At 72.1% G+C, this 54,534-nt stretch carries 55 protein-coding genes (1 of these 55 only partly in view); 28 read left to right on the plus strand and 27 right to left on the minus strand.

What is annotated here, in order from left to right; translation table 11 throughout:
- The 4 genes from BLT97_RS09120 to BLT97_RS09135 form a co-directional block, all read left to right on the plus strand.
- A protein-coding gene (locus BLT97_RS09120; protein WP_093608364.1) for an AurF N-oxygenase family protein crosses the window boundary here: on the plus strand, positions 1-496 show its 3' portion. The gene continues 434 nt to the left of window position 1, outside the view; 496 of the gene's 930 nt are visible here — the last part of the coding sequence; its start codon lies beyond the left edge, outside the window; the stop codon is at positions 494-496.
- A gap of 103 nt (positions 497-599) precedes the next feature.
- Complete coding sequence (locus tag BLT97_RS09125) at positions 600-1,346, plus strand: TetR/AcrR family transcriptional regulator (protein WP_093608365.1); 747 nt, start codon at positions 600-602, stop codon at positions 1,344-1,346.
- 112 nt (positions 1,347-1,458) lie between these two features.
- Positions 1,459-1,731, plus strand: a complete 273-nt coding sequence (locus tag BLT97_RS09130; RefSeq protein ID WP_093608366.1) for a hypothetical protein — start codon at positions 1,459-1,461, stop codon at positions 1,729-1,731.
- Positions 1,732-1,831: 100 nt separating this feature from the next.
- Positions 1,832-2,917 carry a C40 family peptidase gene (locus BLT97_RS09135; RefSeq protein WP_093608259.1) on the plus strand — a complete coding sequence of 362 codons (1,086 nt, stop codon included), beginning with the start codon at positions 1,832-1,834 and terminating at the stop codon, positions 2,915-2,917.
- 23 nt (positions 2,918-2,940) lie between these two features.
- Here the strand turns inward: BLT97_RS09135 and BLT97_RS09140 are convergent, their stop codons facing one another.
- From BLT97_RS09140 to BLT97_RS09160, 5 genes are all read right to left on the minus strand, one after another.
- Positions 2,941-4,176 carry a styrene monooxygenase/indole monooxygenase family protein gene (locus BLT97_RS09140; RefSeq protein ID WP_093608260.1) on the minus strand — a complete coding sequence of 412 codons (1,236 nt, stop codon included), beginning with the start codon at positions 4,174-4,176 and terminating at the stop codon, positions 2,941-2,943.
- 35 nt (positions 4,177-4,211) lie between these two features.
- Positions 4,212-4,820 carry a GTP-binding protein gene (locus BLT97_RS09145; RefSeq protein ID WP_093608367.1) on the minus strand — a complete coding sequence of 203 codons (609 nt, stop codon included), beginning with the start codon at positions 4,818-4,820 and terminating at the stop codon, positions 4,212-4,214.
- A 67-nt stretch (positions 4,821-4,887) separates the two neighbouring features.
- Positions 4,888-5,298 (minus strand): DUF742 domain-containing protein, encoded by a 411-nt coding sequence (locus BLT97_RS09150; protein ID WP_093608261.1) that lies wholly within the window; start codon positions 5,296-5,298, stop codon positions 4,888-4,890.
- Complete coding sequence (locus BLT97_RS09155) at positions 5,295-5,780, minus strand: roadblock/LC7 domain-containing protein (protein ID WP_093608262.1); 486 nt, start codon at positions 5,778-5,780, stop codon at positions 5,295-5,297. Before BLT97_RS09155 ends, BLT97_RS09150 begins: the two co-directional genes overlap by 4 nt.
- A gap of 2 nt (positions 5,781-5,782) precedes the next feature.
- Positions 5,783-9,013 (minus strand): sensor histidine kinase, encoded by a 3,231-nt coding sequence (locus BLT97_RS09160; RefSeq protein ID WP_245769219.1) that lies wholly within the window; start codon positions 9,011-9,013, stop codon positions 5,783-5,785.
- A 433-nt stretch (positions 9,014-9,446) separates the two neighbouring features.
- Between BLT97_RS09160 and BLT97_RS09165 the strand changes: the two genes are divergently transcribed.
- Complete coding sequence (locus tag BLT97_RS09165) at positions 9,447-10,292, plus strand: hypothetical protein (protein ID WP_093608264.1); 846 nt, start codon at positions 9,447-9,449, stop codon at positions 10,290-10,292.
- Positions 10,293-10,347: 55 nt separating this feature from the next.
- Here BLT97_RS09165 and BLT97_RS09170 read toward each other — a convergent pair whose 3' ends face one another.
- A complete protein-coding gene (locus BLT97_RS09170) occupies positions 10,348-10,842 on the minus strand; it encodes a MarR family winged helix-turn-helix transcriptional regulator (protein ID WP_093608265.1) in 495 nt (164 codons plus the stop codon).
- A 242-nt stretch (positions 10,843-11,084) separates the two neighbouring features.
- Between BLT97_RS09170 and BLT97_RS09175 the strand changes: the two genes are divergently transcribed.
- Positions 11,085-12,026, plus strand: a complete 942-nt coding sequence (locus tag BLT97_RS09175; RefSeq protein ID WP_093608266.1) for a lysozyme — start codon at positions 11,085-11,087, stop codon at positions 12,024-12,026.
- Between the two features lie 105 nt (positions 12,027-12,131).
- Here the strand turns inward: BLT97_RS09175 and BLT97_RS09180 are convergent, their stop codons facing one another.
- Positions 12,132-12,539: a RidA family protein gene (locus BLT97_RS09180; protein ID WP_093608267.1), complete on the minus strand. Its 408-nt coding sequence runs from the start codon at positions 12,537-12,539 to the stop codon at positions 12,132-12,134.
- Positions 12,540-12,631: 92 nt separating this feature from the next.
- Here BLT97_RS09180 and BLT97_RS09185 point away from each other — a divergent pair, with 92 nt between their 5' ends.
- Positions 12,632-13,294, plus strand: coding sequence for a TetR/AcrR family transcriptional regulator (locus BLT97_RS09185; protein ID WP_093608268.1), 663 nt, complete (start codon positions 12,632-12,634; stop codon positions 13,292-13,294).
- 46 nt (positions 13,295-13,340) lie between these two features.
- Here the strand turns inward: BLT97_RS09185 and BLT97_RS09190 are convergent, their stop codons facing one another.
- Both BLT97_RS09190 and lon read right to left on the minus strand, forming a co-directional pair.
- The gene (locus BLT97_RS09190) at positions 13,341-13,820 is read right to left on the minus strand and encodes a nucleoside deaminase (protein ID WP_093608269.1); all 480 of its coding nucleotides are present in this window, start codon (positions 13,818-13,820) and stop codon (positions 13,341-13,343) included.
- 109 nt (positions 13,821-13,929) lie between these two features.
- Positions 13,930-16,350 carry an endopeptidase La gene (gene lon, locus BLT97_RS09195; protein WP_093608270.1) on the minus strand — a complete coding sequence of 807 codons (2,421 nt, stop codon included), beginning with the start codon at positions 16,348-16,350 and terminating at the stop codon, positions 13,930-13,932.
- 186 nt (positions 16,351-16,536) lie between these two features.
- Here lon and BLT97_RS09200 point away from each other — a divergent pair, with 186 nt between their 5' ends.
- Complete coding sequence (locus BLT97_RS09200) at positions 16,537-17,211, plus strand: GNAT family N-acetyltransferase (RefSeq protein ID WP_093608271.1); 675 nt, start codon at positions 16,537-16,539, stop codon at positions 17,209-17,211.
- Positions 17,212-17,317: 106 nt separating this feature from the next.
- Here the strand turns inward: BLT97_RS09200 and BLT97_RS09205 are convergent, their stop codons facing one another.
- Positions 17,318-18,058: an SAM-dependent methyltransferase gene (locus BLT97_RS09205; RefSeq protein ID WP_093608272.1), complete on the minus strand. Its 741-nt coding sequence runs from the start codon at positions 18,056-18,058 to the stop codon at positions 17,318-17,320.
- 131 nt (positions 18,059-18,189) lie between these two features.
- The gene (locus BLT97_RS09210) at positions 18,190-19,086 is read right to left on the minus strand and encodes a LysR family transcriptional regulator (protein WP_093608273.1); all 897 of its coding nucleotides are present in this window, start codon (positions 19,084-19,086) and stop codon (positions 18,190-18,192) included.
- Between the two features lie 151 nt (positions 19,087-19,237).
- Here BLT97_RS09210 and BLT97_RS09215 point away from each other — a divergent pair, with 151 nt between their 5' ends.
- Positions 19,238-19,588, plus strand: a complete 351-nt coding sequence (locus tag BLT97_RS09215) for a DoxX family protein (protein WP_093608274.1) — start codon at positions 19,238-19,240, stop codon at positions 19,586-19,588.
- 15 nt (positions 19,589-19,603) lie between these two features.
- On the opposite strand, the gene BLT97_RS09220 is transcribed toward BLT97_RS09215, so the two are convergent.
- Positions 19,604-20,791 (minus strand): methyltransferase, encoded by a 1,188-nt coding sequence (locus tag BLT97_RS09220; protein WP_176953679.1) that lies wholly within the window; start codon positions 20,789-20,791, stop codon positions 19,604-19,606.
- A 139-nt stretch (positions 20,792-20,930) separates the two neighbouring features.
- Between BLT97_RS09220 and BLT97_RS09225 the strand changes: the two genes are divergently transcribed.
- The 5 genes from BLT97_RS09225 to BLT97_RS09245 all read left to right on the plus strand — a co-directional run bounded on the left by BLT97_RS09225 (position 20,931) and on the right by BLT97_RS09245 (position 28,592).
- Complete coding sequence (locus tag BLT97_RS09225; RefSeq protein WP_093608368.1) at positions 20,931-21,635, plus strand: spermine/spermidine synthase domain-containing protein; 705 nt, start codon at positions 20,931-20,933, stop codon at positions 21,633-21,635.
- Between the two features lie 148 nt (positions 21,636-21,783).
- Complete coding sequence (locus BLT97_RS09230; protein WP_093608276.1) at positions 21,784-22,521, plus strand: response regulator transcription factor; 738 nt, start codon at positions 21,784-21,786, stop codon at positions 22,519-22,521.
- A gap of 449 nt (positions 22,522-22,970) precedes the next feature.
- The gene (locus tag BLT97_RS09235; RefSeq protein ID WP_093608369.1) at positions 22,971-24,023 is read left to right on the plus strand and encodes a HAMP domain-containing sensor histidine kinase; all 1,053 of its coding nucleotides are present in this window, start codon (positions 22,971-22,973) and stop codon (positions 24,021-24,023) included.
- A 281-nt stretch (positions 24,024-24,304) separates the two neighbouring features.
- Positions 24,305-28,150, plus strand: coding sequence for a multifunctional oxoglutarate decarboxylase/oxoglutarate dehydrogenase thiamine pyrophosphate-binding subunit/dihydrolipoyllysine-residue succinyltransferase subunit (locus BLT97_RS09240; RefSeq protein ID WP_093608277.1), 3,846 nt, complete (start codon positions 24,305-24,307; stop codon positions 28,148-28,150).
- A gap of 262 nt (positions 28,151-28,412) precedes the next feature.
- Positions 28,413-28,592, plus strand: coding sequence for a DUF6104 family protein (locus BLT97_RS09245; RefSeq protein WP_018544467.1), 180 nt, complete (start codon positions 28,413-28,415; stop codon positions 28,590-28,592).
- Positions 28,593-28,625: 33 nt separating this feature from the next.
- Here the strand turns inward: BLT97_RS09245 and BLT97_RS09250 are convergent, their stop codons facing one another.
- Positions 28,626-29,828, minus strand: a complete 1,203-nt coding sequence (locus tag BLT97_RS09250; RefSeq protein WP_245769220.1) for a sensor histidine kinase — start codon at positions 29,826-29,828, stop codon at positions 28,626-28,628.
- Positions 29,829-29,854: 26 nt separating this feature from the next.
- Positions 29,855-30,511 (minus strand): response regulator transcription factor, encoded by a 657-nt coding sequence (locus tag BLT97_RS09255; protein ID WP_093608279.1) that lies wholly within the window; start codon positions 30,509-30,511, stop codon positions 29,855-29,857.
- Positions 30,512-30,770: 259 nt separating this feature from the next.
- Between BLT97_RS09255 and BLT97_RS09260 the strand changes: the two genes are divergently transcribed.
- The 4 genes from BLT97_RS09260 to BLT97_RS09275 are packed head-to-tail and all read left to right on the plus strand — an operon-like array spanning position 30,771 to position 34,481.
- On the plus strand, positions 30,771-31,304 hold the full coding sequence (locus BLT97_RS09260) for a hypothetical protein (RefSeq protein WP_093608280.1): 534 nt from the start codon (positions 30,771-30,773) through the stop codon (positions 31,302-31,304).
- Positions 31,304-32,542: a peptidoglycan-binding protein gene (locus BLT97_RS09265; RefSeq protein ID WP_093608281.1), complete on the plus strand. Its 1,239-nt coding sequence runs from the start codon at positions 31,304-31,306 to the stop codon at positions 32,540-32,542. The genes BLT97_RS09260 and BLT97_RS09265 overlap by 1 nt, the downstream gene beginning before the upstream one ends.
- The gene (locus BLT97_RS09270; protein WP_093608282.1) at positions 32,539-33,249 is read left to right on the plus strand and encodes an ABC transporter ATP-binding protein; all 711 of its coding nucleotides are present in this window, start codon (positions 32,539-32,541) and stop codon (positions 33,247-33,249) included. Before BLT97_RS09265 ends, BLT97_RS09270 begins: the two co-directional genes overlap by 4 nt.
- 2 nt (positions 33,250-33,251) lie before the next feature.
- Positions 33,252-34,481 (plus strand): ABC transporter permease, encoded by a 1,230-nt coding sequence (locus tag BLT97_RS09275; RefSeq protein ID WP_218137294.1) that lies wholly within the window; start codon positions 33,252-33,254, stop codon positions 34,479-34,481.
- Between the two features lie 51 nt (positions 34,482-34,532).
- On the opposite strand, the gene BLT97_RS09280 is transcribed toward BLT97_RS09275, so the two are convergent.
- Positions 34,533-35,345, minus strand: a complete 813-nt coding sequence (locus BLT97_RS09280) for a hypothetical protein (protein WP_093608283.1) — start codon at positions 35,343-35,345, stop codon at positions 34,533-34,535.
- 323 nt (positions 35,346-35,668) lie between these two features.
- Between BLT97_RS09280 and BLT97_RS09285 the strand changes: the two genes are divergently transcribed.
- Both BLT97_RS09285 and BLT97_RS09290 read left to right on the plus strand, forming a co-directional pair.
- On the plus strand, positions 35,669-36,631 hold the full coding sequence (locus tag BLT97_RS09285; RefSeq protein WP_093608284.1) for a DUF4097 family beta strand repeat-containing protein: 963 nt from the start codon (positions 35,669-35,671) through the stop codon (positions 36,629-36,631).
- 1 nt (position 36,632) lies between these two features.
- A complete protein-coding gene (locus BLT97_RS09290) occupies positions 36,633-37,682 on the plus strand; it encodes a PadR family transcriptional regulator (protein ID WP_093608285.1) in 1,050 nt (349 codons plus the stop codon).
- Positions 37,683-37,750: 68 nt separating this feature from the next.
- On the opposite strand, the gene BLT97_RS09295 is transcribed toward BLT97_RS09290, so the two are convergent.
- Complete coding sequence (locus BLT97_RS09295) at positions 37,751-38,461, minus strand: hypothetical protein (protein WP_093608286.1); 711 nt, start codon at positions 38,459-38,461, stop codon at positions 37,751-37,753.
- A gap of 201 nt (positions 38,462-38,662) precedes the next feature.
- Complete coding sequence (locus BLT97_RS09300) at positions 38,663-39,223, minus strand: hypothetical protein (RefSeq protein ID WP_093608287.1); 561 nt, start codon at positions 39,221-39,223, stop codon at positions 38,663-38,665.
- A 176-nt stretch (positions 39,224-39,399) separates the two neighbouring features.
- Here BLT97_RS09300 and BLT97_RS09305 point away from each other — a divergent pair, with 176 nt between their 5' ends.
- Positions 39,400-39,909: a DinB family protein gene (locus BLT97_RS09305; protein WP_093608288.1), complete on the plus strand. Its 510-nt coding sequence runs from the start codon at positions 39,400-39,402 to the stop codon at positions 39,907-39,909.
- 35 nt (positions 39,910-39,944) lie between these two features.
- Here the strand turns inward: BLT97_RS09305 and BLT97_RS09310 are convergent, their stop codons facing one another.
- From BLT97_RS09310 to BLT97_RS09320, 3 genes are read right to left on the minus strand one after another with little or no spacing between them, the layout of a single operon-like run.
- Positions 39,945-40,517, minus strand: coding sequence for a Clp protease N-terminal domain-containing protein (locus BLT97_RS09310; protein WP_093608289.1), 573 nt, complete (start codon positions 40,515-40,517; stop codon positions 39,945-39,947).
- Positions 40,517-40,726, minus strand: a complete 210-nt coding sequence (locus BLT97_RS09315; RefSeq protein WP_093608290.1) for a helix-turn-helix domain-containing protein — start codon at positions 40,724-40,726, stop codon at positions 40,517-40,519. The genes BLT97_RS09310 and BLT97_RS09315 overlap by 1 nt, the downstream gene beginning before the upstream one ends.
- A gap of 31 nt (positions 40,727-40,757) precedes the next feature.
- Positions 40,758-41,744, minus strand: coding sequence for an NAD(P)-dependent oxidoreductase (locus BLT97_RS09320; protein WP_107407001.1), 987 nt, complete (start codon positions 41,742-41,744; stop codon positions 40,758-40,760).
- A 60-nt stretch (positions 41,745-41,804) separates the two neighbouring features.
- Here BLT97_RS09320 and BLT97_RS09325 point away from each other — a divergent pair, with 60 nt between their 5' ends.
- Complete coding sequence (locus BLT97_RS09325) at positions 41,805-42,398, plus strand: TetR/AcrR family transcriptional regulator (protein ID WP_281251120.1); 594 nt, start codon at positions 41,805-41,807, stop codon at positions 42,396-42,398.
- 60 nt (positions 42,399-42,458) lie between these two features.
- On the opposite strand, the gene BLT97_RS09330 is transcribed toward BLT97_RS09325, so the two are convergent.
- Positions 42,459-43,421: a zinc-binding dehydrogenase gene (locus BLT97_RS09330; RefSeq protein ID WP_093608372.1), complete on the minus strand. Its 963-nt coding sequence runs from the start codon at positions 43,419-43,421 to the stop codon at positions 42,459-42,461.
- Positions 43,422-43,576: 155 nt separating this feature from the next.
- Positions 43,577-44,785: an NAD(P)-dependent malic enzyme gene (locus BLT97_RS09335; protein ID WP_093608292.1), complete on the minus strand. Its 1,209-nt coding sequence runs from the start codon at positions 44,783-44,785 to the stop codon at positions 43,577-43,579.
- A gap of 536 nt (positions 44,786-45,321) precedes the next feature.
- On the opposite strand from BLT97_RS09335, the gene BLT97_RS09340 reads away from it, so the two are divergent.
- The 3 genes from BLT97_RS09340 to BLT97_RS09350 are packed head-to-tail and all read left to right on the plus strand — an operon-like array spanning position 45,322 to position 48,033.
- Positions 45,322-46,296, plus strand: coding sequence for an ABC transporter substrate-binding protein (locus BLT97_RS09340; protein ID WP_093608293.1), 975 nt, complete (start codon positions 45,322-45,324; stop codon positions 46,294-46,296).
- A 37-nt stretch (positions 46,297-46,333) separates the two neighbouring features.
- Positions 46,334-47,275 carry an amino acid ABC transporter permease gene (locus BLT97_RS09345; RefSeq protein WP_093608294.1) on the plus strand — a complete coding sequence of 314 codons (942 nt, stop codon included), beginning with the start codon at positions 46,334-46,336 and terminating at the stop codon, positions 47,273-47,275.
- 5 nt (positions 47,276-47,280) lie between these two features.
- A complete protein-coding gene (locus BLT97_RS09350; RefSeq protein WP_093608373.1) occupies positions 47,281-48,033 on the plus strand; it encodes an amino acid ABC transporter ATP-binding protein in 753 nt (250 codons plus the stop codon).
- A gap of 323 nt (positions 48,034-48,356) precedes the next feature.
- Here BLT97_RS09350 and BLT97_RS09355 read toward each other — a convergent pair whose 3' ends face one another.
- A complete protein-coding gene (locus BLT97_RS09355; protein ID WP_093608295.1) occupies positions 48,357-49,145 on the minus strand; it encodes a class I SAM-dependent methyltransferase in 789 nt (262 codons plus the stop codon).
- Positions 49,146-49,246: 101 nt separating this feature from the next.
- Here BLT97_RS09355 and BLT97_RS09360 point away from each other — a divergent pair, with 101 nt between their 5' ends.
- Positions 49,247-49,876, plus strand: a complete 630-nt coding sequence (locus BLT97_RS09360) for a CGNR zinc finger domain-containing protein (protein WP_093608296.1) — start codon at positions 49,247-49,249, stop codon at positions 49,874-49,876.
- Here BLT97_RS09360 and sodX read toward each other — a convergent pair.
- Positions 49,780-50,205: a nickel-type superoxide dismutase maturation protease gene (sodX, locus tag BLT97_RS09365; RefSeq protein ID WP_093608297.1), complete on the minus strand. Its 426-nt coding sequence runs from the start codon at positions 50,203-50,205 to the stop codon at positions 49,780-49,782. The two genes, BLT97_RS09360 and sodX, sit on opposite strands and share 97 nt — an antisense overlap.
- 215 nt (positions 50,206-50,420) lie before the next feature.
- On the opposite strand from sodX, the gene sodN reads away from it, so the two are divergent.
- The gene (sodN, locus tag BLT97_RS09370) at positions 50,421-50,816 is read left to right on the plus strand and encodes a superoxide dismutase, Ni (RefSeq protein WP_003992892.1); all 396 of its coding nucleotides are present in this window, start codon (positions 50,421-50,423) and stop codon (positions 50,814-50,816) included.
- A 138-nt stretch (positions 50,817-50,954) separates the two neighbouring features.
- On the opposite strand, the gene BLT97_RS09375 is transcribed toward sodN, so the two are convergent.
- Positions 50,955-51,704, minus strand: coding sequence for a LolA-like protein (locus BLT97_RS09375; RefSeq protein WP_093608298.1), 750 nt, complete (start codon positions 51,702-51,704; stop codon positions 50,955-50,957).
- A 178-nt stretch (positions 51,705-51,882) separates the two neighbouring features.
- Here BLT97_RS09375 and BLT97_RS09380 point away from each other — a divergent pair, with 178 nt between their 5' ends.
- A complete protein-coding gene (locus BLT97_RS09380) occupies positions 51,883-52,374 on the plus strand; it encodes a GNAT family N-acetyltransferase (RefSeq protein ID WP_093608299.1) in 492 nt (163 codons plus the stop codon).
- 80 nt (positions 52,375-52,454) lie between these two features.
- On the opposite strand, the gene BLT97_RS09385 is transcribed toward BLT97_RS09380, so the two are convergent.
- Entirely contained in the window at positions 52,455-53,360 is a 906-nt protein-coding gene (locus tag BLT97_RS09385) for an ABC transporter permease (RefSeq protein ID WP_093608300.1), read from the minus strand.
- Entirely contained in the window at positions 53,357-54,409 is a 1,053-nt protein-coding gene (locus BLT97_RS09390; protein WP_093608301.1) for an ABC transporter ATP-binding protein, read from the minus strand. Before BLT97_RS09390 ends, BLT97_RS09385 begins: the two co-directional genes overlap by 4 nt.
- Between the last annotated feature and the right edge of the window lie 125 nt (positions 54,410-54,534).

Consider the following 54,534-nt stretch of genomic DNA (forward strand, 5'->3'; position numbering starts at 1 on the left):
CCCCGTCAGCAAGCTCAACCACAACCTGGCGCGGATCCTGAAGACCGTGTCCACGACGCCCGGTTCGTTCGCCTGCACGCTGCTCGGCGAGGAGATCCTCGACTGGATGCAGCGGCTCACCTTCCCGGACGAGCGCGTCCAGACCCTCGTCCGCGGCGTGACGCGGATCCACGTGGTCGAGGAGGCCCGCCATGTGCGCTACGCACGCGAGGAGTTGCGGCGCCAGATGGTCACGGCGCCGCGCTGGGAGCGGGAGTTGACGCGGATCAGCTCCGGGCAGGCCGCGAAGGTGTTCTCCGTGGCGTTCGTGAACCCGCAGGTCTACACGGACGTCGGCCTCGACCGGCGGGAGGCGCTCGCGCAGGTCAAGGCGAGCGGCCACCGCCGCGAGGTGATGCAGACCGGCGCCAAGCGCCTGACCGACTTCCTCGACGACATCGGGGTGTTGCGGGGGCCGGGGCGCCGGCTGTGGCAGAGCTCGGGGCTGCTTGCGTAGGCGCCGGCGGTTGCAGACGGACCTGGCCGACGAGCGTCGCGGCGGATGACGAGCGGTGATGACGGCCTACGTGCGGCGGGCGCCGGCGGACTACCCTTCGGGCATGTCCTCGGCGCCCGTTCCCACCACCGCCTCCGCCCGGACCCCCGCGTACCGGCGGCTGAGCGTCGCGGAGCGGCGCAGCCAGCTGCTCGCGTCGGCGCTCACTCTGTTCGCGCACCGGGCCCCCGAGGACGTCTCGCTCGACGACGTCGCCGAGGCCGCCGGTGTCTCGCGGCCGCTCGTGTACCGCTACTTCCCGGGCGGCAAGCAGCAGTTGTACGAGGCGGCGCTGCGCTCCGCGGCCGACGAGCTGGAGCGGTGCTTCGACGAGCCGCCCACCGGTCCGCTCACCGAACGGCTCGGCCGCGCGCTCGACCGCTATCTCGCGTTCGTGGACTCCCACGACACGGGGTTCGCCGCGCTCCTCCAGGGCGGCAGTGTCGTCTCCACCTCTCGTACCACCGCGATCGTGGACGAGGTCCGCAGGAGCGCGGCGGCCAGCATCCTCGGGCACATGCCCGTGAGCGCTCCGGGCCCGCGGCTGCATCTGCTGGTGCGGATGTGGATCGCGGCCGTCGAGGCGGCCTCGCTCATCTGGCTGGACGAGGGCAAGCAGCCGCCGGCCGCCGAGCTGCGGGACTGGCTCCTTGACCAGTTCGTCGCCCAGCTCACGGCTTCGGCTGCCTCCGACGCGCAGACGGCCGAGGTGCTGCGGTCGGCGCTCGCGCTGGAGCGGGCGGACGGGCCCGCGGGATCGCTCGCGCGCCGAGTGCTGCCTGTGCTGGGCGAGGCGGGGCGTCTGCGCTGAGGCGCGGTCCGGTGGGGCATCTGCGGTGAGGCGGAGTGCGGTGGAGCACCTGCGCCGAGGCGCCGCCCGCCGTGCGGCGGCGTCCGCTCCCGCCACCTGTGACACTGGCCTGGTGAACCGCGACCCGATCCCCTTCGTCGGCGGCCCGCTGGACGGCCGCACCCTCGACGTCCTCACCGGCCCCACCGGCCACCCGCCCAAGCTGTACAAGATCCCGGTGCCGGCCACCGAGGACTCCCCCGCCACGACCGTCGTCTACCGGCGCATGGAGGCGGGGCGGCGCGGGGTGCGGCAGTTGTGGCGGTACGAGTACGACGCCGACGGGAACGCGGAGACCGGGCGCCTGAAGTGGCCGTGGTCCAAGCCGGGTCCGCTGAAGGGGTGAGCACCATGCCCCGTACCGCCCAGTTATAGGCTTTTCATCCCATTCCCGTCGCATGCTCCTCCTGGGGCGGGCCGGCCGCCCCGCGACCGGAGGTGATGACATGTCGGGCAGAGTGCTGCGCCTTGTGTGTGCCGCCGCGGTGGTGGCGGCCGGGATCGTCGGACCGGCGGGCGGTGCGCGCTCGGCTCCGGAGCCGGAGGCTACGGAGCTTGCCGCTCCAGGCGCGAAGTCGGTCGGGGATCTGCTGGCCGAGCTCCAGAAGCTGTACCGGGCCGCCGAGCGGGCCACCGAGACGTACAACACGACGGCCGAGCAGCTGAAGGAGCAGACGGCCGAGACGCGCCGGAAGAACGGTGAACTCGCGCGCACACGGCTGCTGTTGACCGACAGCCGGCTCGCGGCGGGGCGGCTCGCCCGGCAGCAGTATCAGAGCGCGAGCGGCTTCGACGGCTACGTACGGCTGCTCCTCGCGGCCGATCCGCAGACGGCGCTCGACCAGAAGCATGTGGTCGGACGGCTCGCGCGGGAGCGCGTGGAGACGGTGGGCCGGCTGGCCGCGGACGAGCGGAAGGCCGATCAGCTGGCCACGGCCGCCCGCAAGGCCCTGGACAAGCAGCAGGTCCTCGCGGGGAAGCGGAAGAAGCAGCGGGACGCGGCGGTGACGAAGCTCAAGGCCGTGGAGAAGCTGCTCGCGTCGGTGAGCGCGGACGAACTCGCCGAGCTGCGCAAGCTGGAGGCCTCGGGCGCGGACGCGGCTCAGGAGGAACTGCTCGCCTCGGGCGCGCTGCCGGGCCCGGGCGGTACGGCCGCCGCGTCGCGCGGGGGCGCGGCGGCGGTGCGCTGGGCCCGCACCCAGCTCGGCAGGCCCTACGCCTCCGGGGCGAGCGGGCCGGAGGCGTACGACGCGCCCGGGTTCGTCGCGGCCGCGTGGCAGCGGGCGGGGGTGCCGGTGGCGCGGACCGGGCGCGGGCAGTGGGAGTCACTGCCGAAGGTGCCGCTGCGGCAGGCGCGGCCCGGTGACGTGGTGGTGTACGGGCCGGACGCGGCCCATGTGGCGCTGTACGCGGGCGAGGGCAAGGTGCTGGCGCCCCGCCCCGGAGGGCGCGTGGAGCTCGCTCCGGTGGCGGGGCGGGGTGCGGTGCTCGGGTTGGTGCGGCCGGACGCGGTGAGCCCGGACGCGGACTGAGCCCGGCCGCACCCCTCGGCCGGTCAGGCCCCGGAGACCTCGGCCAGGTAGGCGTTCGCCTTCTCCAGCTCGAAGAAGAAGTTCTCGAAGTCCGAAGGGTCATTGAAGCCGTTGGCGAAGCGGTCGGCGATCGGCTGGAGTTCGCCGGCCGCGCCGATGAGGTTCAGGACGTGCTCCGGCGGCGGGGCCAGCATCGCGTTGGTCCACTTGGTGACGTGCTGGGCCGTGGCCCAGTAGCGGTCGAACGCGGACTGCATCCAGGCCTCGTCGAAGGGCCGGTCGCCGTGCTCGACGATCGAGGCCAGGTACGAAGCGGCGCACTTCGCGGCCGAGTTGGAGCCCTGGCCGGTGATCGGGTCGTTGGCCACGACCACGTCCGCGACGCCGAGCACCAGGCCGCCGCCGGGCAGCCGGCCGATCGGGTTGCGGACCGTCGGCGCGTAGCGTCCCGCCAACGTGCCGTTGGCGTCGGTCAGTTCGACCTTCGTGGCGCGCGCGTACTCCCAGGGCGTGAACTTCTCCATCAGCTCCAGGGTGAGCGCCAAGTGCTCCGAGGGGTCCTTGACGCCCTTGAACACGTCCAGGGGGCCGCCCGGGACGCCCTCCCAGAAGAGGATGTCGGCGCGGCCGGAGGTGGTGAGGGTGGGCATGACGAAGAGCTCGCCGACGCCCGGGACCAGGTTGCAGCGGACCGCGTCGAAGTCGGGGTGCTCCGGGCGCGGGCCCAGGCCGTGCACGTACGAGACCGCGAGGGCGCGCTGCGGCTCGGCGTACGGGGAGCGGGCGGCGTCGCGGCCGAACATCGAGACCAGCTCGCCCTTGCCGGCGGCGACGAGGACGAGGTCGTACGTACGCGAGAAGTAGTCCAGGTCGGAGACGGCCGCACCGTGGATCACCAGCTGGCCGCCGCGCTGCGCGAAGGTCTCCATCCAGCCCGCGAACTTCACGCGCTGGTCCACGGACTGGGCGTAACCGTCGAGGCGGCCGACCCAGTCGATCACGCGCTGCGACTCGGGGCCCGCGACGGAGACGCCGAGGCCCTCGATGCGCGGGGCCTGGGACTCCCAGAAGTTCAGGGACAGGTCGCGCTCGTGCTGGAGCGCCGTGTGGAACATGCACTGCGTGGACATGACCCGGCCGGCCCGGATCTCGTCCGCCGTGCGGTTGGACATGAGGGTGACCTCGTACCCCTGCGCCTGGAGGCCGAGGGCGAGCTGGAGGCCGGACTGGCCGGCTCCGACGATGAGTATCTTGCGCATGCTTCTTCCCTGGTACGACGGGAGGGACAGGACGGTCAGGCGGGAGTCAGTTCGAGGGCGTGGCCCACCAGGGCGAGCAGCGTCTCGACCACCGGGATGCGGCGGCGCGCGTCCATGATCAGGACGGGGATGCCCTCGGGCACGGTGAGCGCCTCGCGCACGTCCTCGGCCGTGAACTCCTCGGTCCCCTCGAAGTGGTTGACGGCGACAACGTACGGCAGGCCGCAGCTCTCGAAGTAGTCGAGCGCCGCGAAGCACTCGTCGAGGCGGCGGGTGTCGGCGAGCACGACCGCGCCGATCGCGCCGCGCACGAGGTCGTCCCACATGAACCAGAAGCGCTGCTGTCCCGGGGTGCCGAAGAGGTACAGGACGAGGTCGTCGTCGAGCGTGATGCGGCCGAAGTCCATGGCCACCGTGGTGGTCAGCTTGTCCGGGGTGGCCGTCAGGTCGTCCGTGTCCTCGCTGGCCTGGGTCATCAGAGCCTCGGTCCGGAGCGGGGTGATCTCCGAGACCGAGCCGACGAGGGTGGTCTTGCCCACGCCGAAGCCGCCGGCCACCACGATCTTCGTGGCAACGGGGGCCCGAGTGTGGTCCAACTGCCAGTCCTGCGCGCCCTCTTCGGCCACGGTGCGCCAGGGTTCTATGACGGTGTCGGACGCGACGGTGTCGGACGCGACCGTGTCGGACGCGACCGTGTCGGACGCGACCGCGTCAGAGGCGACGGAGTCCACTCAGCACCCTTTCGAGGAGAGCACGGTCCGGCTGCCCGGGTCCGTGCCCGGTCCCGTACACCCGGATCCTTCCCTGGTCGGCGAGGTCGCTGAGCAGCACGCGCACCACGCCGAGCGGCATCTTGAGCAGGGCGGCGATCTCGGCGACCGTGCGCATCCTGCGGCAGAGCTCCACGATGGCCCGCAGCTCCGGCATGACCTTCGTGTGCAGGCTGCCGTTGGGCAGCTCCGGCCGGTCGTCCTTGCCGCCTTCGAGCGCGGGCACGGCGGCCACGAAGGTCTCGACGAGCAGGACGTGGCCGAAGCGCGTACGGCCGCCGGTCAGCGAGTACGGGCGCACCCGCGCGGGCCTGCGGCCGGCCCCGCGCACGGGGAGTTCGGCGGCGCTCACCGGGCGCCCGCCCGCTCCCTCGACTGCCGCAGTTCACTGCGGAGTTCGGGGGTGAGGACATGGCCGGCGCGACCCACGAACAGGGCCATGTGGTACGCGACCACGCTCATGTCGCAGTCAGGCGTGGCGTGCACCCCGAGCAGCGAACCGTCGCTGATCGACATGACGAAGAGGCTGCCCTCGTCCATCGCGACCATGGTCTGCTTCACGCCGCCGCCGTCCATCAGGCGTGCCGCACCGATGGTGAGGCTGCCGAGGCCGGAGACGATCGTGGCCAGGTCGGCGCTGGAGCCGCGCGGGCCCGCGGGCCCCTGCGCCGGAACGCGCTCGGCGTTCTGCCCGGGGTCGGAGGACAGGAGCAACAGCCCGTCCGACGAGACCACCGCGACCGAGATCAGGCCGGGCACCTCGTCCACCAGGTTCGTCAGCAGCCAGTGCAGGTTGCGGGCCTCGGTGCTGAGCGCCCCGGGCTTGCTGGACACCGTCAACTGCGGGCCTCCTTGAGTGAGTCCCCCGGATCCGTGGTCTCTTGCGGTGTGGTGGTCGTGTACGGCGCGTCGCCCGTCGGCGGCACGATCGGCTCGCGCCGCGCGGTCGCCTCGTGCTGCGGGGCGGTGCGCTGGGCGGGTACGTCGGCGTCGGGTGCGGTGCCGCCGGGCGACTCGGGCTCGCCGGCCAGCTCCGCCTCGACGTCGCGGCGGCCCTCCTGGGCACCCTGCCGGAACCCGGCGAGGCGGCGGCGCAGCTGCTCGGCGTCCACGCCCCGGGGGCGCGCCGGGGCGGCCTTCGGGGCCGGGGCGGTCACGTTGGGCGTGCGCTTGGGCAGACCCTTGTCCGTGACGCGCTCCCACTTGGGCGGGCGCGGGGCGGACTGCTCGGGGGGCGTGGGCTGGTCGGGGTGCGTGGGCTCCTGGGCGGGAGCGGTGGCCTCCTCGGAGCGCGGCGACTCGTCCTCCGTGCGCTCGTGCGCGTGGTCGTCGGGGACGGCCACGACGCGCGTGGGGCGCAGCAGCTCGGGGGCGTCCAACTCCGGTGTCGGAAGCGTGAGTTCGAGGGTGGACTCGGCGGGGCTCTCGGCCGCGAGGAGGTCGTCCTCGCCCTCGTCCTCGTACGGGTCGGGGGCGTCGGTCACGTCGAGCGGCTGGTGCGGCTCGTGCGATTCGTGCGACAGGTGCGGCTCGCGCGCGCCGAAGGCGGCGGCGACCAGGTCCTCGCCGCCGAGTCCGGGGGCGTCGGCCTCCCGTGCCAGGTCGGCCGATTCCCGTAGAGGCTCGGCCGATTCCGGTACGGGCTCGGCGGATTCCTGTGCGCGGTCGTCGCCTGCCTCGGGCTCCCGTACGGGATCGGCCTCGGAGACCTGTACGTCCTCGTCGTGGCCTCGTACGGCATCCGCGAGGTCACGTGCGACGTCCTCGGCCGGGACCGGCACCGGGCCCGCAGCCACAACCGGACCCGCAGACGCCGCCTCTGCCTCTGCCTCTGCCTCTGCCTCTGCCTCTGCCGGATCAACGGCTTCAGCCTGATCCGCACCCGCACCCGAGCCCGGCCCCTGCGCACCGTCCTCCTCCAGGCCGACCGTGCGCGAACGCCCCGCCAGCTCATTGGAGTTGGCCTCGGCCTCCGCGCCGGCCAGGTGGAGCTCCGGCGGGGCGCCGGCCAGGGTGACGCGGCGGCTGACGGTCGTGGCCGGTGCGGTCGCGAGGATCGCCTTCGGCAGGACGGCCACCGCCGCCACTCCCCCGTTGCCCTGCTCGCGCAGCTGGACCCGCACCCCGTGCCGGGCCGCGAGGCGGGCCACCACGTACAGGCCGAGGCCCAGGCCCTCCTCGTCCTCGCCGGTGTGCAGCGCGGCCGGATCGAACGCGGCCAGGCGGGAGTTGACGGCCTCCAGGCGCTCGGGGGCGAGACCGATGCCCTCGTCCTGGACGGAGAGCATCACCTCGCCGTTCTCCAGGAGCCAGCCCGAGACCTCGACGGCCGCGTCCGGCGGCGAGAACGACGTGGCGTTCTCCAGGAGTTCGGCCAGGAGGTGGCTGAGGTCGTCGGCCGCGAAGCCCGCGATGTGCGCGTGCGGCGGCAGCGAGGCGATGCGGACCCGCTCGTAGCGCTCGATCTCGCTGACCGCGGCGCGGACGACGTCGACCAGCGGGACGGGCCCGGGGTGCGCGTGCTTGTGCTCGGCGCCCGCGAGGACCAGGAGGTTCTCGCTGTGGCGGCGCATGACCGTGGCGAAGTGGTCCAGCTTGAAGAGCGTGTCGAGGCGCTCGGGGTCTTCCTCGCGCTCCTCCAGGTGCTCGATCACGGCGAGCTGGCGGTCGATGAGGCCGAGGGTGCGCAGCGCCAGGTTCACGAAGGTGTGCTGGACGCTGTCCTCGGCGCGCTGCAACTCGTCGCGCGCGGCGGCCAGTTCCTTGCGCAGCCCGACCCGCTCGCAGGCCAGCTTCTCGCGCTCGCCGATGAGGTGGGCCCGGTCCGCTTCGAGGACGCCCGCGCGCTCGTGCAGCTTGGCGGTGTGCTCGTACAGCGCGTTGACGGAGCGTACGACCGCGGCGAACTCATCGTTGCGCCCGGTGAAGCGCACGGGTTCCTCGCCGGACGGCTTCTCGGCCAGGCGGGCGGTGCCCAGGCGCAGCACCGCGAGCGGGCGCGTGAGGGTGCGGGCGACGGCGATGCAGACGCCGAGGGCGAGCAGGGCGAGCGCGCCGACCAGGGCGATGCGCAGTTCGAGCGCGGTGACGTCCTGGTCGCGCAGGTCGGTGAGCTGCTCGATGCGGTCGGTGGCCAGGGTGTTCTCGACGCTGCGGAGCTGGTCGATGCGGGCCGTGAGCGAGGAGGCGATCTTCTCGCGGTCGTAGCCGAGCTCCTCGTCGCTGAGCGTCGGGGCGTCGGTGAGGCGGTCGAGGTAGCGGTCGGCGGTGGCGACGTCGGGCCCGGTGACGGTCGTGCTCAGCTTGGTGCGCTGGTCGACCGGGGCGCCGGCGGCGAAGGCGTCGAGCGCGGCCCGCTCGGACAGGCGGGCCTCCTGCGCGGCGGCGGTCAGGGCGTCGCGGCGCTTGTCGTCGGCGGTGCGGGCGGTGGCGGTGACCGGGAGGCCTGTGACCGGATCGATGACGGTCTGCGGGGCGGTGCGCGGCGTCGCGTACGCGGCGAGCAGCAGCCCGCGCACCGCGCCGGCCTGCGCGACCGCGCGGTCCAGGTCGGCCAGCGCGTGCCGGCCGGCTCCCGCGCGGGGCGGCAGCTGGTCGGCGAGCTCCTCGGTGAGGCGGTGCAGGGCGGTGAGCGCCTCGGTGTATGCGGTGTGCGCCTCGAGCGCCGAGCCCTTGCCGGTGAGGGCCTGGCGGCGCACGCCCGCGAAGACGGCGAGGTCCTTGCGCAGGCCCGCGGGCGCCTCGGCGCGCAGCGCGGCGAGCTGGCGGTCGACCCGCTCGGTGGAGCCGGGGCGCTCGTCGTCGGGGCGGCCCGCGGCGATGTACGCGGTGATCGTGTCGCGCTCGTCGGTCAGCGCGTGCGCGAGGACGGTGGCCTCGCGCGTGAGCTCGGCGAGGTCCAGCAGGTGCTGGGTGTCGGCGACTTGGGCGGAGGCGCCGAGGATCGCCGGGGTGCCCGCGCCCGCGACGGCGGCGGTGACCACCGCGACGGCGGCGATCAGCCGGCTGCGCACCCGCACGGCCTTGCCCGCCCGGCCTGTGGCCTCACCAGGCCGCTTGCTCTGCACCGGTGCTCGCATCCTCGTTGCTCTCGGTGTTCTTGTTGTGCCGCGTACGCCGCGTCGTGCTCGTGCCGCAGGTGCGACGGTGCGCTCCGCCGTGCGTGGCGGGGCGCGGGGGCTGCTTGGTGTCTCGCGTCGTCCACCGTGTCGGGTGAGGTGACGTGCCCTCTCTGGTACGGCTTATGACCATTCCAGCGCGCCTGGGTGGCGGTCGCCCTTAGCCGGGCGGGCCACCCGAAGGAGTGAACCTCGCCGGGAGTTGAGGGATCAAGTTCCACTTCGTCATCGATACGGGGGCTCGCGCGGCGCCGGTTGGACGGCGGGCGCGGCCTTTGGCAAGATGCCCCGCCCGCCCGGCGCGCGAGGGCGCGGTCCAGGCCAACTCCCCTGCTCCGCCCGCCCTGTGAAGGTCTCGCACACACTCGTGCAGACTGCATGGATGCGCGTCGAACTCTGCACGGAACCCGGCCACCCCGAACGCCCCAACGAGGACTTCGCCTCGGTGGCGCTGCCCGCCTCAGGAAAGGGCGGGACGCTGGTCGTCCTGGACGGCGTGACACCCCCGCAGGGAGACGTCGGTTGTGTGCACGACGTGCCCTGGTTCGTCGCCCGGCTCGGCGGCGCCCTGGGTGAACTGTCCGTTTCGCGGCGGGACATGGGGCTGGCCGGGATCCTCTCGCTGGCGATCGCCCGGACCGCGGACTCCCACCGCACTTCCTGTGACCTTTCTCACCTCCGTACGCCGCAGGCGACCGTGGTCCTCGCGCGCTGGGACGACGAACGCGTCGAGTACCTCGTCCTGTCGGACTCGGTGCTGCTCGCGGAGTCGCCGTCCGGCGAGGTGCGGGTGGTGGCGGACGACCGGCTCGACACGCTGCCGCCGCGGGTGGCGGAGGCGCGCGAGGCGGTGCGCGCGCTGCCGGAGGGCTCGCCCGAACGGGCCGCGGCGGCACGGCGGTACGTGGCGGCCGTGGAGGCGCTGCGCAACGCCGAGGAAGGGTTCTTCACGGCGGCCGCCGACCCTTCAGTGGCGGACCGCGCCGTGACCGGAACCTGGCCGCGCGGCGACGTCCGCACCCTCGTCGGGCTCACGGACGGCGCGGGCCGCTGGGTCGAGACCTTCGGCGAGGGCGACTGGGCGGAGTGCTTCGCCTTCCTGCGCAAGGCCGGGCCGCGGGGGCTCGTGGACCGCGTGCGGGCGCTCGAACGGGAGCGGGTGGCCGCGGGGGTACGCGTCGGGGGCAAGCCGCACGACGACGCGACGGTGGTGTGGGCCGAGCTGTAGGCCGTCACGTCACGGCGGCAGCCGCGGGCGGCCGTGCGGCCCGTATCCGGGTCCCCTACTGCTCGCCGCCGGCGTTCAGCTGGTGCAGGAGGCGGGCCAGTTCGGCGACCTCGGAGCGGTCCCAGCCGGCGAGCTGGCGCACGTAGCGCTCCCGGCGCGCGCCGCGCACCGTGCGGAACCGCTCGCGCCCTTCGTCGGTGAGCCGCAGCAGGGCCGCGCGGCCGTCCGCCGGGTCGGGCTCGCGCGCCACCAGGCCCAGCTCCTCCAGGGCGCGCAACTGGCGGCTCATGGTGGCCTTGCCGACTCCGAAGTAGGCCGCGAGGTCGGTGGCCCGCTGCGAGCCACCCTCCTCCAGGCGTACGAGGAGTCCGTACGCGGCGGGTTCGAGCTCCGGGTGGACCGCGCGCGCCATCTCTCCGGAACTGGCCCGCGCCCGCCGCAGGAACACCGTCAACTCCCGCTCCAGGGCGAGGAATTCGTGGTCCACACCATTCTCCGGCGCGCCGGGACGCTCGCTGCCGTCGTGACGGTCGTGCACTTCAGAGCCCATGAAACGCTTTCCCGATGCTGAAAGTTTCTGCCACACCCCGGCCGTTGCCGCAGCTCGGCCAGTATTTCGCAGGCGTAGACCAACGGCAGCCCCAAGGCCCTCTTCCCACCCGCGAGTCCTCCTGCGTAGCTTCATTGGTGACATGTCCACGCAGCAACTGGGCCGACATGTCGACAGATCCCCCCACCCTGTGAGCCCGGCACCTGACCACCGGGCTCCACGAGGCCTTCGGAGGCACGCACATGTCCGTGCACAGACCCGGAAGACCCCGTACCACTGGCGACACCACTCCCCGCACCGCTCGCGACTCCGCTCCCCGTACCACTCGCGACTCCGCTTCCCGCACCGCCCGCCGCCTGCTCCCGCCGGGCGCCCGCTCGCGTCTGACGGCGGCCGGCGTCCTGCTCTCCGTCCTCTCCCTCCTGTTCACGCTGCCCGCGACCGCGCAGGGCGCCGAGCAGGGCAGCGCCGACAAGCCCGCACGCGGCGAGGCCCGCATGGGCATGGGCGTCGTGGCGCACGACGGCCAGGGCGGACTGCCCCGCGAGGGCCGCGCCGTCCAGACCGAGGGCGTGGACGTCTCCAGCCACCAGGGCAACGTCAACTGGTCGGCGCTGTGGACCAGCGGCGTCAAGTGGGCCTACGTGAAGGCCACCGAGGGCACGTACTACAAGAACCCCTACTTCGCGCAGCAGTACAACGGCTCGTACAACATCGGCATGATCCGCGGGGCGTACCACTTCGCGACCCCCGACACGACCTCCGGTGCCACCCAGGCCGACTACTTCGTCAACAACGGCGGCGGCTGGTCCCGTGACGGCAAGACCCTGCCGGGCGTCCTCGACATCGAGTGGAACCCGTACGGCGCGGCCTGCTACGGCAAGTCCCAGTCAGCGATGGTCACTTGGATCCGCGACTTCCTGAACCGCTACAAGGCCCGCACGGGACGCGACGCGGTGATCTACACGGCGACGAGCTGGTGGACCCAGTGCACCGGCAACTACGGCGGCTTCGGCTCGACCAACCCGCTCTGGATCGCGCGCTACAACACGACTCCCGGCACGCTGCCCGCCGGCTGGGGCTTCTACACGATGTGGCAGTACACGTCCTCCGGCCCGATCGTGGGCGACCACAACAAGTTCAACGGCGCGCTGGACCGCGTGGTGGCACTCGCCAACGGCTGACCCGGCCCCCGCGGCACCGCACAGACGGAAGGCCCGGCCACCTGTGGGGGTGGCCGGGCCTTCTCCTGCTCCGCGCGGCGGCATTCTCCACGCCCGCCGCACCGGCTACTCCAGGACCGCCGTGGCCTCGACCTCGACCAGGAGGTCCGGCTCGCCGAGCGCGGCCACGCCGAGGAGGGTGATCGGCTTCACGGGGTCGACGCCCAGCTTCTCCGCCGCGCGGCCCACCCCCTCGCCCAGCAGGGGCATCTTCTCGGGGCTCCAGTCCACGACGTAGACGGTCAGCTTGGCCACGTCGTCGAAGGAGCCGCCGATCTCCGTGAGCGCCGTGCCGATGTTGAGGTAGCACTGCTCGACCTGGGCGGCGAGGTCTCCGCCGCCGACCGGGCGGCCCTCGGCGTCGCGGGCGACCTGCCCGGCGAGGAACACCAGCTTCGACCCGCTGGCGATGGACAGCTGACGGTAGACCTCGGGCTTCGGCAGGCCGTCGGGATTGACGAGCTTTACGGACATGAGCCCTCCTCGGGAGCCGGTGGATCCGGAGCCGTCGTGGGCGGTGGATCCGGCCACCCACAATACATAGCAGCGCTATGTATTGTGGGGTCATGGCGAGGACGAAGGATCCGGCGGTCCGTGCCCGACTCCTGGACCGCGCCGCGCACATGCTGCGTACGCGGCAGCCGGTGACGCTGCGCGCGCTGGTCGCGGGGACCGGGGTGTCGACGATGGCCGTGTACACGTACTTCGGCAGCATGGACGGGCTGTGGAGCGCGGTGCGCCAGGAGGGCTTCTCGCGGCTCGCGGCCAAGCTCGACGAGGTCCCCTCGAGCGCGGATCCGGCGGACCCGGCGGACCCGGCGGACCCGGTGCGGGATCTCACCGCGCTCGGCGCCGCCTATGTGGTCAACGCCCTGGAGAATCCGGACCTTTACCGCGTCATGTTCGACGCGGGCTTCGCGCTGGAGGACGCCGGAGCGGCGGACGAGACGCTGCACCGGCTCGTGCGCGCCGTGGAGCGGGCCAAGGAGGCCGGCCGCTTCCGCGCGGATGTGGACCCGGCCGAACTGGCCCTGCAGAGCTGGGCGATCGGCCACGGGCTCGCCTCGCTGGTGGTGACGGGCCCGCTGCCTCGGCAGGCGCTCGACCACGCCGTGCCCATGCTGACGGCGCAGTTCGTCGGCGCCGGCGACGCACCGGACCGCTGCCGGCGGTCGGTGGAGCGCGGCTGGGAGGCCGTGCCCACGGCGGCGTCCGCCGTGGGCGGCTGAGGCGCTGAGTCGAGGTGCCGGGGTGAGGCTTCCGGCCGGTGTGCCGCTACGTGCCGGTGTGCAGTCTGACGTGCAACGCGCGTACCTCTTCGGCCAGTTCGGGCACCGGTCCCTCGACCATGACGTCCGGGGCGATGGTGTTCACCGGCAGGGCGGCGACCGGGCCCGGCGGCACGCCCAGGTCGTTCAGCCACTGGGTGAGCTGGGCCGTGGAGGAGACGTAGACGATCCGGGCGAGTCCCACCCAGGCGTGCGCCGCCGAGCACATCGGGCAGTGCTCGCCGGAGGTGTAGACGGTGGCGCCCGCGCGCTCCTCGGGGGTCATGTGGGAGGCGGCCCAGCGGGCGAGGGCGAACTCGGGGTGCTGGGTGCGGTCGCCGTCGGCGACCCGGTTGCGGTCCTCGGCGCGGGCGTTGCCCTCGGCGTCGACGAGGACGGAGCCGAAGGGCTCGTCCCCGGCGTTCAGGGCCTCTTCCGCGAGTTCGACGCAGCGGCGCAGGTGACGCATGTCGGTTTCGTTGAGCATGGGGTCAGTATTCAGCCCCCGGTCCGGGAAGGGGCGGGTAGGTGAAGAGTGAACGGCCCGAGCCCCCGCGTACGGGAACCCGGGCCGCCACCTCATCCGGCCGCGTCCGTCACGCCGCGACCGGAACCTCCGTCCGCGCACCGTTCGACGCGGGCGCCAGGGCCAGTTCGAGGACCTGGCGCACATCCGTCACCGGGTGCACGTCCAGCTTCTCCAGGACCTCCGCCGGCACATCGTCCAGATCCGCCTCGTTCCGCTTCGGGATGATCACCGTGGTGACCCCGGCCCGGTGCGCGGCGAGCAGCTTCTGCTTCACGCCGCCGATGGGCAGCACCCGGCCGGTGAGCGAGACCTCACCGGTCATGGCCACGTCCGTACGGACCAGGCGCCCGGACAGGAGCGAGGCAAGGGCGGTGGTCATCGTGATGCCCGCACTCGGACCGTCCTTCGGCACCGCGCCCGCGGGGAAGTGGATGTGCACCCCGCGGTCCTTCAAGTCGCCCACCGGGAGCTCCAGTTCCGCGCCGTGCGAGCGCAGGAAGCTCAGCGCGATCCGGGCCGACTCCTTCATCACGTCGCCGAGCTGGCCGGTGAGGGTCAGGCCCGACGCGCCCGTCTCCGGGTCGGCCAGCGAGGCCTCCACGAAGAGGACGTCGCCGCCCGCGCCGGTGACCGCCAGACCGGTGGCCACACCCGGGACGGCGGTGCGCCGCTCGGCCGGGTCCTGGGCGGACTCGGGCACATGGTGCGGACGGCCGATCAGCTCGCGCAGATCGTCCGGGCCGACCGTGAACGGCAGCTCGCGGTCGCCGAGTTCGTGCTGCGCGGCCACCTTGCGGAGCACCCGCGTGATGGCCCGCTCCAGGTTGCGCACGCCGGCCTCGCGCGTGTACTCGCCGGCCAGCTTGCGCAGCGCCTCCTCCTCGACCGTGAGCTCGTCGGCGTTCAGACCGGCGCGCTCCAGCTGCCGGGGCAGCAGGTGGTCGCGGGCGATGACGACCTTCTCGTCCTCGGTGTAGCCGTCGAGCCGTACCAGGTCCATGCGGTCGAGCAGGGCCTCCGGGATGGCTTCCAGGACGTTCGCCGTGGCGAGGAACACCACGTCGCTCAGGTCGAGTTCGACCTCCAGGTAGTGGTCGCGGAAGGTGTGGTTCTGCGCCGGGTCCAGGACCTCCAGGAGGGCCGCCGCCGGGTCGCCGCGGAAGTCGGAGCCGACCTTGTCGATCTCGTCGAGCAGGACGACGGGGTTCATCGAGCCCGCCTCCTTGATCGCCCGCACGATACGGCCGGGCAGCGCGCCCACGTACGTCCGCCGGTGACCGCGGATCTCCGCCTCGTCGCGTACGCCGCCGAGCGCGACGCGCACGAACTTGCGTCCCATCGCGTGCGCGACGGACTCGCCGAGCGAGGTCTTGCCGACACCGGGCGGACCGACCAGCGCGAGCACGGCGCCTCCGCGCCGCCCGCCGACCACGCCCAGGCCCCGGTCGCTGCGCCGCTTGCGCACCGCCAGGTATTCGGTGATCCGCTCCTTCACGTCGTCCAGGCCCGCGTGCTCGGCGTCGAGCACGGCCTTGGCGCCCTGGATGTCGTACGCGTCCTCGGTCCGCTCGTTCCACGGCAGTTCGAGCACCGTGTCGAGCCAGGTGCGGATCCAACTGCCCTCGGGGGACTGGTCGCTGGACCGCTCCAGCTTGTCGACTTCCTTGAGCGCGGCCTCCCGTACCTTCTCGGGCAGGTCGGCGGCCTCGACGCGGGCGCGGTAGTCGTCGGACTCCTCGGCCGCGTCCTTGCTGTCGCCGTTGAGCTCGCGCAGCTCCTTGCGTACGGCGTCGAGCTGGCGGCGGAGCAGGAACTCGCGCTGCTGCTTGTCCACGCCCTCCTGGACGTCCTTGGCGATGGACTCGGCCACGTCCTGCTCGGCGAGGTGGTCGCTGAGCCACTGGATGGCGAGCTTGAGGCGGGCCACCGGGTCGGTGGTCTCCAGGAGCTCGACCTTCTGGGCGGTGGAGAGGAACGGCGAGTAGCCGGAGTTGTCGGCGAGCGCGCCCGGGTCGTCGATCTGCTGGACGCGGTCCACCACCTGCCAGGCGCCGCGCTTGCGCAGCCAGCTGGTGGCAAGTGCCTTGTATTCCTTGATGAGTTCGGCGACCGAGCCCGGCAGCGGGTCGGGCGCGCCGTCCTCGACCTGGGTGCCCTCCACCCAAAGGGCGGCGCCCGGTCCGGTGGTGCCGGCGCCGATCTTCACGCGGCCGCGGGCGCGGATCAGCGCGCCGGGGTCGCCGTCGGCGAGGCGGCCCACCTGCTCGACGGTGCCGAGCACGCCGATGCCCGCGTACGTCCCGTCGATGCGCGGCACGAGCAGGACGCGAGGCTTCCCTGTCTGTCCTCGGGCGGCGGCCTGGGCGGCCTCCACCGCGGCGCGTACATCGGGATCGTTGAGGTCGAGCGGCACGACCATGCCGGGCAGCACGACCTCGTCGTCGAGCGGCAGGACGGGCAGAGTGAGCGTTGCGGACGTCGAAGCCATGATCTCCCCTTCGGCATTCAAGTTGAGCTATGTCGACTCAATGCTTGGGAGCGTGCGGATGTTCCCCGCCTTGCGTTCGCTGTGAGCGATCACGACAAGGGCTGGGCAAATCCCCTTGCGTAAGACCTGATCTGCGGGTTCAACTATTACCGCTGCAGCGAGCGGCGGACGGACGGGGAGGGACCCATGGTGAGCGCAGGCTTCGAGAGTGCCCGTGAGGACGTCAACGTACGGGAGTGGGTGGACGGCTGGGTGGTCTCGCGCGGAGCCTCCGCCCCGCTGCTCGAACCCTGGGGCTACACCATCCACGTCGGCCAGATCCCGCACGTGGCCCGGCATGTCCTGGCCGCCACCAACGACGCCGTCCTGGAAGCCGATGTCCGCAAGGCGACCGAGTCGGCCCGGGGCCTGAACTGGCACCTCAAGGTGTTCGCCGACCCGGAGCGCGTGCTGCCGTGGCTCGCGCCCGGCTGGGAGCCGTACGGATCGGGCGACTACCTGATGGTCACCGAACTGGACGCGTCCGAGACCGTGCCCGGTCCGCCGCCCGGCTACCGGCTGCACACCTGGGACCGCGGGGGCGTCACGCGCGTCCTGCTCACCGACTCCGACGGCTCCTTCGCCGCGCGCGGCCAGATCGCGCCGGTCGGGGCGAGCGCGGTCGTCGACCAGATCGAGACCGCAGAGGAGCACCGGCGGCGCGGCCTCGGCAAGGTCGTGATGCGCACGCTGCACGCGGCGGCCCGCGCCCAGGGCTCGACCCGCGCGGTCCTCGCCTGCACGCCGGAGGGACGGCTCCTGTACGAGGCGGTGGGCTGGCGGACCGTGGCGCCGCTCACGAACGCGAAGTTCGTGGGGTGAGGCGGGCTGCGCCTCACGGCCGCGAAGCTCGTGGGGCGGGCGGCGCCTCACGGCCCCGAAATTCGTCGGGTGAGGCGGGCGGCGCCGTCCGCTCACGGCCTCGCCGTCAGTCCCTCCGCAGCACCAACGTCACGAACCCCAGCGTCCCCCGGTACCCCTTGAGCCACTGGTCCCGGTGCCGGTCCGCCGCCTCCAGCGCCTGCCCCGCCTCGCGCTCGCCCGCGTGGTCGAGCGCCCAGGCGGACAGGCTGCCGGTCCAGGACCACTCGTAGTCGTCCCACTCGGCGCGCGTGCTGACGTGCGCGTACACCGGGGTCCACCCGGCCTCCGTCACCTGGTCGACCGTACCGGCGAGATCCGCGAACTCGTCCTTCTCGAAGCCGACTTCGAGCGTGCGGGCGTCCGGCTCGCGCTCCCAGAACCCTTCGCCGACCACCACGCGCCCACCACGGCGCAGGTGCCGCGCGCACGCGTCGAGCGTGGGCAGCAGGCCGCCGAAGGCGTGGGTCGAACCGACGCACAGGACCACGTCGTACGGGTCGGGGGCGGCGTAACCGGCGGCGTCCCGCTGGTGCAGCGTGACCCGCCCGCCGAGCCCGGCCGTCTCGAGGTGCTGCCGGCCGCGCGCGAGCGCGGGTTCGCTCAGGTCGACCCCGTCGGCCCGCACCCCCGGCCTCCCCTCGGCGGCCCGTACGAGCCAGGCCGCTTCCCCGCAGCCGAGGTCGAGGACCCGTTCGTCACCGCGCGGCAGGGCACGCGCGAGCAGGCGCGCCACGGAGGCGTCGTGCAGCGGCGCGGCGATGGGATGGTCACGGTGGGCGATCGAGCTGATCTGCTGTCGGTCCATGGGAGGGCATCCTGCCCCGGCCACCGGCCCACGGCCACGGCTTTACGGGACGATGCGCGTTTACGGGGCCATGCGCGCCGCAGCGCGGGCCGCCCCGCCGTTCACCGCCCCGCCGTTCACCGCCCTGCCGTTCACCGCCCAGCGACCGCCTCCCGGCAGACGGCAACGAACTCCCGTACCACCGCGTTGTCCTCGGCCGCCGGGGGCCACACCACCGCCACCGTGCAGGGCGCGACTCCGGTCACGGGTCGCTGGACGATGCCGGGGCGCGGGTAGTAGCGGGCGGCCGCGGACGGGGCGAGGGCGATGCCGTAGCCGTTGGCGATCGCGTTGAGCCAGTCGTCGGGGTGGCGGGTCTCGGCGCCGATGCGCGGCGCGCGCCCTTCGCGCGCCTCGGTGGCCAGCCACCAGTCGCGCCAGCTCCCCGCCTGGGCGGGGGCGGCCACGAACGGCTCGTCCCACAGCTCACGGAAGCCGATCGTCTCGCGCGCCGCGAGCCGGTGCCCGGCCGGCAGCAGCACACAGCGCGGCTCGGTGAACAACTCGGCCGTCCGCCACCGCTCCTGGCCCGGGAAGGGCAGGTACAGCAGGGCCGCGTCCACCTCGCCGTCGGCCAGGCCCGCGGTCGGTTCGGACCACTCCCCCTGGCGCATCTCCACGCGCCAGCCGGGCCGGCGCTCGCCGAAGGCGGCGATGATGCCCGGGGTCGCCTCGTTGGCCCCGCTGCCCATGATGCCGACGCGCAGGACGCGCTCCGCCCGTACGGCCGCGCCCTTGGCCTCCCGTACGGCCTCGGCGAGGGCGTCGAGCACGGCAGGGGTCCGCCCGGCCAGCGCGCGGCCCGCCTCCGTGAGCGCCATCCCGGACCGGGAGCGGACGAACAGCCGCACCCCGAGCAGCGTCTCCAGCTGCTTGATCTGCTTGGTCAGGGACGGCTGGGCCACGTAGAGCCGCTCGGCCGCACGCGTGAGGTTGCCCTCCTCGGCCACGGCGGCGAAGTAGCGCAGCAGCCTGGTGTCCACATCCATGCCGCCAGGCTATGGAAGCGGGTATTGGACCGCCACGGCGGGACGCGGCGACGGTGGAGGTGATCGACAAGAACAGCTCCGCCGACGGGCCGGCCGGCCCCTCCGGAGGGGCCCGAGCACTCCGCCCCCGGGGCAGAGGGGACCTCACACCATGTACGCCGCGTACCTCGTCCTGACCCTGGTGACCGCCGCCGCCACCGGCTTCGGCGCCTACCTGGACTTCACCCGGCACCCGATGATCGTGGCCATCGCGAACAGGCTGCGGGTGCCCGTGTCCTGGATGCTCCCGCTCGGCACCTGCCTGGCCGCGGGCTCGCTCGGGCTGCTCGCGGGCCTGGCCGTACGGCCGCTCGGGGTCGCGGCCGCAGCCGGCCTGGTCCTGTACTTCGTCGGAGCCGTGATCACGCACCTGCGTGTGGGGGACCTGAAGCTGGGCGGTGCGCTGCTGTTCCTGGGACTGTCCGCAGCGACCCTGGCGCTGGCCCTCACCGCACCCCACTAGGGGCCGCGGCCGGACTCAGCGGACCGCCAGCCGCCACAGGGACGTGATCTCACGCGAGCGCGCCTCGTACAGCGGATCGTCCCGGTCGAACGCCCGCCCGTGCCGGGGCGTGGTGGTCTCGCGGCCGGTAACCTCGAGACCCGCCGCACCGATCGCGTCCGCGAGCTCCGACTCGCCCCGCAGGCCGAGGCGTTCGGCCAGGTCGGAGATGAGCAGCCAGGCCTCGCCGCCGGGTTCGAGGTGCTCGGGAAGCCCGGCGAGGAAGCGGTGCAGGAAGCTGCTGTCCGGGTCGTAGACGGCGTGGTCGAGGCGGGTGCGGGGGCGGCCGGGGAGCCAGGGCGGGTTGCACACGATCAGGTCGGCGCGCCCTTCGGGGAACAAGTCGGCCTGCTCGACGCGGACTTGGGGGCCGACCCCGAGCCGGTCGGCGTTCTCGCGCGCGCAGGCCACCGCGCGCGGGTCCAGGTCGGTGGCGACCACGCGGCCCGCGCCGTGCCGCGCGAGCAGCGCGGCGAGCACGCCGGTGCCGGTACCGACGTCGAACGCGACGCGCGGCGGCAGCCCCCGGGCCTCCCAGTCCTTCGCGGCATCGGCCGCCAGGTCCAGGTACTCGCCCCGGACCGGCGAGAACACCCCGTAGTGCGGATGGATCCGGTCCCCGCCGAGCGCCGGCACCACAACACCCTTGCGTCGCCACTCGTACGCCCCGACGACCCCGAGCAGCTCCCGCAACGACCCGACCACGGTCGCACTGTCGGGCTCCTCCGCTGCTTCCCCTGCGTCCCCTGCCGTCTCGAACTCCCCATACGCTTGCGCGCAGGCCTCGGCGACCTCGGGGGCGCGCTTGAGCGGAATCGTCCAGGCGCCGCCTTCGCCCGCCTCGTACGGAACGAGCAGGAGACTCAGGATGCGGGTGCGCCGGGCCTGCTCGCGGCGCTGGAGATGGAAGGCCTCGGTGAGGCTGTCCGCCTTGGGCCGGCGGCGGGGTTCGGCCCGCTTGCCGAGCGAGGTGAGCAGTTGCCGCGCCGAAGGGAAGTCGCCGGTCCACAGCAGCGCGGTGCCTTCGCAAATGTGCCGGTACGCGGCGGCGGTGCCGATCCTGCTGTCTGCGGGCACGACACGACGCGGAGCGGGCGTACCGCCGTCGGACACCCAGCGCGCCGACCGCACGGCACCGTCGTCCTGGATCCAGTGGAGCGACACGGGGGCCTTTCGGTGGGACGGGTGGGGCTCGGCCAGGGTATTTGAGCGCCGGCCTGATCCGGCAACTCCCGCTCGGGACCGCCCGCCCGCTTGGGAAAACACCCCGCACCCACCCACCCCCACCGGCCACAATGTCCCTATGCACGCCACGTACGACAACCGAATCAACCGCCTGACCGACGAGCCCGTCGTGATCGACCGACGTGACGGGCCCCACGGCGAAGTGGTGCTGCGGCGGCACGGTGGGCTGTTGCAGATCATCGTCAACGGGGTGTTTCTGATGGACACCTCCGACGGGCGGTCCGAGCGGCTGCTCGTCGATGCCGCGCGGGATGCGCTGCCCGCGGACCGGGCCGAGCCGTCCGTGCTGATCGGCGGGCTCGGGGTCGGGTTCTCGCTCGTGCATGCCGCGGCCGATCCGCGGTGGGGGCGGATCGATGTGGTCGAGCGGGAGGAGGCCATCGTCGAGTGGCATGAGAAAGGGGCGTTGCGGGAGGTTTCGGGCGCGGCGCTCGAAGACGAGCGGGTCCGGATCGTCCGGGCAGATCTCGTCGCGTACGTACACGACGGCAATGAGAGATACGACGCACTCTGTCTCGACATCGACAACGGTCCGGACTGGACGGTTACCGAGGGAAACCACAGTCTTTACTCTCCGCAAGGGCTCGCCGCGTGCCGGAACATGCTCAACTCCGGTGGTGTGCTTGCGATTTGGTCCGCGCAACCGTCGGCGGTTTTCGAAGAGTCGTTGCGGAATGCCGGATTCACGAGCGTACGTACGGAAGAGATCCCCGTTGTCCGCGGCGTCCCCGACGTGGTCCATCTCGCCGTCAGGGGCGCATAGCCGAGGCGGTGTAACTGCCCGTACGCTGCTGACCGACACCGCGGATCTTTGCGCGAGGAATTCCGGAGCAACAGGTTCTGTGCACGGGTCCCGTGCGAAGCCGCGAACGACAACGACGGACTACGAAGGCGTATCCAGGGGCGGGGCCATGGAGCAGACACACACCTCCCACAACGGCACGGCGGCCACGCCGGGCGCCCAGCGACGGGTCCTGGTCGTCGAGGACGACGCCACGATCGTCGATGCGATCAGCGCCCGGCTGCGGGCCGAGGGTTTCCTGGTGCAGACGGCGGGAGACGGCCCTGCCGCCGTCGACACCGCCGAGGCATGGCAGCCCGATCTGCTGATCCTCGACATCATGCTGCCGGGCTTCGACGGGCTCGAGGTCTGCCGGCGCGTGCAGGCGCAGCGTCCGGTGCCGGTGCTGATGCTGACGGCGCGTGACGACGAGACCGACATGCTGGTCGGGCTGGGCGTCGGCGCGGACGACTACATGACGAAGCCGTTCTCCATGCGGGAGCTGGCGGCGCGCGTGCATGTGCTGCTGCGCCGCGTGGAGCGGGCCGCGCTCGCCGCGACCACCCCGCGCTCGGGGATACTCCGGCTCGGGGAGCTGGAGATCGACCACGCGCAGCGCCGCGTCCGCGTGCGCAGCGAGGACGTGCATCTCACGCCGACCGAGTTCGACCTGCTCGTCTGCCTGGCGAACACCCCGCGCGCCGTGCTCTCGCGTGAGCAGCTGCTCGCCGAGGTGTGGGACTGGGCGGACGCCTCCGGCACCCGGACCGTGGACAGCCACATCAAGGCGCTGCGCCGGAAGATCGGCGCCGAGCGGATCCGTACGGTGCACGGCGTGGGCTACGCGCTGGAGACGCCGACGCCATGAGCGGCGCGGAGGGCACGCCCCGTACGGGCAGCACCGGAAGTACGGGCGGACCGTCCGCGAGCGGGCTCCGGCCCGGCGGCCCGATGGCCCGTGGCCCGATGGCCCGTGGCCCCAAGGCCCGCGGCCGCAAGCCCGGCGCCGCCGAGACCCGCGCCCCCAGGACCCGCGTCCCCCGACCCCGCGAGGCCAAGCCGCACGGCCTCAAGCCCGGAGCCTGGCTCCTGCGCCGCCCCGTGGCGGCCACGCTGCTGTGGTGGTCCCAGCTGCTCCTGTGGTGGTCCGCCCTGCGGCGGCGCCGCTCGGAGACCCTCGGCCGGCGCGCCGAGGCGGCCCTGAGCCGCGCGGAGTCGAGCCGGGACCGCGCCGAGGCGGCCCGCGGCCGGGCCCTGGCCACCGGCCGGGCGCGCGAGGGCCGGGTGCTGCGGCGGACGGTCTCCGCGCTGGCGGATCTGCGGCCCTTCTCCATCAAGACCAAGCTCGGCACGCTCGTGGTGATCTCCGTGCTCATCACCACCGGGCTGCTGATGATCGCCATACAGACCAAGACGGAGCTGCGCTTCATCACGGTCTTCTCGGTGATCGCCACCCTTCTCATCACCCAGTTCGTGGCGCACTCGCTGACCGCGCCCCTGGACGAGATGACCACGGTGGCCCGTTCCATCTCGCACGGCGACTACACGCGCCGCGTCTCGGGCGCCGACCGCCGCGACGAGCTGGGCGACCTCGCCCAGACCATCAACCGCATGGCCGACGACCTGGAGGCGCAGGACCAGCACCGCAAGGAGCTGGTGGCCAACGTCTCGCACGAGCTGCGCACCCCGATCGCGGCGCTGCGCGCGGTCCTGGAGAACGTGGTCGACGGTGTCTCGGCCGCCGACCCGGAGACGATGCGGACCGCACTCAAGCAGACCGAGCGCCTGGGCCGCCTCGTGGAGACCCTGCTCGACCTCTCGCGCCTCGACCACGGCGTGGACCAGCTGCACGCTCGCCGCTTCGAGGTGTGGCCGTATCTCTCGGGCGTTCTGAAGGAGGCCAACATGGTCGCCTCGCAGCGCCGCGGGATGCCCTCCGGCTCGGGCCGGCACACCCGTACCGACGTGCATCTGCACCTGGACGTGACGCCGCCGGAGCTGACCGCGCACGCGGACGCCGAGCGTCTGCACCAGGTCGTGGCCAACCTCATCGACAACGCGGTCAAGCACTCGCCGCCGCACGGCCGGGTCACGGTCCGTGCCCGCCGCGGCGAAGGTCCCGACTCCCTGGAGCTGGAGGTCCTCGACGAGGGCCCCGGTATCCCGCGCTCCGAGTGGCACCGGGTCTTCGAGCGGTTCAACCGCGGCAGCCACGCGGACAAGAAATCCAGCGACGGCGGTACGGGCCTCGGGCTCGCGATCGCGCGCTGGGCCGTGGATCTGCACGGCGGCCGGATCGGTGTGGCCGAATCCGCTCGGGGTTGCCGAATTCAGGTCAGTCTTCCGGGGAACACACGGGCGCAGAGTTGACGTAGGGTTCGAAACGGGCGCACAAGATCTTCGAACCCGGTTCGCCTGATCGACGTGCGGTCAGTCAAGGGTGCGAGTCATGAGGGTCGCAGCCGCGGTTTCCGCTACCCGACACGAAGTGGAACCTCGCTTGTTTCCCGCCATTTCCCGCTCCGAAACACGCCTTGTGATGTGACTTACGTGACGGAAGGCCCGCCCGGTCTGCACCTCTCGGCCCGGGAGGCGTAGCCTTTATTCCCGCTGTCCATCACCTTGTGAAGCGGAAGAGGGCGGTTACCGCCGTGTCGCCACAGTCCCCCAGTAACTCGAGCACCACGACCGACCAAGCGGGGCAGGGCAAGAACCCTGCCGCCGCCTTCGGCCCCAATGAGTGGCTCGTCGACGAGATCTATCAGCAGTACCTCCAGGACCCGAATTCGGTCGACCGTGCCTGGTGGGACTTCTTCGCCGACTACAAGCCGGGAGGCAATGCCGCCGCCCCGCTGAAGACGGAGAGCTCCGCCGGTGCCGCAGCCGCGGGGGCTGCGAGCACCCCGGCCCAGGCTCCGAGCGCTCCCGCAGGATCCTCGGCTCCGGCCCCCGCCGCTCAGGCCCCGGCCCAGGCCGCCGCTCCGGTCCAGGAGTCGGCCCCTGCGCAGGCCCCGGCCCCCGCTCCGGCGAAGCCCGCGGCCCAGGCTGCCGCGCCCGCCGCCCCCGCCAAGCCCGCCCCCGCCGCGAAGCCGGCCGCCGCCAAGGCAGCCCCCGCGAAGGAGGCCGCTGAAGGCCCCGAGCTGATCACCCTGCGCGGCCCCGCCGCCGCCGTCGCGAAGAACATGGACGCCTCCCTGGAGGTGCCCACCGCGACCTCGGTGCGCGCCGTCCCGGTGAAGCTGCTCTTCGACAACCGCATCGTCATCAACAACCACCTCAAGCGCGCCCGCGGCGGGAAGGTCTCCTTCACGCACCTCATCGGGTACGCGATGGTGCAGGCCATCAAGGCCATGCCGTCGATGAACTGGCACTACGCGGTCAAGGACGGCAAGCCCACCCTGGTCAAGCCGGAGCACGTGAACTTCGGTCTGGCCATCGACCTGGTGAAGCCGAACGGCGACCGCCAGCTGGTCGTGGCGGGCATCAAGAAGGCCGAGACGCTGAACTTCTTCGAGTTCTGGCAGGCCTACGAGGACATCGTCCGGCGCGCCCGCAACGGCAAGCTGACGATGGAGGACTTCACCGGCGTCACCTGCTCGCTGACCAACCCGGGCGGCCTCGGCACGGTCCACTCCGTGCCGCGTCTGATGTCCGGCCAGTCCGTGATCATGGGCGTCGGCTCCATGGACTACCCGGCCGAGTTCCAGGGCACCTCGCAGGACACCCTGAACAAGCTGGGCATCTCCAAGGTCATGACGCTGACCTCGACGTACGACCACCGCGTCATCCAGGGTGCGGCCTCCGGCGAGTTCCTCCGTATCGTCGCGAACCTGCTCCTCGGCGAGGACGAGTTCTACGACGAGATCTTCAAGGCGCTGCGCATTCCCTACGAGCCGGTCCGCTGGCTCAAGGACATCGACGCCTCGCACGACGACGACGTCACCAAGGCGGCGCGCGTCTTCGAGCTGATCCACTCCTACCGGGTGCGCGGCCACGTCATGGCCGACACGGACCCGCTGGAGTACCGCCAGCGCAAGCACCCCGACCTGGACATCACCGAGCACGGGCTGACGCTCTGGGACCTGGAGCGCGAGTTCGCGGTCGGCGGCTTCGCCGGCAAGTCGATGATGAAGCTGCGCGACATCCTCGGCGTCCTGCGCGACTCCTACTGCCGCACCACCGGCCTGGAGTTCATGCACATCCAGGACCCGAAGCAGCGCAAGTGGCTCCAGGATCGCATCGAGCGCCCGCACTCCAAGCCGGAGCGCGAGGAGCAGCTGCGCATCCTGCGCCGCCTGAACGCGGCGGAAGCCTTCGAGACCTTCCTTCAGACGAAGTACGTCGGCCAGAAGCGCTTCTCCCTGGAGGGCGGCGAGTCCGTCATCCCGCTGCTCGACGCGGTCATCGACTCGGCCGCCGAGTCGCGCCTGGACGAGGTCGTCATCGGCATGGCCCACCGCGGCCGCCTCAACGTCCTCGCGAACATCGTCGGCAAGTCGTACGCGCAGATCTTCCGCGAGTTCGAGGGCAACCTCGACCCGAAGTCGATGCACGGCTCCGGCGACGTGAAGTACCACCTGGGCGCGGCCGGCACCTTCACGGGCCTCGACGGCGAGCAGATCAAGGTCTCCCTGGTCGCGAACCCGTCGCACCTCGAAGCGGTCGACCCGGTCCTCGAGGGCGTCGCGCGCGCCAAGCAGGACATCATCAACAAGGGCGGCACGGACTTCACGGTCCTGCCGGTGGCGATCCACGGCGACGCGGCCTTCGCGGGCCAGGGCGTGGTGGCCGAGACCCTGAACATGTCGCAGCTGCGCGGCTACCGCACCGGCGGCACGGTCCACATCGTCATCAACAACCAGGTCGGCTTCACCGCCGCCCCGGAGTCCTCGCGTTCTTCGATGTACGCGACGGACGTGGCGCGCATGATCGAGGCGCCGATCTTCCACGTGAACGGCGACGACCCCGAGGCCGTCGTCCGCGTTGCCCGCCTGGCCTTCGAGTTCCGGCAGGCGTTCAACAAGGACGTGGTGATCGACCTCATCTGCTACCGCCGCCGCGGTCACAACGAGTCGGACAACCCGGCGTTCACGCAGCCGCTGATGTACGACCTGATCGACAAGAAGCGCTCGGTGCGCAAGCTCTACACCGAGTCCCTCATCGGCCGTGGCGACATCACGCTCGAAGAGGCCGAGCAGGCCCTTCAGGACTACCAGGGCCAGCTCGAGAAGGTCTTCACCGAGGTCCGCGAGGCCACCTCGCACTCCGCGCCGAGCGAAGTGCCGGGCCCCGAGGCCGAGTTCCCGGTGGCGCTGAACACCGCGATCTCGCAGGAGGTCGTCAAGCGCATCGCCGAGTCCCAGGTGAACATCCCCGACCACATCACCGTGCACCCGCGTCTGCTGCCGCAGTTGCAGCGCCGTGCGGCGATGGTCGAGGACGGCACGATCGACTGGGGCATGGGCGAGACCCTGGCCATCGGTTCGCTGCTCCTGGAGGGCACCCCGGTCCGCCTCGCGGGCCAGGACTCCCGCCGCGGCACCTTCGGCCAGCGCCACGCCGTTCTGATCGACCGCGAGACGGGCGAGGACTACACCCCGCTCCTGTACCTCTCGGACGACCAGGCGCGTTACAACGTCTACGACTCGCTCCTCTCCGAGTACGCGGCGATGGGCTTCGAGTACGGCTACTCGCTGGCCCGTCCCGAGGCACTCGTCATGTGGGAGGCGCAGTTCGGCGACTTCGTCAACGGTGCGCAGACGGTGGTGGACGAGTTCATCTCGTCCGCGGAGCAGAAGTGGGGCCAGCACTCCGGTGTGACCCTGCTCCTCCCCCACGGCTACGAGGGCCAGGGCCCGGACCACTCGTCCGCCCGCCCGGAGCGCTTCCTCCAGCTGTGCGCCCAGAACAACATGACGGTCGCGATGCCGACGCTCCCGTCGAACTACTTCCACCTCCTGCGCTGGCAGGTGCACAACCCGCACCACAAGCCGCTGGTCGTCTTCACGCCGAAGTCGATGCTGCGTCTGAAGGCCGCGGCGTCGAAGGCGGAGGAGTTCACCACGGGCGGCTTCCGTCCGGTCATCGGCGATGCGACGGTCGACCCGGCCGCCGTCCGCAAGGTCGTGTTCTGCGCGGGCAAGGTCTACTACGACCTGGAGGCCGAGCGGCAGAAGCGCGGCATCACGGACACGGCGATCATCCGCATCGAGCGCCTGTACCCGCTGCCGGGTGCGGAGCTCCAGGCGGAGATCGCCAAGTACCCGAACGCCGCGAAGTACATCTGGGCCCAGGAGGAGCCGGCGAACCAGGGTGCGTGGCCGTTCATCGCGCTCAACCTGATCGACCACCTGGACCTGGCCGTCGGCGCGGACATCCCGCACGACGAGCGCCTGCGCCGCATCTCGCGTCCGCACGGCTCGTCCCCGGCGGTGGGTTCGGCGAAGCGGCACCAGGCCGAGCAGGAGCAGCTGATCGCTGAGGTCTTCGAGGCGTAAGACTCGCTGTTTCCGGTTGTACGTGAGGTGGGGCTGCATCCCTTCGGGGGTGCGGCCTCATTTCCGTTCCTGGGGGCGCCCCCGGGACCTGCGCCGCTTGAGCACTTCAGCCAGGGGCGGAGCCCCCGGGGGCGGCCGGATCGGTGACGCCGCCTGCGGCAGGGTGCCGCTGTGCCCGCCCATGCCGCCCTGTGGCACGGCCGGACACAGCTGGGGCACGACTGCCGACCGCCGGGTGCGGGGGCCCGCATATCCTGGGCACATGTACTTCACGGACCGTGGCATCGAAGAACTGGAGAAGCGGCGCGGCGAGGAGGAGGTCTCCTTCGAGTGGCTGGCCGAGCAGCTCCGTACCTTCGTCGACCTGAACCCCGACTTCGAGGTCCCCGTCGAGCGCCTCGCCACGTGGCTGGCCCGCCTCGACGACGAGGACGACGAGTAGTCGCCACGGATCCGGCAGGACGACGAGTAGTCCCTACGGATCCGGCAGCGTGACCGTCACGGTCAGACCGCCACCCTCCCTGGGCACCGCCTCCACCGCACCCCCGTGCGCGGACGCGATGGACCGTACGATCGACAGGCCGAGCCCCGCTCCCTTCGCGGAGACCACCCGATCCGCGCCGAGCCGGCGGAAGGGCTCGAAGAGGCGCGGGATCTCGTACGGCGGGATCACCGGGCCCGTGTTGGACACCTCCAGGCGGGGACCGGGTCCGCTGACCACCCGCACCCACCCGGCACCGTCGTTGTGGCGCAGCCCGTTCTCCACGAGGTTGTGCACGAGCCGCTCCAGGAGCAGCGCGTCCCCGGACGTCTCCGCCTCGCCTGCTTCGACCTTGAGCGAGACACCCGCCTTCGCGGCCTCGCCCGCCAGCTGCGCACACACATGCGCCGCCACGTCCGCGAGGTCGACGGGGTGCCGGTCCACGACCGTGTGATCGGCGTCGGCGAGCAGCAGGAGGCCCGAGATCAGGCGCTCGTGACGGGAGTTGATCTCCAGGAGGTCGGCGCCGAGCTGCTTGACGTCCTGCGAGGCCGTACGACGGTGCATCGCGACCTCGACCAGCGCGCGGCCGAGCGTGAGCGGGGTGCGCAGCTCGTGGGAGGCGTTCGCGACGAAGCGGCGCTGGCCGTCGAAGGAGCGGTCGAGGCGCTCGACCATGGTGTCGAAGGTGTCGGCCAGTTCCTTGACCTCGTCGCCGGGTCCGTCGAGCGCGATGCGTTCGTGCAGGCCGCGACCGGCGGCGGGGGCGGCCGCGATCCTGCGCGCGGTGTCGGTGACCCGGTGCAGGGGCGCGAGCACCCGTCCGGCGACCAGCCAGCCGAAGCCCGCGGCCGCGCCGCCGACGACGAGCAGGGCGATGCCGCCCTGGGTGAGCAGTGAGGTGGTCGCGGCCTCGTTGAGGCGGTCCTGCTGCATCTTCATCCAGCGGTCGGCCTCGGTGCCGCTGAGGATCCTGCCGTCGGGCGTGACGGCGAACCGCTGGTTCTTCTTCGGCTCCCGCTGCGGGGTCCCCTCACCGGTGCCGCCGGTCAGCTCCTTGCCGATGGTGGAGATCATCTTGATGCCGCCGGCGCCGAGCTGCTGGTGGAACAGCGCGTACGTCGTGCCGAGCAGCACCACGCCGGCCAGCAGGAACCCCACGCCGAACACCAGCGTGAGCCGGGTGCGCAGCGCCATGGACCTCGTACGCCCAAAGCGCGCTCTCATGGAATGCGGTACCCCGCCCCGGTCACCGTCTGCACCAGCTGCGGCTCCCCCAGCTTGCGCCGCAGCTTGAGCACCGCGAGCCGTACCGCACCGGTGAACGGGTCGGCGTGCTCGTCCCACACCTTCTCCAGGAGCTGCTCGGCGGAGACCACCGCCCCGTCCGCGCGCAGGAGTTCGGCGAGCAGCGCGAACTCCTTGGGCGACAGCGGTACGTAGCGTCCCTCGCGGAAGACCTCGCGGCGGGCCGGGTCCAGGGTGAGGCCGGCGCGGCGCAGCACCACGGGGGCGGCGGGCCGCGAGCGGCGGCCGAGCGCCTGGACGCGGGCGCCGAGTTCGGTGAAGGCGAAGGGCTTCGTGAGGTAGTCGTCGGCGCCGAGCGTCAGGCCGTCCACGCGGTCGCGGATGTCCGCCGCCGCCGTGAGCATGAGGACCCGTGGTCCGTCCCCCGTGAGGGCCAGCGCCCGGCACACGTCGTCGCCGTGCACGCCGGGCAGATCGCGGTCGAGGACGACGACGTCGTACGCGTGCACGCCCGTGCGCTCCAGGGCCGCAGCCCCGTCGTAGGCGACGTCCACGGCGTGGGCCTCCTCGCGCAGCCACTGGCCGATCGCGTCGGCGAGCAGCCGCTCGTCCTCCACCACCAGGACCCTCATCGTTCCTCCTCCGCACCGGTGCCCGGGTCATGGTCGCCTCCGGGGCGTTTCCGCGGCGTCAGGGATTGCTGTGGACGCCGCCGCAGCCCCGGTGCGCCTCCGCCGCGCAGCCGCCATGCACCTCCGCCGCCGGAGCCCGGCGGGCGCTCGCCGCGTACGCCCCACAGGAACCGGAAACCACAGGGAAACGCCCCGCCGCGTTGCATCGCCCTCACGACGGACGTGCACAACGTCCGCGTGACGGAAGGGAGATGACGCGATGGGCAGGTCCACGAGGTCCCTGCGGGGCGTCCTGGCGGCGGCACCCCTGGTGCTCGCGCTGGCGCTCACCGGCTGCGGCTCGGGCGACGACGGCAGTGGCGTCGCGTCCGTGAGCGGCGCGAAGAAGGACGGCGCCGAGCCGAGCGCGAGCGCGGATCCGCAGGAGATGGGCATGAAGTACGCGCAGTGCATGCGCGAGAACGGGGTGCCGATGGACGACCCGGAGCCCGGAGGCGGCATCCGCCTGAAGGTGGACGGCTCGATACCGAAGGCGACCGTGGACAAGGCCATGGAGGCCTGCCGCAAGTACCAGCCGCAGGGCGGCATGGGCAAGAACGGCGAGGGCGCGAAGAAGATGCGCGAGTTCGCGCAGTGCATGCGCAAGAACGGCGTCGAGGACTTCCCCGACCCCGAGGAGGGCGGCGGCATCCGGATCGACAAGGGTCTGGCGGACGACCCGGACTTCGAGAAGGCGCAGGAGGCCTGCGGCGACCTGATGGGCGGCAAGCCGCAGACGCAGGAGAAGGGCTGATGGGTGAGCCGGCGGTCGAGGACCGCACCCGTCCGGAGGGGGAGCCGGAGCCCGGGCCGGAGGAGAAGGCGCAGCCGCAGGAGACCACAGGGACGCACGCGACCAAGGGGGCGCAGGAGGCCGCAGGGCCGCACGAGGACACCGGATTCGCGCCCGAGACGCGGCGCCCGCGCGGTCGGCGCGGCTTCAAGGTCGCCGTCGCCCTCGCGGTGCTCGCGACCGGCGGCGCCGTCACGGCCGCCGCGCTGGGCCTGGGCGGCGCCGACCCGAGGGCGCAGACGGGCGACGCCCTGCCGCCGGCCACCGCCGAGGTCACCCGGGGCACGCTCGCGGACACCGAGACCGCCGACGGACAGCTCGGCCACGGCACGACACGGACCGCGTCCACCCGGCTGCCGGGCACGCTGACCTGGGCTCCCGGCACCGGCGACCGGATCACCCGCGGCAAGTCGCTGTACGCGGTGGACGGCGCGCCGGTGACGCTGATGTACGGCTCCACGCCCGCGTACCGCGCCCTGAAGGAGGGCGTGGAGGGCGCGGACGTACGGCAGTTGGAGAAGAACCTCGACGCGCTCGGCTACGAGGGCTTCACCGTCGACGAGGAGTACACCGCGGGGACGGCCGATGCGGTACGCGCCTGGCAGGAGGACCGGGGCCTGGCGGAGACGGGTGAGGTCCCGCTGGGCCAGGTGGTGTTCGCGGACGGTGCCGTCCGCGTGGACAGCGTGCAGGCCCAGGAGGGCGACGCGCTGCGGCCCGGCGACGCGGTGCTCGCGTACACCGGGACCAGCCGCGCCGTGACCGTCGAACTGGACTCGGCCGACCAGGAGATGGCGAAGGAGGGCGCGAAGGTGGAGGTGCGGCTGCCCGACGACCAGGTGGCGGCCGGGAAGGTCGAGGAGGTCACCACGGTCATCAAGCCGGCCGAGGGGCAGCAGGAGGCCGAGACGAAGATCGAGGTCGTGGTCGGGTTCACGGACGACAAGGGGCGCAAGGCCGCCGAGCAGTACGCGCTCGCGGCCGTGCACGTGGACTTCACGGCACGGACCCGCGAGGACGTGCTCACGGTCCCGGTCGCGGCGCTGCTCGCGCTGGCCGAGGGCGGCTTCGGCGTGGAGGTCGTCGAGGGCACGAAGTCCTCGTATGTCCCGGTGGAGACCGGCCTGTTCGCGAACGGCCGGGTCGAGGTCTCCGGGGCCGGCATCGCCGAGGGCGTGAAGGTGGGGGTGCCGAAGTGATCGCGCTGACGGACGTCACGAAGACGTACGCGGGCGGGGTCACGGCACTCGCCGGAGTGTCCCTGACCATCGGCAGAGGTGAACTCGTGGGCATCGTCGGCCCGTCCGGCTCCGGCAAGTCCACGATGCTGAACGTGCTCGGCACGCTCGACCGGCCCACGTCCGGGAGCGTACGGATCGACGGATACGACGTGGGCGCGCTCTCGGACGCCGAGCTGTCGGCGCTGCGGGCGGCCCGAATCGGCTTCGTCTTCCAGCAGTTCCACCTCGCGGCCGCCACCTCCGCGTGGGACAACGTGGCCGACGGGCTCCTGTACTGCGGGCTCGGCCTGCGCGAGCGGCGCCGGCGCGCGGCCGCGGTCCTGCGCCGGGTCGGACTCGGCCACCGGCTGCACCACGCGCCGCACGAGCTGTCCGGCGGCGAGCGCCAGCGCGTCGCCATCGCGCGGGCGGTCGCGGGCGACCCGGGCCTGCTCCTCGCCGACGAACCGACCGGCGCGCTCGACTCGGTGACCAGCGAGGGCATCATGCGGCTGCTGCGCGAGCTGCACGAGGCCGGCACCACCGTCGTGATCATCACGCACGAACGGGAGATCGCGGACGGACTGCCGCGGCAGGTGCGGATGCGGGACGGGCGGATCGTGAGCGATTCGGGGGCGCCGGCGCACGGCGTCCCTTCGGCGGGCGAGCCGGTGGGGGCACCGTGACCGTGGACGTGCGGGCGCCGGAACTGCCGCGCGTCCAGGGACCGTTGAGGCCCGCCCGGCTGCGGCCGCGCGATGTGGTCAAGGTGGGGTCGGTCGGTCTGCGCACCCGCCCGCTGCGGGCCTTCCTGTCCGCCCTCGGCATCGCCATCGGCATCGCGGCCATGGTGGCCGTGGTCGGCATCTCGGCCTCCTCGCAGGCCGGCCTCGACCGTACGCTGGCCGCGCTCGGCACGAATCTGCTCACCGCGTCGCCGGGCTCCACGATGACCGGCGGCCAGGCTCAACTCCCCGACACCGCCGAGCAGATGGCGGCCAGGATCGGGCCGGTGACCTCCGTGTCGGCGCTCGGCAAGGTGCCCGACGCGAAGGTGTACCGCACCGCGAAGATCCCGCAGGCCGAGACCGGCGGCCTGTCCGCGTACGCCGCACGCACCGGTCTGCGCGCCACGACGGGCGCGACGCTCGCGAGCGGCACCTGGCTGAACGAGGCCACCGGCCGCTATCCCGCGACGGTACTCGGCGCGACGGCGGCCGAGCGCCTGGGCATCGGCCGCGCGGGCGCGGACACCCAAGTCCTCATCGGGGGACGGCTGTTCACGGTGGTGGGCATCCTGGCCCCGGCGCCGCTCGCGCCCGAGCTCGACACTGCGGCCCTCGTGGGCTGGCCCGTCGCGCAGGAGGAGCTGGGCTTCGACGGGCATCCGACCACGCTCTACGTACGGGCCGAGGACGCCGATGTCGAGGACGTGCAGGCGGTGCTCGGATCGACCGCCAACCCCGAGGCGCCCAACGAGGTCGAGGTCTCGCGCCCCTCGGACGCGCTCGCCGCGAAGAAGGCCGCGGGCGAGGCCTTCACCGGGCTGCTCCTCGGACTCGGCGCGGTGGCGCTCCTCGTGGGCGGGGTCGGCGTGGCGAACACCATGGTGATCTCGGCGCTCGAACGCCGCGCGGAGATCGGCCTGCGGCGCTCGCTCGGCGCCACCCGCGGCCAGATCCGCACGCAGTTCCTCGCGGAGTCCCTGCTGCTCTCGGCGCTCGGCGGGGTGGGCGGCGCGGTCCTCGGCATCGCGGTCACGGCCGGCTACGCGCTCTACCAGGACTGGCCGGTGACGGTGCCGCCGTGGGCGGCGGCGGGCGGGGTGGGCGCCACGCTGGTGATCGGCGCGGTGGCGGGCCTGTATCCGGCGGTACGGGCGTCACGCCTCTCCCCTACGGAGGCGCTTGCCGCCTAGCCCCCCGTTGGCGTTGGGGCGGGGCGGGGAGAGGAACCCCCACCCCGCCCCTCAGTCCCGCGCCCGCACCCGGTCGTACGCCAGCCCCAACCCCCCGTTGACCACAAGCGCCACCCCGGTGACCGCCCACGCGGGGCTCCGCCGTCGCAGCGCATACCCCAGCACCGGCACCCCCGCGAGGACCTGCACCAGCGCGAGGGCCCGCGCTTTCGGCCCGCGCACCCAGGCCCCGAGCCGCCCTCGCTCGACCACGTCCAGCTCGGCGCTGACCACCTCGCGCCACCCGGTCCACCGCACCTGTTCCACCTCGGGCAACTCCTCGGCCGCAGACCGGAGTTCCTCGGTGGAAAGCCCCGGCGCGAGCCCCGCGGGCAGCGCGAGCCCCGCCCGCCCGAGCACCGCGAGCAGCCCGCGCATCCGGGCCCGCGCGTCGGCGTCCGAGTCGGGGCGCGCGAGCTCTTCCAGCGACTGCATGTCGAGTACGGGGTCGAGGCCGAGCCGGGAGACGAAGCTGCTCAGGGCCTCTTCCTCGCCCACGGGCGTGCCGTTCGCCAGCCATACGTAGCCGACCGTGCGCCGGAAGCCGGAGGCGAGCGTGAACCCCGCGCCGCCGTCGTCCCACCACAGGGCGAGCGCCGGCCACGGCGAGGCGACCGCGAGCGCCGAGGCCCAGCCGCGCGCGACCCGGTCCACCTGTTCCTCGCCCTGACGCCAGGGCCTGCCCTCGGGCACGAGCACACTCCACTCCGGCCCTGCCTCCGCGAGCAGCATCGGCTCGCGCAGCAGCTGCGCCGCGGGACCCACGGCGGCCGGATCGGAGCGGCACAGGAGCAGGGCGCCGGGGTTCCCGGGAACGTCAGGCATGCCCTCACGCTAGGGCAATATGCCCTGGTTAGCGCGTTATTGGCACCCTCACGAGGGGCGTACGGACCTCTTCGCCTCCGCGCACGGAACTCCCGCGTCCCGGCGCCGGAACCCGTCCCCCTAGGGGCACCCCGGACCCGTAAATCAGGTGCGCGGGCCCCAGGGCACGCCTTGACTTCACCCAACCGCGATATATCGTGTCTAGCAGAAGACGCGATATGGCGCGTAATGGGTCGCCGAGCCCGGCCGCGGTGTGAGAGCCGGAGCCGCAGCACGCGACACAGGCCGCGTCCCAGGCAACCCGAGGCCGAAGGAGGTCAGCCATGCCAGAGTCGACGTGGACCGTCGCGGAGCCCAAGAAGCTCACCTTCGACGACCCGGTCACGACCCTTCAGGTACGCATCGTCAATGGAACCGTCAACGTGGTGGGCACCGATGAAGGTTCCGCCCGGCTCGAGATCTCCGAGGTGCACGGGCCCGAGCTGATCGTCCGCCACGAGGGCGGTGTGCTCAGCGTCGGCTACGACGACCTGCCCTGGAAGGGCTGGCTCAAGTTCCTCGACCGCAAGGGCTGGCACCGCAAGGCCGTCGTCTCGCTCGCCGTGCCCAGCGGCACGCGCGTCGAGGTCGGCGTGATCGGCGCGAGCGCGATGGTCTCCGGCATCGAAGGGCCCGCCACCGTCAAGGGCATCAGCGGCGACTCCACCCTGGTCGGCCTGACCGGGCCGGTGCGCGCCGAGTCCGTGTCCGGCGATGTCGAGGCCCAGTCCGTCACCGGCGAGCTGCGCTACAACTCCGTCTCCGGGAATCTGACGGTGATCGACGCCGGCGCCTCCGTACGCGCCGACTCCGTCAGCGGGGACATGATCGTGGACCTCGACCCGCAGGGCGGGCTCGCGGATGTCGCCCTGAACAGCGTCTCCGGGGAGATCGCGATCCGGCTGCCGCACCCGGTCGACGCCGAGGTCGAGGCCAACACGACCAGCGGCGCCGTCTCCAACGCGTTCGAGGACTTGCAGATCGGCGGCATGTGGGGCGCCAAGCGGGTCACGGGCCGGCTCGGCGAGGGCCGCGGCAGGCTCAAGGCCACCACGATCTCCGGCGGCATCGCGCTGCTGCGGCGCCCGCCGCGGGAGGACGCGGAGGAGCCCGCGGACACCCCGCCGGCCGACACCCCGCCCACAGGCACCCCGCCCGCGGACTCGCCGGCGACCGACACCGCGCCGGCCGACACCCCGCCGGCCGACCGCCCGGCCTCCGACGGCCCGACCGGGAAGGTGCTCTGAGATGGCCCCCGTCTTCGCCCACGGCCGGCTCCGGCTGTATCTGCTCAAGCTCCTCGACGAGGCACCGCGCCACGGATACGAGGTGATCCGCCTCCTGGAGGAGCGCTTCCAGGGCCTGTACGCGCCCTCCGCCGGCACCGTCTACCCGCGGCTCGCCAAGCTGGAGGCCGAGGGCCTGGTCACGCACACCACCGAGGGCGGCCGCAAGGTCTACTCGATCACCGACGCGGGCCGCGCCGAACTGGCCGAGCGCGCCGGGGAGTTGGCCGACCTGGAGCTGGAGATCCACGAGTCCGTGGCCGAGCTCGCGGCCGAGATCCGCGACGACGTGCGCGGCGCCGCGGGTGATCTGCGGCGCGAGATGCGGGCCGCGGCGGGCGAGGCGCGCTCCTCCGCCCGGAAGTCCGCGCGCGGCGGCATGGACTGGGAGGCCTCGTTCGGCGACAGCGAGGGCTGGCGGCTTGCCAAGGAGGAGCTGCGCCGGGCCAAGCAGGAGCTGAAGGAGCAGGCGCGCCGGGCCAAGGACGAGTCGCGGCGGGCCCGCGAGGACGCCCAGCGGGCGCGGCGGCAGGCGCAGGACGCGACCCGTGAGGCCCGTGAGGAGGCGCGCGAGGAGATGCAGCGGGTCGCCAAGTCCGTGCAGGACAAGGTGCAGGACCACTTCCAGCGCGGGGACTGGCCGACGGGCCTGCGCGAGGGCCTTGCGGAGATCACCAAGGAGCTCGGCCGTTTCACCAAGCCGGGAGCCTGGGGCGGCCCCGCGGAGTCCGAGCCGAGCGTGGTGGTGGACTTCGGCAAGCCGGGCGCGTCCGAGGATTCCGTACGGGATGACGTGCCGCCCACCGCGGAGGAGCCCGCCTGGGCGCGCGAGGAGTCCACGGGCGATCCGGCCCGCGATCTGGACCGGCTGCTGGACCGCTTCCGTGACGACATCCGCGACGCCGCCCGCGACCACGGGGTGACGGAGGAGCAACTCACCGAAGCCCGCGCGCGGTTGGCGGCCACGGCCGTGCGGCTCGGCTCGATCCTGCGGGGGCGGGACGCGCAGTAGGACACGAGGAGGGGTGGGCCCGCCGCATCAGCGGCGGACCCACCCCTCCTTCGTACCCGGGCTCCGGATCAGTTCGAGATGTGGAACGTGATCTGGTGCAGGTACACGATCTTGGTGTCCTCGCCGTCGGGCGCGTCCGGGTTCGGAGCGTCGGACTGGAAGTAGAACTGGGGCGCCTTCTGGCCGACGAGCTTGCCCTCGCTCTCCAGCTCGGCCATCTCCTTGACGAAGGTGTTGGCATCCGGGGTCGAGGAACCCATCCGCTTCGCCAGGTCGCCCTCGACGACCACCTTCAGCTTCGCGTCGTCAAGCAGCACGTTCATCGCCGCCCCGGTCGCGCTGTCCGGCTTGAACTGGGGCTCGGTCTCGCCGCCCTGGCACTCGTAGTGGCCGAGGACGAGGCCCACCACGGTGTTGGGCGCCTCGCCGCCGAAGGTGAGCGTCTCGATCTTTCCGTAGGGGCCCTGGCCGTTCTCGGCGCAGACGTTGTCGGCCGGGTTCACCCCGCCCTTGCCGTCGCCGCTCCCGCCGCTCCCCTCGGGGGCGGCCGTCCCGGTCTTGTCCCCGGCGGGCTTCGACGGCTTGTCGGTCTTGTCGCCCTGCTCGGGCTGCTCGGGCTTCTCGGACTGCTCCGGCTTCTCGGTGGCCGTCGCGGAGGGCTTGCTCCCGTCGGCCTTCCCGTCCTCCTCACCCGGCTGGCAGGCGGTGGTGGTGAGCAGGGCGGCGAGGGCGAGCGCCCCCAGGACGGTGACTCTGCTGCTCTTGCGGATGACGCGCATGAAGATTCCCCCGAATCTCTGGGCCGGCTTGCGTGGTCGGTCCGGCGAGCAGAGTCTGCCCCGCGGGGATCAAGGATCCATCCTCGGCCCGGCGATCGTTACCGATCACGGACATGGCCGGAACGCTTCCGTTTCCCCCCGCCACGCCCCGCCCGACCTGCACGGACGGCGAACGGTCCGCACTCCCGCCGAGGCGCCCCCTCACCCGCACTGCCAGAGGAACCGCCCCTCCTTGCCGTCCGGCGACAGGAAGGCATAGCCCACGCCCATGTCGCCGAAGTCGACGTGGAACGGCAGGCCCGCCGAGTCCAGCTGGGCTATCAACTGCCAGCCGGGGCCCGGCTCCTCGCCGCCCTGCAGCCAGTTCGGCTCGATGCCGGGGCCGCCGAGGAACTGCCACTCCTCCCCGTCCGGCGCCCGCTCCACCGCACGCGGGACGAAGTCGTCGCCCGCCGAGGGCCCGGCCTCGGCCGCCGTGACCGCGACGAACTCCGGGATACGGCCCGCGGGCTGGACGATCAGCGCATTCTCCCCGCCCTCCGGCTCGAACGTCGCCTCCTCGCCGTCCTCCGAGGCCGTCATGAAGAGATAGCCGAGCCGGCTGTCGCCGAGCTCGAACTGCCCCAGGAACTCCATGGGTTCACCACTCACCCGCGAGAGCGGCCACTGCGGCTCCTCCAGCCAGACGGGCTGGCCGCCGACCTTGGTGACCGGCCGGCGCACCGCGGCGGGCGCGGGAACGAATTCGACGGGCACGGGCATGCTGGGCCTCCTGCCGCTGCACGGACGGGACGGCGGACTCCGAGAGTCCTCGACCCCTCCGAAGCTAGCGGGCCCCACTGACAACGCCGCCCGACCTGCATGGATACTGACGCCACCGCATCCCGAGCCCGCACCGCCACCGCCACCACAGCCACAGCCACGAGGAGACGCCCCGCATGACCGCCGACCCCCGCATCGGACCGCCCCTGCGCGGCGGTGAGCGCGAGACGCTGCGCGCCTTTCTCGACTACCACCGCGCGACCCTCGCCATGAAGTGCGCAGGGCTCACGGACGAGGAGCTGCGGCAGCGCTCGATGCCGCCCTCCACGCTGTCGCTGCTGGGCCTGGTCCGGCACATGGCGGAGGTGGAACGCGCCTGGTTCCACCGGGTGTTCGAGGACCACGAGGCGCCGATGGTGTGGTCCGACGAGATCGACTTCCAGGCCGCGTACGACGCGAGCGGCTCCACCCGGGCCGAGGCCTTCGGGGCCTGGGAGGCCGAGGTGGAGCGCTCGCGCCGGATCGAGAAGGAGGCCGAATCGCTCGACGTCACCGGCCGCCAGCCACGCTGGGACAAGGAGGTCTCGCTGCGGATGGTGATGGTGCACGTCCTGCTCGAATACGGGCGGCACAACGGTCACGCCGACTTCCTGCGCGAGGGCGTGGACGGCACCGTCGGCGCCTGAGCCCCGGGCCGCCCCGTCCTGGGCGCGGCCCGGCCTCAACCCGCTTTCGCGGCGCCTCCGTTGCCCGCCCCGAGCACCCGCTCGACCCCGTCGAAGGTCGCCCCGCACGCGGCGAGGACATCCCGTACGACACCGGGCCTCGCGGTCATCGCGAGCAGCAGGTGCTCGTCGCCGATGGTCTTGTCCTTGCGGGCCAGGGCCACGCGCAGCGACTGTTCGAGCACCGCCTTCGCGTCCCGCGTGAAGGGACGGTGCCCGGACGCGCCCCACGGGAACTTCCGGCGCGGCCTGCCGTGCATCAACGCCCCCTCGCCGTGGGCCTCTTCGACCCGCGAGACGATCGCGCCGACATTGATCCCGAGTCCGGCGAGCGCTTCCGCGTCCGCCTCCGAGAGCCCGCCGCGGCGCCGCGCCTCGTCGAGCCCGGAGACCACCGCCGCCGCCCGCACCCCCAGCGCGTCGAGCGCGAACGCCGCCTTCGTGCCGCGCGACTCCAGCAGCGCGAGCAGCAGGTGTGCCGGCTCGATCTCCTCGGCCTGCGCGCGTTCCGCATGTGCCACCGCACCCTTGACCACGGTGCGGGCGCCGTCCGTGAACCGCTCGAACATCACTGCCTCCCGTACTTCTTGTGCACGGCCTGCCTGCTCACGCCGAGCTCGGCGGCGATCTCCTGCCAGGACCAGCCCTGGTTGCGCGCGCCGCGCACCTGGACCGCTTCGAGCTGTTCGAGCAGCCGCCGCAGTGCGGCGACCGCCCGCAGCCCGACCCGGGGGTCCTGATCGCCCGCCCGCTCGGCGAGATCCGTCGCTTCGGTCATGCCGTCAACTTACGTTGACAGCCATCGCCTGTCAACCATGGTTGACAGACGCCTCGCTCCCCCGGAAGACCTCCACCAGACTGGTGACGCTGCGGTCCGCGAGCCCCGCGTCCATGCCCCGCCGGAACACCGAGAGCAGCGCCTCGGGCAGTGCGGCGTCGACCCCCGAGTCACGGGCGGTGTCCACCACGTGCTCCACGCTGGCGACCCCCATCGACAGCCGGTCCACGTCGCCCTCGTGACTGCCTGCCTGGAGCCGCGGCGTATAGAACTTCAGGAATCCCGCGACCGAGTCGGCGGTCTGCACGGCGTACGGGAGCAGCTCCTCGGGACTGATGCCGTTGGCGCCGGCCACGGCGACCGTGTGCAGATACGCGGTGAGGCTGCTCCAGAACAGGCCGAGCTGGAGCTGGTACCAGAGCGGCGCGAGACCGTGGTCCGCACCCCGGTAGTCCACGGACCCGATGACCTCGAACACCTCGCGGTGCTCCTCCACCACGTCCTTGGGCCCCGCGAAGTACACGAAGGCCTCGTCCGTGCCGACCTGCACCGCCGAGACACCGAGCCCGCCGGCCACATAGCGCGCCCCGTGCGACTCGGCCCAGGCCGCGCCCGCGCGGGTGCGCTCGGGGGTGTCGGAGCTGAAGTTGGCGACGACCTTGCCCGCCAGGGAGTCCGCCACCGGCCCCAGGATCTGGTGCATGGCCGCGTAGTCCGTGAGCACCACGAGCACCAACTCGCTTGCCGCCAGCGCCTCTTCGGGGCTCGCGGCCCGCGCCGCCCCCTTCGCGACCAGCTCGTCGGCACGGCTCGCGGTCCGGTTCCACACGGTCACCCGGTGCCCGCGCTCCAGGAGGGCGGCCGAGATGGCCCGCCCCATCGGACCGAGCCCGATCACGGTCACCGGCTGCTTGGCGGCCGACCCGTCCGCGCCGTTCCCGCCCATCTTGCTCGTCGACTCACCCATGACGTCTCCCCATCTCAACTCGGCGTCAGCTAGAACGAACGCTCTATCCAGAACGAGGACGACCGTAGCACAGGTTCTGGAATGAACGCTCTATTCGGTAAGCTCGCCTGCGTGAAGACGAAGGAGAAGGCGGCGGGCGGCCCCGACACCCGCACACGGATCGTGCGCACCGCCTCGCGGCTGATGCAGCGCCAGGGCTACGACGGCACGGGGATCAAGCAGATCTCCCAGGAGGCCGAGGCCACGCTGGGCTCGGTGTACCACTTCTTCCCGGGCGGGAAGCAGGAGCTCGCGGTGGCCGCGATCCGGCACGGGGACGAGGAGTTCGTGCACGAGCTGAGCGCCGCGCTCGACAGCGAGGAGGACCCGGCGGCCGCGGTCCTCGCCCTGAGCGCGTCCATCGCGGCGGGGCTGCGCGCATCCGACTGGATCGACGGCTGCCCGATCACCACGACCTCGCTCGGCACCGCGGGCCGCGTCCCGGACATCCAGGAGGCGGCCGCCGCGGCCTTCGCGCGCTGGCGCGGCCTCGTCCACGACAAGCTGCGCGCCTCGGGGATCGCCGAGGAGGACGCGCACGCGCTCGCGCACACGGTGATCAGCACCCTGGAGGGCGCGGAGCTCGCGTCCCAGGTGTCGCGCAGCGTGGAGCCGCTGGAGATCGCGGGCAGGCATCTGGCCCGGCTGATCGCCCTGCATCGCTAGCGGGCGGCCAACCGGGCCGGAAGGGACAGGAGTTGAGACGTACGGCCGTCGGACCGCCGGTCAGACTGTCAGCACGATCTTCCCGAACAGCTCGCCCGACTCCATCCGAGCGAAGCCCTCGCGGGCGCGGTCGAGGGGCAGTTCCTCGTCGATGACCGGACGGACACCGGTCGCGGCGCAGAACGAGAGCAGGTCCTCCAGCTCGTCCTTGGAGCCCATCGTCGAGCCGACGATCTTCAGCTCCAGGAAGAAGACGCGGGTGAGCTCGGCGTGCGAGGGGCGGTCGCCGCTCGTGGCGCCCGAGATCACCAACGTGCCGCCCGGGCGCAGGGACTTGACGGAGTGCGACCAGGTGGCGGCGCCGACCGTCTCGATCACGGCGTCCACGCGCTGGGGCAGCCGCGCGCCCGGCTCGACCGCCTCGACCGCGCCCAGCTCGATGGCGCGCTTGCGCTTGGCCTCGTCCCGGCTGGTCGCGAAGACGCGGAGACCGGCCGCCTTGCCGAGTACGATCGCCGCGGTCGCGACACCGCCGCCCGCGCCCTGCACGAGCACCGAATCCCCGGGCCGCACACCGGCGTTGGTGAAGAGCATCCGGTACGCGGTGAGCCAGGCGGTGGGCAGACAGGCGGCCTCGGCGAAGCTGAGCTCCTTGGGCTTGGGCAGGACGTTCCAGGTGGGCACGGAGACCTGCTCGGCGAAGGTGCCCTGGTAGCGCTCGGTGAGGATGGAGCGGGGCTCCTTCGGGCCTACCCCGTGCCCGGACTGGCCGATCACCGAATGCAGGACGACCTCGTTGCCGTCCTCGTCGACGCCGGCCGCGTCGCAGCCGAGGATCATCGGGAGCTTGTCCTCGCCGAGGCCCACGCCCCGCAGGGACCACAGGTCGTGGTGGTTGAGGGAGGCGGCCTTGACGTCGATGGTGGACCAGCCCTCGCGGACGACGGGCGCGGGCCGCTCCCCCAACTCGAGCCCGTTGAGCGGCTGATCACGGTCGATACGTGCGGCGTATGCAGCGAACATGGGGGTGACGATATTGGTGCCCCTGTACGTCACGGAACCGTCGCCGGGTGTGACACCCCGCACCACCTCGGCCTGAGGCGACTCTCAGCCCCTGCGGCCCTGAAAGCAAAAGGGCCCCGCCCACAACGGACGGGACCCTCCTGCAGAAACCCGGCTCAGCGGCGGGCCACACCCTCCGCACGCGCCGCAGCGGCCACCGCGGCGGTGACCGCCGGAGCGACCCGCTCGTCGAACGGCGACGGGATCACGTACTCCGCGGACAGGTCGTCCCCGACCACCCCGGCGAGCGCGTCAGCCGCGGCGATCTTCATGCCCTCGGTGATGCGCGAGGCACGCACCTGGAGCGCGCCGGCGAAGATGCCGGGGAACGCGAGCACATTGTTGATCTGGTTCGGGAAGTCCGAACGGCCGGTGGCCACGACCGCCGCGTACTTGTGCGCGACGTCGGGGTGCACCTCGGGGTTCGGGTTGGCCATGGCGAACACGAAGGAGTCCGGGGCCATGGAGGCGACCGCCGGCTCCGGGACCGTACCGCCGGAGACGCCGATGAAGACGTCGGCTCCGGCCAGGGCGGACTCCAGGGAGCCGGAGAGGTTCGCCTTGTTGGTCAGCTCGGCCAGCTCGCGCTTGACCGGCGTGAGGTCGTCGCGGTCGCGGCTGACGATGCCCTTGCGGTCGGCCACGGAGACGTCGCCGATGCCGGCCTCGAGGAGGAACTTGGCGATGGCCACACCCGCGGCGCCGGCGCCGGAGATCACGGCGCGCAGGTCGCCGAGCGTCCGGTTCGTGAGCTTCGCGGCGTTACGGAGCGCCGCCAGGGTGACGATCGCGGTGCCGTGCTGGTCGTCGTGGAAGACCGGGATGTCCAGCTCCTCCTGGAGCCGCTTCTCGATCTCGAAGCAGCGCGGCGCCGAGATGTCCTCGAGGTTGACACCGCCGAAGGACGGGGCGAGGCGCTTGACCGTCTCGACGATCTCGTCCACCGAGGTGGTGTCGAGCGCGAGCGGCACGGCGTCCACGCCGCCGAACTGCTTGAACAGGATCGCCTTGCCCTCCATCACGGGGAGCGAGGCGGAAGGACCGATGTCGCCGAGTCCGAGCACAGCCGTGCCGTCGGTGACGACCGCCACCACGTTCGAGGTCCACGTGTAGTCGTGGACGAGCTCCGGCTGCTCGGCGATGGCGCTGCACACCTTGGCGACACCAGGTGTGTACGCGAGGGACAGGTCGTCCTTGTCACGGACCGGCACCGTGGCCTGAACAGCCATCTTGCCGCCGCGGTGCAGCGCGAAGGCCGGGTCGAAGGGCTCGTCGGCCCCGTGCGTCCCGGCGTCGCTGCGAGGATTGACGATCTCCGCTGCCACTTTGTCTGACCCCTTAAAGGTTCAATCGTTGAGGGTTGCCACTCCCTGTTCGGGAGTGGGCGGGCACCGCGCGAACGCCTCGCCGTTGGGCGATGGGCCTCCCATGCACTGGGAGCTGTCCGCGCGCGGGCGCGCCGCACACGCGCCCTGGTCCCCGGATGAGGGGTGTAACGCTCTTTTGTACAGGATGAACGTGGCTCTCCACGAGAGAGATTCGCCTCAACCTGTGGATCAAGCTACGTCAAATGTCCGGAGTCGGGCGAAAAGTTCAACAACCCTGTCCGTATGGCGAGATGGGGCCGATATGGGCCGGTTGGCGACCGTTCGCTGAGCGGACGCTCACCCCGGAATTCCGGGGCTCGACGGCCCCGCTCGCACCCGTTATCCGATTTTGACATGGGGGGCACCCTGAATCTTCCGGTCCGAATGGCAAGATGCCGTAATCACACAAGGTCGCGGGACCCGAAGCCGTGTACGCGACCGCCTGCATCTCTCCCTCATCAGCACGCACAGCACGCATCTGCCGGAGGACCCCCATGACCGCAAGCACCATTCGTCGCACGACCGCCAAGTCCCGGATAGCCGCGGTCGGCGCCATCGCGGTCGCCGGCGCCCTGATCCTGACCGGATGCGGCGACCAGACCAAGGACAGCGACAGCGGCAGCGACGCCACGAAGGACGGCGGCAAGAAGAGCTCGGCGCCGCTGTTCTCGAAGCTGCCCAAGGAGATCCAGGACAAGGGCGTCATCAACGTCGGTTCGGACATCGCGTACGCCCCCGTGGAGTACGTGGACGAGTCCGGCAAGACGGTGGGTATCGACCCCGACATCGCGGCGGCCATGGGCAAGCAGCTCGGCGTCGAGTTCAAGTTCCAGAACGGCAAGTTCGCCGACCTCATCGGCGGTCTCGGCGGCGGTCGCTACGACATCGCCATGTCGGCCATGACCGACACCAAGGACCGCCAGAACGGCATCGACGGCGACACGGGCAAGAAGGTCGGCAAGGGTGTCGACTTCGTCGACTACTTCGTCGCCGGTGTCTCGCTCTACACCAACAAGGGCGAGACCCAGGGCATCAAGACCTGGGACGACCTGTGCGGCAAGACCATCGCCGTCCAGCAGGCCACCTTCTCCCTCGACCTGGCCAACGACCAGGCCAAGAAGTGCAAGGACGACGGCAAGCCGGCCCTCAAGGTCGAGGACTTCCCGACCAACCCGGAGGCCGAGACCCGTATGCGCGGCGGCGGCGCCGACGTCGTCTCCGCGGACTTCCCGATCGCGGCGTACTCCGTGAAGAACTCGGGCGGCGGCAAGAACTTCGAGATCGTCGGCGACCAGGTCGAGGCCGGCCCGTACGGCATCGCCGTCGCCAAGGGCAACGACCAGCTGCGCGACGCCCTCAAGGCCGCGCTCGAGGCGATCATCAAGAGCGGCGAGTACGACAAGATCATCTCGAAGTGGGGCGTCGAGGACGGCGCCGTCAAGGAAGTCACCGTCAACGGCGGCAAGTAACCGGCTCCCGGCCCACGCTGGTTGAAAGGCAACACCCGTGACTGTTGACGTCAACAAGACGGACGGCCCGGGCGGCGCCCGCGGCGGCGGACCGGAGGTCATCAAGGCCATCCCGGTCCGCCACCCGCTGCGCTACGTCTCGGCCCTGATCGCGCTCGGCCTGCTCGTCGCGATCGTCTACGCATTCGCCCAGTCGGACAAGATCAACTGGGCCACGATTCCCGACTACTTCTTCAACGAGCGCATCCTCGACGGTGTCGTCGAGACGATGAAGCTGACGGTCCTCGCGATGCTCATCGGCGTGGTCCTCGGCATCGTCCTCGCCGTGATGCGCCTGTCGAAGAACCCGGTCACCAGCGGGATCGCCTGGTTCTACATCTGGTTCTTCCGCGGCACCCCGGTCCTGGTCCAGCTCTTCGTCTGGTTCAACCTCGGCCTGGTCTTCGAGTACATCAACCTCGGTCCGTTCTACAAGGACCAGTGGTCGGACTTCATGACGCCGATGCTGACGGCGCTCCTGGGTCTGGGCCTCAACGAGGCCGCGTACATGGCGGAGATCTGCCGCGCCGGTCTGCTCTCGGTGGACGAGGGCCAGACCGAGGCGGCGCACGCGCTCGGCATGAGCCACTCCAAGACCCTGCGCCGCATCGTGATCCCGCAGTCGATGCGGGTGATCGTGCCGCCGACGGGCAACGAGGTCATCAACATGCTGAAGACCACCTCGCTGGTCTCGGCGGTGCAGTACCTCGACCTGTTCCGGGTCACCCAGCAGATCGGTGAACGGTCCACGGCCACGGTGGAGATGTACTTCCTCGCCGCCGCCTGGTACCTGGTCATGACCTCGATCCTGTCGGTGGGCCAGTACTACGTGGAGCGCTTCTACGCCAAGGGCTCCACCCGCACGCTCCCGCCGACGCCGATGCAGCGCCTGAAGGCCGCTGTCATCCCGTCGCGCAACCTGTCGGGAGGTCTCCGATGACCGCCATGGTCAAGGCCGAGAACGTCCACAAGTCGTTCGGCAACGTCGAGGTGCTCAAGGGCATCGACCTCGAAGTGGCTCCCCGCGAGGTCTTCTGCCTGATCGGCCCCTCCGGCTCGGGCAAGTCGACCTTCCTGCGGTGCATCAACCACCTGGAGAAGATCACCGGCGGCCGGCTCTCGGTCGATGGCGACCTGGTGGGCTACCGCGAGAAGAACGGGAAGCTGTACGAGCTCAAGGACAGCGAAGTCGCCCTGAAGCGCCGGGACATCGGCATGGTCTTCCAGCGCTTCAACCTGTTCCCGCACATGACGGCGCTCGAGAACGTCATGGAGGCGCCGGTCCAGGTCAAGGGCGAGTCGAAGGCCGTGGCGCGCGAGCGCGCGCAGCGGCTGCTCGACCGCGTGGGCCTGGCCGACAAGGCCGGGAACTACCCGTCGCAGCTCTCCGGCGGCCAGCAGCAGCGTGTGGCGATCGCGCGTGCGCTCGCGATGGAGCCGAAGCTGATGCTCTTCGACGAGCCCACCTCGGCGCTCGACCCGGAGCTGGTCGGTGACGTCCTCGACGTCATGCGCGGCCTCGCCGAGGACGGCATGACGATGATCGTCGTCACCCACGAGATGGGCTTCGCCCGCGAGGTCGGCGATTCGCTGGTCTTCATGGACGAGGGCGTCGTCGTCGAGTCGGGCCACCCGCGCGACGTCCTGACGAACCCGCAGCACGAGCGGACGCAGTCGTTCCTCTCGAAGGTGCTGTAGCTCTTCACGAAGCGGCAGGGGCGGTACGGTGGGAGTTCCCGTACCGCCCCTGCCGCTTGCTGCTCATCCAGCCCCATCCAGCCCCGCCGGCGTTTGAGGCGATCCGAACGGAGTTCGGATGCGGGGGTCCGGGGGCGGAGCCCCCGGTTTCGGGAAGGGGCGGGTAGGGGAAATCCACCCACCGCAGGCGCAGGCCCACGCACCCGCAGCTCGCGGGGGCTCCGCCCCCTGCACCCCTGTAGGTGCGGGAAGCACGGGCATGCGCACAGGCATGCACTGATCCGCCGCACCCACACCCGCGGCAGGAGCTGGGTCCGAGCGCCCTACTTCAGCGCCAGCACCACCGAGTCCGCCGGCGAAGCCCACACCACCCGGGACTCTCCGAAGCCCATGTCCTTGAGCGTGGTCGCGTGCCACTCCGCCGAGGGCATGTCCCCGTCCGCGTGGTCGCCGTAGATCTCGAAGCGCTCGGCGGTCGGGCCCGCCAGGACCGGGTCGGCGGCGGCGAGCTGCCACCATTCCTTCCAGTCCAGGACGCCTTCCGCCTTCGCCCGCGCCGCCCGCGCATTGCGGTACGCGCTCTCCGCCGCGTTGATGCGCGGGGTGGCCGGATCGGGCATGTGGTCGGCGTTCATGAACACCCCGCCCTCACGCACCAGCCCCGCGATCTGCCCGTACAGGACGGCGAGTTCGGGGCTGTGCAGCCAGTGCAGCGCCGTCGCGGTGAGCACGGCGTCATAGGAGTCGTACGGCAGCCGGGAGGCCCACTCGGGGTCCTTCAGGTCCGCCCGTACGAACGTGACCCGCGCGTCCCCGGCGAAGGTGCCCTCCGCGATGGTGAGCAGCGCCGGGTCGAGGTCGACCCCGGTGCTCTCCGCCTCCGGGAACCTCTTGAGGAGCCGGTCCGTAATACTCCCCGTACCGCACGCGAGATCCAGCACCCGCGCCTTCGGACCGACCAGGGCCTCCACCATGTCGAGCATGACCGAGAACCGCTCCTCGCGGTCCGGCAGGTACCACTGCTGCTGCCGGTCCCAGCTGTCCTGCCAGGCGCGCCAGTCGGTGCCGTGGCCGAGGCCCGCGGTGCCGGGTGCCGTGTTGGTGTCCGTCATGGTTCCCCTCCGTACGTAATACCCTGTACGTAAGCCCCCGTGAAGGGCTCCGCCCATTACTTCCGTACGACGACGATAGACCGCATCCGTAAGGACTACAAGTGGAACTGGCCTATTACTCGGACTACGCCGTGCGCCTCGTCAACAGCGAGGAGCCGGTGCGCGAGAAGGACACGCTCACGAGCGTCGAGGCGGTGCGCGCGCTCTTCGGCGCGAATCAGTCGGCGGCCCGGCGGGCCACGGACGCGGACGTCACGCGCTTCCGCTCGGTGCGGGCGCGGCTGCGCGCGGTCTTCGAGGCGGCCGACGGCGGGGACGAGACCCTCGCCGTCGACCTGCTCAACTCACTGCTGCTCGAATTCCCGGTGAGCCCGCAGATCTCCGGGCACGACCACCGCGACGACGCGGGCAACCCGCTGTGGCACATGCACCTCGCGGACCACCCCTCGAACGCGACGGCGGGCTACGCGGCCATCGCCTCCATGGGCCTGGCCTTCCACCTCACCGAGCACGGCGTGGACCGCCTGGGCCTCTGCGAGGCGACCCCGTGCCGCAACGCGTACCTGGACACGTCCACCAACCGCTCCCGCCGCTACTGCTCCGACCGCTGCGCGACCCGGGCCAATGTCGCGGCCTACCGGGCCCGCAAGCGCGAGGAGGCGGCCGAGCGCACCGACCGCGAGGCGAGCACGGGACGCACCGCCGAGAAGAGCCAGAACGGCAGCCGCTGACCCTCGGCGCGCGGCCGGTAGCGGCCGAGCACCTTGGCGAGCACCAGCTCCTCGGGCACCGTCCCGTAGTCCGTGCTGTCGCCGCCCGCGAAGGAGTTGTCCCCGAGCACCCACCAGCCGCCCTCGCGCCGCTCGACGGCGCGCTTGACCACCAGCAGGTCCTGCTGGAACGGGTGGCGCAGGACGATCACGTCACCGGGCCGGATCCGCACCCCGTACCGGATCAGCAGCTGGTCGCCGTGGTGCAGCGTGGGCACCATGGACGGACCGTGCACCTCGGCGGTCCCGAACGGCACTCTGCGCTCCCCCCGTCGCACCGACTCCTGCATCAGGCACCTCCCGGCATCGGTCCCCACGCTCCCGGCTCGCTCCCGAGCAGCGGAGACCCCATTCTCCGCCCACCTCACAGTGTGCAGTGGGATCGTCCACGGGTCCCAGGTCCACCCTGGACTTTTGACCTAAGCACCCGGGGGCACCCGCGAAAGTCCCTCCTCCAGGGAGTAATGTCCCACCTGAGAAGACGATCACGAGGAAGGACAGCTACATGCTCTCCCGCCTGTTTGCGCCCAAGGTGAAGGTCAGCGCCCACTGCGACCTGCCCTGCGGTGTGTACGACCCCGCCCAGGCCCGTATCGAGGCGGAGTCGGTCAAGGCCGTCCAGGAGAAGATGGCCGGGAACGACGACCCGCACTTCCAGGCTCGCGCCACCGTCATCAAGGAGCAGCGCGCCGAGCTCGCCAAGCACCACGTGTCGGTGCTGTGGAGCGACTACTTCAAGCCCCCGCACTTCGAGAAGTACCCGGAGCTGCACCAGCTGGTGAACGACACCCTCAAGGCCCTCTCGGCCGCGAAGGGCTCGACCGACCCGGCGACCGGCCAGAAGGCGCTGGACTACATCGCCCAGATCGACAAGATCTTCTGGGAGACCAAGAAGGCCTGATCCGGGCCGTGTTCGGCACGGGCTGCGATCGGTGCACCGTCGCAGGCCGACGGACTCTTGGACATCAGGGAAGGGCCCGGCCGGGGTACCGGCCGGGCCCTTTCGTGTGCGCGCGGGCGGCGTTTCAGAGGCGGCGGTTCAGAGGGTGGCGACCTCGTCCGCTTCCGGCGGGGTGACCGTCACCAGCTCGTTGAACTCGCTGAGTTCGACCGTGAGCTTTCCATCGGCGGACTCGGACTTCAGCGGGTACGGCTGGCCCTCGGCGGCCACGTAGAGGGTGTGCTCCTGGCCGTGGGCCCGGCCCTTGACCGCGATCACCTTCGTGTCGTCGACCTCGCTCTCCTCGCCCTTGACCGGGTCGGTGAGCCGGCCGCCGGACAAGGACTGGAGGGTGTCCAGGTTGCACAGGGTCTTGAGGCCTTCGAGCTCCGGGGCCCTGTTGAGGTTGCGCTTGATGTACTTGCCCTCGATGTCCTTCGCGTCGGCGGAGGCGGAGGGGTCGGCGGAGCCTGTGCTGTTCGGCTCCGCGAGCAGGTTCTCCACCATCTTGTCGTCCGGCTTGATCCAGGCCGTACGGTCGGCGAGCACCAGGAACTCGAAGCTGCCGCCGTCGTCCGGCAGCTTCATCTCGCCGGTGCAGTTGCCCTGCCGGTCGACCGAGAGCTCGGTCTCCCTGGCCCCCGACCTGGCCGCCTCGTCGTCGATCTCGAGGTGCACGGACTCGGCGGTCTTGAAGGCCGCCGCCGACCTGCGCAGGATCTGCTCCGCCTCCAGGTTCGCCACCCCGTTGTCGTCGGCCGCTGCCGCCGTCCCCGCCAGGCCGCCCACGGCCAGGGCCGCCGCGGTGACGGTGGCGCCGAGGACGTTGACCGTACGTGGGCTGCGCATGAGAAGCCTCCCGCTCCCCGAGGGGTCCGCTGAGTGACCTTTCGACCGTATCCGTCACCCATTTGGCCCGCATCCCGGCCACCGGCCCCCGCCGCCGCACCGGCCGCCCCGTACAGGCCGTGGACCAGGCCCGCGAAGGGCATGGACCCCGCCCGCCCCGTCCGCCACCATGGCCCACATGCCGAACTGGACCATCAGCGCGGAGCCCGTCACCGGCGACGGAGTGGACGAGGTGATGCGGCAGTACGTCGAGGAGATGGGGCGGCGGGTGCTCGGGCGGCCGGTGAGCGAGGCCGAGGTGCGGGCCGTGCTCGCCCGCGACCCGCACGCCGATCTCGCGCCGCCCGCCGGGGAGTTCCTCGTCGCCCGCGGCGAGGCGCGGGACTTCCGCGGCTGCGTGGGCGTGCGCCTGCTGGCCGGTGCGCACGCGACGGCGGAGCTCAAGCGGATGTACGTGCACCCCGCCGGGCGCGGCGCCGGCCTGGGACGCGGACTGCTGTTCGCCGTGGAGGATGCGGCGAGGAGACTCGGGGCCACCACCATGGTCTGCGAGACCAACACGCAGCTGGTCGAGGCGCGCACCCTCTACCTCCGCAACGGATACGTGGAGACGGCGCCGTACGTGGGGCACGGCAGGGCGGACCATTGGTTCGCCAAAGCCCTGCGCTGACGGACCGGTTCGCCAAGGCCCGGGCTGACGGAACCGGTTCGCCGGAGCCTCAGGCTCACCGGTTCGCCGAAGCCCTGGGCTCACTGGTCCCTGCGCCGCACCGCGAGCACCGCGACCGCCGCCGCCACCGCGCCCCACACCCCGTACACGGTCCACGCCCCGCCCTGCGACCAGCCGAACTCCGGTGGTACGTAACGGGGTTCGGCCAGCCGGAGCCACGCCTGGTACGGGAGGGTGTGGCCGAGGAGTGCCGACCAGTAGCGGCCGTCCGTGAGGGCGATCGACAGGAAGAGCAGGACCGTCACCGTAGCGATCATCGTCGTCGCGGTGTGCCGGATCAGCGCGCCGAGCGCGAACCCCGCGAGGGCGCTGACCGGGGCGAGCAGCGCGGAGGCCAGCAGGACGCGCAGGGCGCCCGGGTGGTCGAGGCCGACGCCAGCATCGCGTGCGCCCAGGATCGCCTGGGTGCCGGCGAAGGAGGCCGCCGCGAGCAGCAGTCCGTAGACCGTCGTGAGAGCCCCGAGCACCACGGCTTTCGCGGCCATGACCGGGCCGCGCGCCGGGACCGCCGCGAACGTCGTGCGGATGGTGCCGGTGCTGTACTCGCCGACGACCGCGAAGGCCCCGATCGCGCCGAGGGCGAGCATCAGGACGAGCGCGGCGTTGGCGTTGAAGGCGTGCTGGAGCGGGATGCCGTCCTCGACGAACCGGGCGCGGTCGGCCGCGGTGCGTGCGGTCCAGTGGCTGTACGTGTCGTACGCCGTACCCAAGTTGAAGGCGAGGACGGCGAGTGCCGTGGTCCCGTAGGCGATCGGCAGGGAGCGCAGGGAGCGGATCTTGATCCACTCGGCCGCCGCCAAGTCCCGGAAGCGGGGGCGGGGTTCGTCCGTGCGCAGGGCCGCGGCGTGCGGCGGCGGTGGGGTGGCGGTAGTCGCGGTGGTGGCGGTCGCGGTGGTGGCGGTCGCGGTGGTGGCACTGGTGGTCATCGGGCGTCTCCCAGGGTGAGTCCGGGGGTGTCTTCCGGGGCGGGTCCCGGGGTGGGGGCCACGGCGGGCCCGGGGGTGACATCCGCGGTGGGTCCGGGGGCGTCGCCCCCTATGGGTCCGGCTACGGGCCGCGCGGGCTCCGCGCCCGCCCCCCGCGCGCCGTATTCGACGCTGTCCGCCGTGAGCTCCATGAACGCGCGCTCCAGCGAGGCGTTCTCCGTGGACAGGTAGTGCAGCAGGATGCGGTGGTCGAGGGCGATGCGGGCGATCTCGGGCGCCGTGACGCCGGTGATCTCCAGCCTTTCGCCGTACGAGGTCACGGCCGCGCCGGCCGCGGTCAGCAGACCGGCCAGGGCCTCGGCCCCGGGCGAGCGCACCGTCACATGGCCGCGGGTCCCGCGGGCCGCGAACGCGGCGAGGGGCTCGGCGGCGATCAGCTCGCCCCGGCCGATGACGATCAAGTCGTCCGCGGTGTGCTCCATTTCGGACATCAGGTGGCTGGAGACGAAGACCGTACGGCCCTCGTCCGCGAGCCGCCGGAACAGCTCGCGCACCCACTTCACGCCCTCCGGGTCGAGGCCGTTGAGCGGTTCGTCGAAGAGCAGCACGGGCGGATCGCCGAGGAGCGCGGAGGCGATGCCCAGACGCTGCTTCATGCCCAGCGAGTAGCCGCCGATGCGGCGGCCCGCCACGTCCGCGAGCCCGACCTCGCCGAGCACCTCGTCGACCCGGCCGCGCGGGATCCGGTTGCTGCGGGCCAGCGCCCACAGCTGGGCCCGTGCGCTGCGCCCGCCGTGCACATCATGGGCGTCGAGCAGCGCGCCCACGTGCCGCAGCCCGCGCGGCCGGCCGGCGAAGGGGCGGCCGGCCACGGTGACCGACCCGAACGTCGGCGAGTGCAGGCCGAGGATCATGCGCAGGGTGGTCGACTTGCCCGCTCCGTTGGGCCCGAGGAAGCCGGTGACGCGGCCGGGGTGGACGGTGAACGTCAGGTTCCGCACGGCCGGCTTCGTGCCGTATCGCTTGGTGAGTGCTGTCGCCTCGATCATGCGACGACAGTGCCGCGGGCGCGGGCCCCGGGGCGTCCAGCCGTCGTCGACACTTCGCGGCCCGGGTGTCACCCCAGGGTGTACAGCCCGGGGCCGATGACCCGCGCCGGTCCGCTCCTTACGAT

This window comes from Streptomyces indicus, from assembly GCF_900100315.1.
GTDB classification, from domain to species: Bacteria; Actinomycetota; Actinomycetes; order Streptomycetales; family Streptomycetaceae; genus Streptomyces; species Streptomyces indicus.

What these genes read in the sequence shown, in the direction of transcription:
- BLT97_RS09170 (WP_093608265.1), bottom strand. Translation starts at nt 10,842, where the DNA reads ATGGGCTCTGAAGTGCACGACCGTCACGACGGCAGCGAGCGTCCCGGC.
- BLT97_RS09295 (WP_093608286.1), bottom strand. Translation starts at nt 38,461, where the DNA reads ATGCGCGTCATCCGCAAGAGCAGCAGAGTCACCGTCCTGGGGGCGCTC.
- BLT97_RS09265 (WP_093608281.1), top strand. Translation starts at nt 31,304, where the DNA reads ATGGGTGAGCCGGCGGTCGAGGACCGCACCCGTCCGGAGGGGGAGCCG.
- BLT97_RS09230 (WP_093608276.1), top strand. Translation starts at nt 21,784, where the DNA reads ATGGAGCAGACACACACCTCCCACAACGGCACGGCGGCCACGCCGGGC.
- BLT97_RS09125 (WP_093608365.1), top strand. Translation starts at nt 600, where the DNA reads ATGTCCTCGGCGCCCGTTCCCACCACCGCCTCCGCCCGGACCCCCGCG.
- BLT97_RS09190 (WP_093608269.1), bottom strand. Translation starts at nt 13,820, where the DNA reads ATGCTCAACGAAACCGACATGCGTCACCTGCGCCGCTGCGTCGAACTC.
- BLT97_RS09340 (WP_093608293.1), top strand. Translation starts at nt 45,322, where the DNA reads ATGACCGCAAGCACCATTCGTCGCACGACCGCCAAGTCCCGGATAGCC.
- BLT97_RS09355 (WP_093608295.1), bottom strand. Translation starts at nt 49,145, where the DNA reads ATGACGGACACCAACACGGCACCCGGCACCGCGGGCCTCGGCCACGGC.
- BLT97_RS09215 (WP_093608274.1), top strand. Translation starts at nt 19,238, where the DNA reads ATGTACGCCGCGTACCTCGTCCTGACCCTGGTGACCGCCGCCGCCACC.
- BLT97_RS09225 (WP_093608368.1), top strand. Translation starts at nt 20,931, where the DNA reads ATGCACGCCACGTACGACAACCGAATCAACCGCCTGACCGACGAGCCC.
- BLT97_RS09135 (WP_093608259.1), top strand. Translation starts at nt 1,832, where the DNA reads ATGTCGGGCAGAGTGCTGCGCCTTGTGTGTGCCGCCGCGGTGGTGGCG.
- BLT97_RS09380 (WP_093608299.1), top strand. Translation starts at nt 51,883, where the DNA reads ATGCCGAACTGGACCATCAGCGCGGAGCCCGTCACCGGCGACGGAGTG.
- BLT97_RS09375 (WP_093608298.1), bottom strand. Translation starts at nt 51,704, where the DNA reads ATGCGCAGCCCACGTACGGTCAACGTCCTCGGCGCCACCGTCACCGCG.
- BLT97_RS09205 (WP_093608272.1), bottom strand. Translation starts at nt 18,058, where the DNA reads ATGGACCGACAGCAGATCAGCTCGATCGCCCACCGTGACCATCCCATC.
- BLT97_RS09210 (WP_093608273.1), bottom strand. Translation starts at nt 19,086, where the DNA reads ATGGATGTGGACACCAGGCTGCTGCGCTACTTCGCCGCCGTGGCCGAG.
- BLT97_RS09165 (WP_093608264.1), top strand. Translation starts at nt 9,447, where the DNA reads ATGCGCGTCGAACTCTGCACGGAACCCGGCCACCCCGAACGCCCCAAC.
- BLT97_RS09260 (WP_093608280.1), top strand. Translation starts at nt 30,771, where the DNA reads ATGGGCAGGTCCACGAGGTCCCTGCGGGGCGTCCTGGCGGCGGCACCC.
- BLT97_RS09200 (WP_093608271.1), top strand. Translation starts at nt 16,537, where the DNA reads ATGGTGAGCGCAGGCTTCGAGAGTGCCCGTGAGGACGTCAACGTACGG.
- BLT97_RS09300 (WP_093608287.1), bottom strand. Translation starts at nt 39,223, where the DNA reads ATGCCCGTGCCCGTCGAATTCGTTCCCGCGCCCGCCGCGGTGCGCCGG.
- BLT97_RS09245 (WP_018544467.1), top strand. Translation starts at nt 28,413, where the DNA reads ATGTACTTCACGGACCGTGGCATCGAAGAACTGGAGAAGCGGCGCGGC.
- BLT97_RS09180 (WP_093608267.1), bottom strand. Translation starts at nt 12,539, where the DNA reads ATGTCCGTAAAGCTCGTCAATCCCGACGGCCTGCCGAAGCCCGAGGTC.
- BLT97_RS09175 (WP_093608266.1), top strand. Translation starts at nt 11,085, where the DNA reads ATGTCCGTGCACAGACCCGGAAGACCCCGTACCACTGGCGACACCACT.
- BLT97_RS09255 (WP_093608279.1), bottom strand. Translation starts at nt 30,511, where the DNA reads ATGAGGGTCCTGGTGGTGGAGGACGAGCGGCTGCTCGCCGACGCGATC.
- BLT97_RS09390 (WP_093608301.1), bottom strand. Translation starts at nt 54,409, where the DNA reads ATGATCGAGGCGACAGCACTCACCAAGCGATACGGCACGAAGCCGGCC.
- sodX (WP_093608297.1), bottom strand. Translation starts at nt 50,205, where the DNA reads ATGCAGGAGTCGGTGCGACGGGGGGAGCGCAGAGTGCCGTTCGGGACC.
- sodN (WP_003992892.1), top strand. Translation starts at nt 50,421, where the DNA reads ATGCTCTCCCGCCTGTTTGCGCCCAAGGTGAAGGTCAGCGCCCACTGC.
- BLT97_RS09285 (WP_093608284.1), top strand. Translation starts at nt 35,669, where the DNA reads ATGCCAGAGTCGACGTGGACCGTCGCGGAGCCCAAGAAGCTCACCTTC.
- BLT97_RS09310 (WP_093608289.1), bottom strand. Translation starts at nt 40,517, where the DNA reads ATGTTCGAGCGGTTCACGGACGGCGCCCGCACCGTGGTCAAGGGTGCG.
- BLT97_RS09185 (WP_093608268.1), top strand. Translation starts at nt 12,632, where the DNA reads ATGGCGAGGACGAAGGATCCGGCGGTCCGTGCCCGACTCCTGGACCGC.
- BLT97_RS09140 (WP_093608260.1), bottom strand. Translation starts at nt 4,176, where the DNA reads ATGCGCAAGATACTCATCGTCGGAGCCGGCCAGTCCGGCCTCCAGCTC.
- lon (WP_093608270.1), bottom strand. Translation starts at nt 16,350, where the DNA reads ATGGCTTCGACGTCCGCAACGCTCACTCTGCCCGTCCTGCCGCTCGAC.
- BLT97_RS09385 (WP_093608300.1), bottom strand. Translation starts at nt 53,360, where the DNA reads ATGACCACCAGTGCCACCACCGCGACCGCCACCACCGCGACCGCCACC.
- BLT97_RS09330 (WP_093608372.1), bottom strand. Translation starts at nt 43,421, where the DNA reads ATGTTCGCTGCATACGCCGCACGTATCGACCGTGATCAGCCGCTCAAC.
- BLT97_RS09280 (WP_093608283.1), bottom strand. Translation starts at nt 35,345, where the DNA reads ATGCCTGACGTTCCCGGGAACCCCGGCGCCCTGCTCCTGTGCCGCTCC.
- BLT97_RS09305 (WP_093608288.1), top strand. Translation starts at nt 39,400, where the DNA reads ATGACCGCCGACCCCCGCATCGGACCGCCCCTGCGCGGCGGTGAGCGC.
- BLT97_RS09290 (WP_093608285.1), top strand. Translation starts at nt 36,633, where the DNA reads ATGGCCCCCGTCTTCGCCCACGGCCGGCTCCGGCTGTATCTGCTCAAG.
- BLT97_RS09315 (WP_093608290.1), bottom strand. Translation starts at nt 40,726, where the DNA reads ATGACCGAAGCGACGGATCTCGCCGAGCGGGCGGGCGATCAGGACCCC.
- BLT97_RS09250 (WP_245769220.1), bottom strand. Translation starts at nt 29,828, where the DNA reads ATGGCGCTGCGCACCCGGCTCACGCTGGTGTTCGGCGTGGGGTTCCTG.
- BLT97_RS09350 (WP_093608373.1), top strand. Translation starts at nt 47,281, where the DNA reads ATGGTCAAGGCCGAGAACGTCCACAAGTCGTTCGGCAACGTCGAGGTG.